Origin of the sequence: Pigmentiphaga sp. YJ18 (assembly GCF_038066655.1) — a bacterium.
In the GTDB taxonomy this organism is placed as follows: domain Bacteria; phylum Pseudomonadota; class Gammaproteobacteria; order Burkholderiales; family Burkholderiaceae_B; genus Pigmentiphaga.
Genome location: NZ_JBBUKU010000002.1, coordinates 950,161 through 1,005,180, shown reverse-complemented (window position 1 = coordinate 1,005,180; position 55,020 = coordinate 950,161). Strand labels below are relative to the sequence as shown.

At 66.3% G+C, this 55,020-nt stretch carries 58 protein-coding genes (1 of these 58 only partly in view); 42 read left to right on the top strand and 16 right to left on the bottom strand.

The window, feature by feature from the left end; genetic code table 11:
- Positions 1–202 carry the 5' end (the start) of an FAD-dependent monooxygenase gene (locus WKR98_RS18515; protein WP_341434321.1) on the bottom strand. Its footprint begins 926 nt before the window's first position, so the window shows 202 of its 1,128 coding nt (coding positions 1–202); it begins with the start codon at positions 200–202; its stop codon lies off the left edge, out of view.
- 331 nt (positions 203–533) lie between these two features.
- Between WKR98_RS18515 and WKR98_RS18510 the strand changes: the two genes are divergently transcribed.
- The 14 genes from WKR98_RS18510 to WKR98_RS18445 all read left to right on the top strand — a co-directional run bounded on the left by WKR98_RS18510 (position 534) and on the right by WKR98_RS18445 (position 14,232).
- Positions 534–2,384: a DUF2207 domain-containing protein gene (locus WKR98_RS18510; RefSeq protein ID WP_341434320.1), complete on the top strand. Its 1,851-nt coding sequence runs from the start codon at positions 534–536 to the stop codon at positions 2,382–2,384.
- Positions 2,385–2,410: 26 nt separating this feature from the next.
- On the top strand, positions 2,411–3,178 hold the full coding sequence (gene map, locus WKR98_RS18505) for a type I methionyl aminopeptidase (protein WP_124689258.1): 768 nt from the start codon (positions 2,411–2,413) through the stop codon (positions 3,176–3,178).
- 64 nt (positions 3,179–3,242) lie between these two features.
- Positions 3,243–4,568, top strand: a complete 1,326-nt coding sequence (gene folC / locus WKR98_RS18500; RefSeq protein ID WP_341434319.1) for a bifunctional tetrahydrofolate synthase/dihydrofolate synthase — start codon at positions 3,243–3,245, stop codon at positions 4,566–4,568.
- A 56-nt stretch (positions 4,569–4,624) separates the two neighbouring features.
- A complete protein-coding gene (locus WKR98_RS18495; protein ID WP_341434318.1) occupies positions 4,625–5,416 on the top strand; it encodes an SPOR domain-containing protein in 792 nt (263 codons plus the stop codon).
- The gene (locus WKR98_RS18490; protein WP_124689261.1) at positions 5,413–5,901 is read left to right on the top strand and encodes a CvpA family protein; all 489 of its coding nucleotides are present in this window, start codon (positions 5,413–5,415) and stop codon (positions 5,899–5,901) included. The genes WKR98_RS18495 and WKR98_RS18490 overlap by 4 nt, the downstream gene beginning before the upstream one ends.
- Positions 5,902–5,930: 29 nt before the next feature.
- Entirely contained in the window at positions 5,931–7,451 is a 1,521-nt protein-coding gene (gene purF / locus WKR98_RS18485; RefSeq protein WP_124689262.1) for an amidophosphoribosyltransferase, read from the top strand.
- A gap of 223 nt (positions 7,452–7,674) precedes the next feature.
- Positions 7,675–9,408 (top strand): nitrite/sulfite reductase, encoded by a 1,734-nt coding sequence (locus tag WKR98_RS18480; RefSeq protein ID WP_341434317.1) that lies wholly within the window; start codon positions 7,675–7,677, stop codon positions 9,406–9,408.
- Entirely contained in the window at positions 9,401–9,913 is a 513-nt protein-coding gene (locus tag WKR98_RS18475; RefSeq protein ID WP_341434316.1) for a DUF934 domain-containing protein, read from the top strand. Before WKR98_RS18480 ends, WKR98_RS18475 begins: the two co-directional genes overlap by 8 nt.
- Positions 9,914–9,916: 3 nt before the next feature.
- The gene (gene cobA, locus WKR98_RS18470; RefSeq protein WP_341434315.1) at positions 9,917–10,678 is read left to right on the top strand and encodes a uroporphyrinogen-III C-methyltransferase; all 762 of its coding nucleotides are present in this window, start codon (positions 9,917–9,919) and stop codon (positions 10,676–10,678) included.
- Positions 10,679–10,702: 24 nt separating this feature from the next.
- On the top strand, positions 10,703–11,410 hold the full coding sequence (locus tag WKR98_RS18465; protein WP_124689266.1) for a MarC family protein: 708 nt from the start codon (positions 10,703–10,705) through the stop codon (positions 11,408–11,410).
- A gap of 21 nt (positions 11,411–11,431) precedes the next feature.
- Entirely contained in the window at positions 11,432–11,947 is a 516-nt protein-coding gene (locus tag WKR98_RS18460) for a disulfide bond formation protein B (RefSeq protein ID WP_124689267.1), read from the top strand.
- A gap of 10 nt (positions 11,948–11,957) precedes the next feature.
- A complete protein-coding gene (locus tag WKR98_RS18455) occupies positions 11,958–13,094 on the top strand; it encodes an enoyl-CoA hydratase/isomerase family protein (protein WP_341434314.1) in 1,137 nt (378 codons plus the stop codon).
- Positions 13,095–13,103: 9 nt separating this feature from the next.
- Complete coding sequence (locus WKR98_RS18450) at positions 13,104–13,793, top strand: helix-turn-helix transcriptional regulator (protein ID WP_341434313.1); 690 nt, start codon at positions 13,104–13,106, stop codon at positions 13,791–13,793.
- Between the two features lie 64 nt (positions 13,794–13,857).
- Positions 13,858–14,232, top strand: a complete 375-nt coding sequence (locus tag WKR98_RS18445) for a VOC family protein (RefSeq protein WP_341434312.1) — start codon at positions 13,858–13,860, stop codon at positions 14,230–14,232.
- 11 nt (positions 14,233–14,243) lie between these two features.
- Here the strand turns inward: WKR98_RS18445 and WKR98_RS18440 are convergent, their stop codons facing one another.
- Positions 14,244–15,962 (bottom strand): CocE/NonD family hydrolase, encoded by a 1,719-nt coding sequence (locus WKR98_RS18440; RefSeq protein WP_341434311.1) that lies wholly within the window; start codon positions 15,960–15,962, stop codon positions 14,244–14,246.
- Positions 15,963–15,985: 23 nt separating this feature from the next.
- On the bottom strand, positions 15,986–16,972 hold the full coding sequence (locus WKR98_RS18435; RefSeq protein ID WP_341434310.1) for a Bug family tripartite tricarboxylate transporter substrate binding protein: 987 nt from the start codon (positions 16,970–16,972) through the stop codon (positions 15,986–15,988).
- Between the two features lie 258 nt (positions 16,973–17,230).
- Here WKR98_RS18435 and WKR98_RS18430 point away from each other — a divergent pair, with 258 nt between their 5' ends.
- The 11 genes from WKR98_RS18430 (at position 17,231) to WKR98_RS18380 (ending at position 28,579) form a co-directional block, all read left to right on the top strand.
- The gene (locus WKR98_RS18430; protein WP_124689272.1) at positions 17,231–18,073 is read left to right on the top strand and encodes a p-hydroxycinnamoyl CoA hydratase/lyase; all 843 of its coding nucleotides are present in this window, start codon (positions 17,231–17,233) and stop codon (positions 18,071–18,073) included.
- Positions 18,074–18,094: 21 nt separating this feature from the next.
- The gene (locus tag WKR98_RS18425) at positions 18,095–20,215 is read left to right on the top strand and encodes an acetate--CoA ligase family protein (protein WP_341434309.1); all 2,121 of its coding nucleotides are present in this window, start codon (positions 18,095–18,097) and stop codon (positions 20,213–20,215) included.
- A gap of 30 nt (positions 20,216–20,245) precedes the next feature.
- Positions 20,246–21,409 (top strand): acyl-CoA dehydrogenase family protein, encoded by a 1,164-nt coding sequence (locus WKR98_RS18420; RefSeq protein WP_124689274.1) that lies wholly within the window; start codon positions 20,246–20,248, stop codon positions 21,407–21,409.
- Between the two features lie 141 nt (positions 21,410–21,550).
- Positions 21,551–22,342, top strand: a complete 792-nt coding sequence (locus WKR98_RS18415) for an FAD binding domain-containing protein (protein WP_341434308.1) — start codon at positions 21,551–21,553, stop codon at positions 22,340–22,342.
- Positions 22,343–22,385: 43 nt separating this feature from the next.
- On the top strand, positions 22,386–22,841 hold the full coding sequence (locus WKR98_RS18410) for a CoxG family protein (protein ID WP_124689276.1): 456 nt from the start codon (positions 22,386–22,388) through the stop codon (positions 22,839–22,841).
- Positions 22,838–23,335 (top strand): (2Fe-2S)-binding protein, encoded by a 498-nt coding sequence (locus tag WKR98_RS18405; RefSeq protein ID WP_124689277.1) that lies wholly within the window; start codon positions 22,838–22,840, stop codon positions 23,333–23,335. Before WKR98_RS18410 ends, WKR98_RS18405 begins: the two co-directional genes overlap by 4 nt.
- Positions 23,328–25,688 (top strand): xanthine dehydrogenase family protein molybdopterin-binding subunit, encoded by a 2,361-nt coding sequence (locus tag WKR98_RS18400; RefSeq protein WP_341434307.1) that lies wholly within the window; start codon positions 23,328–23,330, stop codon positions 25,686–25,688. Before WKR98_RS18405 ends, WKR98_RS18400 begins: the two co-directional genes overlap by 8 nt.
- A complete protein-coding gene (locus WKR98_RS18395; protein WP_124689278.1) occupies positions 25,685–26,419 on the top strand; it encodes an enoyl-CoA hydratase/isomerase family protein in 735 nt (244 codons plus the stop codon). The genes WKR98_RS18400 and WKR98_RS18395 overlap by 4 nt, the downstream gene beginning before the upstream one ends.
- A gap of 29 nt (positions 26,420–26,448) precedes the next feature.
- Positions 26,449–27,411 (top strand): Bug family tripartite tricarboxylate transporter substrate binding protein, encoded by a 963-nt coding sequence (locus tag WKR98_RS18390; protein WP_341434306.1) that lies wholly within the window; start codon positions 26,449–26,451, stop codon positions 27,409–27,411.
- A gap of 23 nt (positions 27,412–27,434) precedes the next feature.
- Positions 27,435–28,166, top strand: a complete 732-nt coding sequence (locus tag WKR98_RS18385; RefSeq protein WP_341434305.1) for an SDR family oxidoreductase — start codon at positions 27,435–27,437, stop codon at positions 28,164–28,166.
- Positions 28,167–28,177: 11 nt separating this feature from the next.
- Complete coding sequence (locus tag WKR98_RS18380) at positions 28,178–28,579, top strand: hypothetical protein (protein ID WP_341434304.1); 402 nt, start codon at positions 28,178–28,180, stop codon at positions 28,577–28,579.
- 4 nt (positions 28,580–28,583) lie between these two features.
- Here the strand turns inward: WKR98_RS18380 and WKR98_RS18375 are convergent, their stop codons facing one another.
- Positions 28,584–29,258: a TetR/AcrR family transcriptional regulator gene (locus WKR98_RS18375; RefSeq protein ID WP_341434303.1), complete on the bottom strand. Its 675-nt coding sequence runs from the start codon at positions 29,256–29,258 to the stop codon at positions 28,584–28,586.
- A 199-nt stretch (positions 29,259–29,457) separates the two neighbouring features.
- Here WKR98_RS18375 and WKR98_RS18370 point away from each other — a divergent pair, with 199 nt between their 5' ends.
- The 3 genes from WKR98_RS18370 (at position 29,458) to WKR98_RS18360 (ending at position 32,363) form a co-directional block, all read left to right on the top strand.
- Entirely contained in the window at positions 29,458–30,285 is an 828-nt protein-coding gene (locus tag WKR98_RS18370) for an alpha/beta fold hydrolase (protein ID WP_124689283.1), read from the top strand.
- Between the two features lie 69 nt (positions 30,286–30,354).
- Positions 30,355–31,326: a Bug family tripartite tricarboxylate transporter substrate binding protein gene (locus WKR98_RS18365; protein WP_341434302.1), complete on the top strand. Its 972-nt coding sequence runs from the start codon at positions 30,355–30,357 to the stop codon at positions 31,324–31,326.
- A 128-nt stretch (positions 31,327–31,454) separates the two neighbouring features.
- Positions 31,455–32,363 (top strand): LysR family transcriptional regulator, encoded by a 909-nt coding sequence (locus WKR98_RS18360; RefSeq protein WP_124689285.1) that lies wholly within the window; start codon positions 31,455–31,457, stop codon positions 32,361–32,363.
- Positions 32,364–32,375: 12 nt separating this feature from the next.
- On the opposite strand, the gene WKR98_RS18355 is transcribed toward WKR98_RS18360, so the two are convergent.
- From WKR98_RS18355 to WKR98_RS18340, 4 genes are all read right to left on the bottom strand, one after another.
- The gene (locus WKR98_RS18355; protein ID WP_124689286.1) at positions 32,376–33,560 is read right to left on the bottom strand and encodes an FAD-dependent monooxygenase; all 1,185 of its coding nucleotides are present in this window, start codon (positions 33,558–33,560) and stop codon (positions 32,376–32,378) included.
- 3 nt (positions 33,561–33,563) lie between these two features.
- Entirely contained in the window at positions 33,564–34,556 is a 993-nt protein-coding gene (locus WKR98_RS18350) for a Bug family tripartite tricarboxylate transporter substrate binding protein (RefSeq protein ID WP_341434301.1), read from the bottom strand.
- Between the two features lie 113 nt (positions 34,557–34,669).
- Positions 34,670–35,134 carry a MarR family winged helix-turn-helix transcriptional regulator gene (locus WKR98_RS18345; RefSeq protein ID WP_161567807.1) on the bottom strand — a complete coding sequence of 155 codons (465 nt, stop codon included), beginning with the start codon at positions 35,132–35,134 and terminating at the stop codon, positions 34,670–34,672.
- A gap of 95 nt (positions 35,135–35,229) precedes the next feature.
- Positions 35,230–35,511, bottom strand: coding sequence for an HU family DNA-binding protein (locus WKR98_RS18340; RefSeq protein WP_124689288.1), 282 nt, complete (start codon positions 35,509–35,511; stop codon positions 35,230–35,232).
- A gap of 370 nt (positions 35,512–35,881) precedes the next feature.
- On the opposite strand from WKR98_RS18340, the gene bioB reads away from it, so the two are divergent.
- Positions 35,882–36,883 carry a biotin synthase BioB gene (gene bioB, locus WKR98_RS18335; protein ID WP_124689289.1) on the top strand — a complete coding sequence of 334 codons (1,002 nt, stop codon included), beginning with the start codon at positions 35,882–35,884 and terminating at the stop codon, positions 36,881–36,883.
- An 8-nt stretch (positions 36,884–36,891) separates the two neighbouring features.
- Positions 36,892–37,314: an alternative ribosome rescue aminoacyl-tRNA hydrolase ArfB gene (arfB, locus tag WKR98_RS18330; RefSeq protein ID WP_341434300.1), complete on the top strand. Its 423-nt coding sequence runs from the start codon at positions 36,892–36,894 to the stop codon at positions 37,312–37,314.
- Positions 37,315–37,329: 15 nt separating this feature from the next.
- Here arfB and WKR98_RS18325 read toward each other — a convergent pair whose 3' ends face one another.
- From WKR98_RS18325 to WKR98_RS18305, 5 genes are all read right to left on the bottom strand, one after another.
- Positions 37,330–37,890: a DUF1415 domain-containing protein gene (locus tag WKR98_RS18325; RefSeq protein WP_341434299.1), complete on the bottom strand. Its 561-nt coding sequence runs from the start codon at positions 37,888–37,890 to the stop codon at positions 37,330–37,332.
- Between the two features lie 12 nt (positions 37,891–37,902).
- Positions 37,903–38,793 (bottom strand): cation diffusion facilitator family transporter, encoded by an 891-nt coding sequence (locus WKR98_RS18320; RefSeq protein WP_124689292.1) that lies wholly within the window; start codon positions 38,791–38,793, stop codon positions 37,903–37,905.
- 109 nt (positions 38,794–38,902) lie between these two features.
- Complete coding sequence (locus WKR98_RS18315; RefSeq protein ID WP_124689293.1) at positions 38,903–39,607, bottom strand: hypothetical protein; 705 nt, start codon at positions 39,605–39,607, stop codon at positions 38,903–38,905.
- A gap of 86 nt (positions 39,608–39,693) precedes the next feature.
- Positions 39,694–40,344 (bottom strand): carbonic anhydrase, encoded by a 651-nt coding sequence (locus WKR98_RS18310; protein WP_124689294.1) that lies wholly within the window; start codon positions 40,342–40,344, stop codon positions 39,694–39,696.
- Between the two features lie 95 nt (positions 40,345–40,439).
- Complete coding sequence (locus WKR98_RS18305; protein ID WP_124689295.1) at positions 40,440–40,889, bottom strand: hypothetical protein; 450 nt, start codon at positions 40,887–40,889, stop codon at positions 40,440–40,442.
- Between the two features lie 325 nt (positions 40,890–41,214).
- Here WKR98_RS18305 and WKR98_RS18300 point away from each other — a divergent pair, with 325 nt between their 5' ends.
- Positions 41,215–41,511: a hypothetical protein gene (locus WKR98_RS18300; protein ID WP_124689296.1), complete on the top strand. Its 297-nt coding sequence runs from the start codon at positions 41,215–41,217 to the stop codon at positions 41,509–41,511.
- Between the two features lie 2 nt (positions 41,512–41,513).
- On the opposite strand, the gene WKR98_RS18295 is transcribed toward WKR98_RS18300, so the two are convergent.
- On the bottom strand, positions 41,514–42,497 hold the full coding sequence (locus tag WKR98_RS18295) for a Bug family tripartite tricarboxylate transporter substrate binding protein (RefSeq protein WP_124689297.1): 984 nt from the start codon (positions 42,495–42,497) through the stop codon (positions 41,514–41,516).
- A gap of 352 nt (positions 42,498–42,849) precedes the next feature.
- Between WKR98_RS18295 and WKR98_RS18290 the strand changes: the two genes are divergently transcribed.
- Together WKR98_RS18290 and WKR98_RS18285 are read left to right on the top strand one after the other, a co-directional pair.
- On the top strand, positions 42,850–43,764 hold the full coding sequence (locus tag WKR98_RS18290; RefSeq protein ID WP_341434298.1) for a LysR family transcriptional regulator: 915 nt from the start codon (positions 42,850–42,852) through the stop codon (positions 43,762–43,764).
- A 145-nt stretch (positions 43,765–43,909) separates the two neighbouring features.
- Positions 43,910–44,722 (top strand): TauD/TfdA dioxygenase family protein, encoded by an 813-nt coding sequence (locus WKR98_RS18285; protein ID WP_124689299.1) that lies wholly within the window; start codon positions 43,910–43,912, stop codon positions 44,720–44,722.
- Between the two features lie 61 nt (positions 44,723–44,783).
- Here WKR98_RS18285 and WKR98_RS18280 read toward each other — a convergent pair whose 3' ends face one another.
- Entirely contained in the window at positions 44,784–45,596 is an 813-nt protein-coding gene (locus WKR98_RS18280; RefSeq protein WP_341434297.1) for an aminoglycoside adenylyltransferase family protein, read from the bottom strand.
- A gap of 180 nt (positions 45,597–45,776) precedes the next feature.
- Here WKR98_RS18280 and WKR98_RS18275 point away from each other — a divergent pair, with 180 nt between their 5' ends.
- The 6 genes from WKR98_RS18275 (at position 45,777) to WKR98_RS18250 (ending at position 51,823) form a co-directional block, all read left to right on the top strand.
- Positions 45,777–46,940 carry a Gfo/Idh/MocA family protein gene (locus WKR98_RS18275; RefSeq protein ID WP_341434296.1) on the top strand — a complete coding sequence of 388 codons (1,164 nt, stop codon included), beginning with the start codon at positions 45,777–45,779 and terminating at the stop codon, positions 46,938–46,940.
- Positions 46,937–48,127 carry a dihydrodipicolinate synthase family protein gene (locus WKR98_RS18270; RefSeq protein WP_341434295.1) on the top strand — a complete coding sequence of 397 codons (1,191 nt, stop codon included), beginning with the start codon at positions 46,937–46,939 and terminating at the stop codon, positions 48,125–48,127. The genes WKR98_RS18275 and WKR98_RS18270 overlap by 4 nt, the downstream gene beginning before the upstream one ends.
- Positions 48,128–48,162: 35 nt before the next feature.
- Positions 48,163–49,182, top strand: coding sequence for an amidohydrolase family protein (locus tag WKR98_RS18265; RefSeq protein ID WP_341434294.1), 1,020 nt, complete (start codon positions 48,163–48,165; stop codon positions 49,180–49,182).
- Between the two features lie 58 nt (positions 49,183–49,240).
- Positions 49,241–50,209 carry a Bug family tripartite tricarboxylate transporter substrate binding protein gene (locus WKR98_RS18260; protein ID WP_341434293.1) on the top strand — a complete coding sequence of 323 codons (969 nt, stop codon included), beginning with the start codon at positions 49,241–49,243 and terminating at the stop codon, positions 50,207–50,209.
- 21 nt (positions 50,210–50,230) lie between these two features.
- Positions 50,231–51,106: a sugar phosphate isomerase/epimerase family protein gene (locus tag WKR98_RS18255; protein ID WP_341434292.1), complete on the top strand. Its 876-nt coding sequence runs from the start codon at positions 50,231–50,233 to the stop codon at positions 51,104–51,106.
- 75 nt (positions 51,107–51,181) lie between these two features.
- Entirely contained in the window at positions 51,182–51,823 is a 642-nt protein-coding gene (locus tag WKR98_RS18250) for a class I SAM-dependent methyltransferase (protein ID WP_341434291.1), read from the top strand.
- A gap of 193 nt (positions 51,824–52,016) precedes the next feature.
- Here the strand turns inward: WKR98_RS18250 and WKR98_RS18245 are convergent, their stop codons facing one another.
- The gene (locus WKR98_RS18245; protein WP_341434290.1) at positions 52,017–52,991 is read right to left on the bottom strand and encodes a hypothetical protein; all 975 of its coding nucleotides are present in this window, start codon (positions 52,989–52,991) and stop codon (positions 52,017–52,019) included.
- Positions 52,992–53,546: 555 nt separating this feature from the next.
- Between WKR98_RS18245 and WKR98_RS18240 the strand changes: the two genes are divergently transcribed.
- From WKR98_RS18240 to WKR98_RS29280, 3 genes are all read left to right on the top strand, one after another.
- Positions 53,547–53,708 carry a hypothetical protein gene (locus WKR98_RS18240; protein ID WP_341434289.1) on the top strand — a complete coding sequence of 54 codons (162 nt, stop codon included), beginning with the start codon at positions 53,547–53,549 and terminating at the stop codon, positions 53,706–53,708.
- A gap of 422 nt (positions 53,709–54,130) precedes the next feature.
- Positions 54,131–54,550: an SHOCT domain-containing protein gene (locus WKR98_RS18235; protein WP_341434288.1), complete on the top strand. Its 420-nt coding sequence runs from the start codon at positions 54,131–54,133 to the stop codon at positions 54,548–54,550.
- Positions 54,551–54,723: 173 nt separating this feature from the next.
- On the top strand, positions 54,724–54,876 hold the full coding sequence (locus WKR98_RS29280) for an SEC-C metal-binding domain-containing protein (RefSeq protein ID WP_445936109.1): 153 nt from the start codon (positions 54,724–54,726) through the stop codon (positions 54,874–54,876).
- Positions 54,877–55,020: the final 144 nt, after the last annotated feature.

Here is a 55,020-nt window from a genome sequence, read left to right as displayed (position 1 = left end):
CGGTCTTGCGCAGCTCGTCGCCCACGCCCAGCCCGTCCAGGGCCAGCACGGCGTTGGGGGTGAGGTTGATGTCGGCGCCGACGCGCGCGAATCTGGGGGCCTGTTCGAAAACCACCGAGTCCAGGCCGAGCTTGCGCAGGGCGATCGCCGCTGCCAGCCCGCCTATGCCTGCGCCGCTGATACCGATAAGGGGCGATGCCATGGAACTTCTCCTGTGTCGTGCCGGGTTTGTACAAAAATGAACGATTAGTTCAAAAAATTTTATGAAGACGACGACGGGATGTCAATGGGAAAAAACACCGGGATGCGATCGGGGAAGGGGCGTTCCGCGGGCGGCGCTGTGACGAGGAAACAACTTGAGACGGGCGGCGGCGCCCGTGTGCGCGGTCGATGGTACAGTCCTGCCAAAACAAGGCTGGTGTCATGTCTGAGAGCGGATCGCATTCCCGGGCCAGGGCTGCCCACGTCGTCACTTCTTCCGTAATGGCCGCGGCCGGGCCGCTTCCTCGATCCACCCGGTGACGAGGCCGGACATGAGATTCTGCCTGCTGGCCCTGTGCTGGCTGTTGCTCCTGGCCGGACCGGCGCGCGCGGACGAGCGCATCCTCGAATTCTTCAGCGACATCAAGGTCGAGCGCAGCGGCGACCTCCTGGTGACCGAAAACCTGCGCGTGCGCTCCGAAGGCAAAGAGATCAAGCACGGCCTGCAGCGCGATTTCGCGCGGCTGTACCGGCGTGCCGACGGCAGCCGCTCAGCGGCCGGGCTGGACGTCGTCTCGGTGCGGCGCGACGGGCGGGCCGAGCCCTTCGCCTTGTCGCGCCTGCGCGATGGCATGCGGATTTCCACCGGCCGGCCGGACGTGGTGTTCCGTCCCGGCGAATACCAATACACATTGATCTATCGCGTCACGCGGCAGTTGCAGGCGGCTGGCGGCGAGGACCGGCTCGCCTGGGACGTGACGGGCCGGGATTGGTCGCTGCCCATCGACCGGGTGCGCGTGCGTGTCGTGCTGCCGTCGGACGAGCCGGTCCGGCAGGCCGCGGTGGCGGGCGAGGGCGCTGGCGCGCCGGGACGGGTCCAGGAAAAGGAGGCCGGGCGCGTGGTGTTCGTGTCCACCCGCGTGCTGGCGCCGGGCGAGAACATGACGGTCGAGTTGGGATGGCCGGCGGGCGAAGTGCGGCGGCCCGGGCCGCTCAAGGCGTGGTGGTACGGCATGCAGGACCATGCCGAGTTCTGGGTTGCCAGCGTGGGGGTCGCGCTCCTGCTGCTGTATTACCTGGCCGCCGCCGCGCGGGCCTGGCGGCTGGGCCGGCACGACAGGACGCCGCAGGCCGATCCGCCGGAGGGCCTGTCGGCGCCCGCCCTGCGCTATGTGTACCGCAAGGGTTATGACCGCTGGGCGTTCCTGTCCGGCATGATGGAATTGCTGGCCCGCCGTTCGGTGCAGGTGCTGGAGCGGGCCGACGGACGCTATCTCGAACGCCTGCCCAACCAGACCGGCAGCGACGCCCGCCACGATCCGCTGCTGAACGCCATGCTGGGCCGTTTTTTCGCGGGCGGCCGCACGCTGCTGCGCCTGGACGGGCTGTACCGGCGCTGCTACGACGAAGCGCAGGGCGGCCAGCGCGAATGGCTGGACGAGGCCTACGCGCGTTCGCTGTTCGTGGCCTATGGCGACCGGGCTCGCAAGGGGGCCTATCTCTGGATCGCCATGACGGTGGCCCTGGTCGGACTCGCCATCGTGCGCGAGGGCAATCCGCTGTCGTGGGCCGCGTGGGGCATGCTGCTGCCGCTGCCCGCGGTGCCGGCCTGGTTCGCGGTCTATGCGCAGTGGCGGGCGGGGGCGACCAGCCTGGCCAGCCGCACCGTGCTGAGCGTGCTGGGGCTGCTGTGCCTGATGGGCGGGCTGGTGGTGCTGGCCACGCACGTGGAGTCGGCCAGGCTGCTGCTGATCGGGCTGGCGCCGCTGGCCTCGCTGGTGCTGGTATGCGCGGGCTTTCTCGGCCTGCGCGGCTATACCGCGCAGGGGCGGGCGCTGCGGGCGCGGATAGACGGTTTCCGCAGGTTTCTCGCCCGTCCGCCCGCGGCCACGCCGGACGATGCCGACACCGCGCTGACCCGCTACGAACGCTATCTGCCATACGCGCTGGCCCTGGGCGTGGATCGCCGCTGGGCGGCCGCGCACGCCGCGCAGGCGCGCGGCGCCGCCTCGGCGGCACGGGTGGACATGCAGGCCCGCCATGGCGGCGTCCACGACCCGCTGGTCCGGCCGCGCGCGGTGATGCGCACGCTGGACCGCTGGGCGGCGAAGGCCTCGCCGGTACGCGCGCCGCGGACCCCGCGCGGCGGGGACGTGGAAGAGGCCGGCGAAGGCCGGCGCTAAAATCGGGCAAACACGGAGTTCATCGCATGGCAATCACCCTCAAGTCCCCGCAGGAAATCGAAGCGATGCGCGTGGCTGGCGGCATGGCGGCCGAGGTTCTGGAGATGATAGGCGAGTATGTCCAGCCCGGCGTCTCGACCGAGGAACTGGACCGCCGCTGCTACGAATACATCACCCAGGTCCAGAAGGCCATTCCGGCCAACGTCGGCTACCACGGCTTTCCCAAGACGCTGTGCACGTCCATCAACGGCGTGGTCTGCCACGGCATTCCCAAGCCCGAGGACGTGCTGCGCGACGGCGACATCATCAACATCGACGTCACCGTGATCCACGACGGCTGGCATGGCGACACGAGCCGGATGTTCTATGCCGGCAAGCCGTCGCAGGAGGCCGAGCGCCTGGTCGACGCCACGCTGGAAAGCATGTTGCGCGGCATCGCCGCGGTGCGGCCGGGCGCGACCCTGGGCGACGTGGGCGCGGCCATCCAGACCTACGCCGAAGACGCCGGGTTCTCGGTGGTGCGCGATTTCTGCGGCCACGGCATCGGCCGCAAGTACCACGAGGCGCCGCAGGTGCTGCACTACGGCCGGCCCAACAGCGGCCTGCGCCTGAAGAAGGGCATGGTGTTCACCATCGAGCCCATGCTCAACGCCGGGCGCCAGGAGGTGGAGGTGCTGGACGACGACTGGACGGTGGTGACGGTGGATGGTTCGTGGTCCGCGCAGTGGGAGCACATGATCGCCGTGACCGACGACGGCTACGATATCCTGACTGCCTGGCCGAACCGCCGCTGACGTCCTCGCCCCAAGTCGTCGCCTCAAGTTTTCCCGTCATTTTCCTGTCCTGCCGTTCGCATCCATGCCGTCTTCCGCTTCCGTCTCCCGCCCCGACGCCCACAGCCCCCTGGCTCAGTGGCTGGCCTATCTCGAATCCATCCACAGCCGGCCGATAGACATGGGCCTGGACCGCGTGCGCGAGGTGGCCGGGCGCCTGGAACTGGACCTGGACGCGGCCACCATCGTGGTGGGGGGCACCAACGGCAAGGGTTCGACCTGCGCCATGCTCGAGGCCATGCTGCTGAGCGCCGGGTACAAGGTCGGGCTCTACACCTCGCCGCACCTGCTGGACTTCAACGAGCGGGCGCGCGTGAACGGCGAATCCGCCAGCGATGCCGCGCTGACCGAACAGTTCGCCGCCGTGGACGCGGCCCGCGGCGATACCTCGCTGACCTATTTCGAGCTGACCACGCTGGCCATCCTGCGGCTGTTCGCGCGATCGGGGCTGGATGTGGTCATCCTGGAAGTGGGGCTGGGCGGCCGCCTGGACGCGGTCAACATCGTCGACGCCGACTGCGCCATCGTGACCAGCGTGGACCTGGACCACGTCGAATGGCTGGGCGACGACCGCGAGAAGATAGGCTGGGAGAAGGCCCACATCTACCGCCCCGGCAAGCCCGCCATCTGCGCCGACCCCATGCCGCCGCAATCGCTGGTGGACTACGCTGAAAGCATAGGCGCCGATCTCTGGCGCTTCGGGCGCGACTACAACTACGCCGGCGACAAGCAGCAGTGGAACTATGGCGGCCGCAGCCAGCGCCGCAACGCGTTGGCCTATCCGGCGCTGCGCGGCGCCAACCAGTTGCTGAACGCCTCGGCGGCGCTGGCCGCGCTCGAGGCCCTGCGCGACCGGCTGCCGGTGCCGCAGCAGGCGGTTCGCCTGGGGCTGTTGCAGGTGCAACTGCCGGGCCGCTTCCAGATCCTGCCCGGGCAGCCCGCGGTGATCCTGGACGTGGCGCACAACCCCCACGCCGCGGCGGTGCTGGCCGACAACCTCGACAACATGGGCTTCTATCCCTACACCTACGCGGTGTTCGGGATGCTGAGCGACAAGGACATCGACGGCGTCATCGCCAAGCTGGGCGACCGCATCGACCACTGGTACTGCGCCGGCCTGCCCGGGCCCCGCGGGCTGAGCGGCGAGGAACTGGCCGCGCGCCTGCGCGCGCGAGGCGTCAAGGAAGACAAGGATTCCTCGGTGCGGGCCTGCGCCGACCCCGCCGCGGCCTATGCGGCGGCGCGGGAAAGCATGGGCGAGGGTGATAGAATCCTGGTCTTCGGATCTTTCCTTACCGTGGCAGGCGTGTTGGCGTCGATGCGTGCGGCCAGGCCCGCCCGCGCGGACTGAGCCGGAGCCCCCGCAGGGGGCGCAAGACCCTGCCGCCTGTTTAGCCGGACGTATCAATGGGATTGCTCGAGCGCAAGAAGAAGGCGGCCACGACCACGGCCAAATCCAGTCGCGCCGGCTATGCAGCCGGGGCCGAATCGCAGGATCCCGCCCAGGAAGCGCGCCGCCGCGCCAGGCGCCGCCTGGTAGGCGCCATCGCCCTGGTCCTGGCAGCGGTCGTCGTGCTGCCCATGGTGCTCGATTCCGAGCCGCCCATGCTCCCGGACGACATCCCCATCCAGATTCCCGACCGCAACATGGCCATCCCCGAACCGGTGGCCAAGGCCCCGGCGGCCGAAGCGCCCGCCGCGCCGCCCGCGGAAACGCCGGCCGCGCCGCCGGCCAAGCCCGAACCGCCGGCTCCTGCGCCCGCGCCGGCCCCCAGGCCCGAACCCCCGAAACCCGAGGCGCCCAAGCCCGAGCCCGCGAAGCCGCAGGCCGAGGCTCCCAAGCCCACGCCTCCCAAGCCGGCGCCCAGCGACACGTCCCGCGCGGATGCCGCGCGCGCCGAAGCCGCCCGGGCCCGTGCCTTGCTGGAAGGCAACGCACCCGCGCCGGCCGCGCCCAAGCCCGACAGCAAGGGCAGCTTCGCGGTGCAGATCGCGGCGTTTTCCACCGAAGAGCGCGCCAACGACATGCGCGACCGGCTCAGCGCCGCGGGCGTCAAGAGTTTCACCGAGCGTGTGAAGACCGGCAAGGGCGACGTGTTCCGCGTGCGGGTTGGTCCCTTCGCCTCGCGCGAGGCGGCCGATGCCGCCCGGGCGCGCGTCAGTTCGGCCGGTTTCAGCAGTTCCATCGTGCCGCTGTGACCAGTTTCGACTACGGCGTCCTGCTGATCCTGGGCGCGTCGGTGGTGATCGGTCTGTTTCGTGGCCTGGTGAAGGAAGTCCTGTCGCTGATCGCCTATGTGGCCGCGTTCGTGGTGGCGGTCCGCTATGGACCGCTGGCCTACGAGTGGCTGGCGGCCTTTATCGAGAATTCAGGCCTGCGCGCGATCGTGGCCTACGCGGGCGTGTTCATCGCCGTGCTGCTGGCGGTAGGGCTGGTCAACGTGGCGCTGGGGCTGTTGCTCAAGGCCACCGGCCTGTCGCTGGCCGATCGCGGCCTGGGCGCCGTGTTCGGCCTGGTGCGTGGCGTGGTCATCGTGATGGTCCTGGTGGTGGCGGCGGGATTCACGCCGCTGCCCAAGGAGCCGTGGTGGACCGAAGCCGTCCTGTCTCCCTACGCGGAAGAGGGCGTGCGCGCGGTCAAGCCGTATGTGCCCGAACAGTTCGCGGACTGGATCCGCTATTAAGAAGTTTGTGCTGCTGAAAAGAGGCTCTCATGTGTGGAATCGTCGGTGTCGTCTCGCAGGCGCCGGTTAATCAGTTGCTCTACGACAGTCTGCTGCTGCTGCAGCATCGCGGTCAGGATGCGGCGGGCATCGCCACGTCGCAGGGCAACACCTTCAATATGTACAAGGCGCATGGCCTGGTCCGCGACGTCTTCCGTACGCGCAACATGCGTTCGCTGCCCGGAAACTCGGGCATCGGCCAGGTCCGCTACCCCACCGCCGGTTCCAGCTCCAGCGCGGAAGAAGCCCAGCCGTTCTACGTCAACGCGCCGTTCGGCATCACCTTCGCCCACAACGGCAACCTGACCAACACCGAGTCGCTGCGCGAGGAACTGTTCCGCGTCGACCGTCGCCACATGAACACCAATTCCGACTCGGAAGTGTTGCTCAATGTGCTGGCGCACGAACTGCAGCGCGCCTCGAACGGCGTGTCGCTGGACGAAGACGCCATCTTCAGGGCGGTGTCGGCGGTGCACAAGCGCGTGCGCGGCGCCTACGCGGTGGTGGCCGAGATCGCCGGCTACGGCATGCTGGCCTTCCGCGACCCCTACGGCATCCGGCCGCTGTGCCTGGGCAAGGTCGAGACCGAGAGCGGCGTCGAATGGATGGTGGCGTCCGAGTCGGTCACGCTCGAAGGCATGGGCTTCAAGTTCGAGCGCGACGTCGCGCCCGGCGAAGCCGTGTTCATCGACCTCGACGGCCGCTGCGCCGCGCGCCAGTGCGCCGACAATCCGCAGCTGAACCCCTGCATCTTCGAATACGTCTATTTCGCGCGTCCCGATTCGCTGATGGACGGCGTCTCGGTGTACAGCGCGCGCCTGCGCATGGGCGAGTACCTGGCGGACAAGGTCGCGCGCAACCTGCGCCTGGGCGAGGTCGACGTGGTCATGCCCATACCCGATTCGGCCCGCCCGGCGGCGATGCAGCTGGCCGCGCGGCTGAACCTCGACTATCGCGAGGGCTTCATCAAGAACCGCTACGTCGGCCGCACCTTCATCATGCCCGGCCAGGCGGTGCGCAAGAAGTCCGTGCGCCAGAAGCTCAACGCCATGAGCGAAGAGTTCAAGGGCAAGAACGTGCTGATCGTGGACGACTCCATCGTGCGCGGCACCACCAGCGGCGAAATCGTCGAGATGGCCCGCGCCGCGGGTGCCAACAAGGTCTTCTTCGCCTCGGCGGCGCCTCCCGTGCGCTTCCCGAACGTGTACGGCATCGACATGCCCACGCGCAGCGAACTGATCGCCCATGGCCGCTCCGACGAGGAAATCGCCCGGGTGATCGGCGCCGACGCGCTGATCTACCAGGACCTGGCCGCCATGCGCCAGTCGATCACCGACATGAACCCCGCGCTGACCCAGTTCGAATCCTCGTGCTTCGACGGCCACTACGTGACGGGCGACGTGACGCCGGAGTACCTGGATCATCTCGAGCGCATGCGCAAGAGCCGCAGCGAGGACAGCAGCGCCGGCGGCCTGCGCGTGAACATGGGCTCCGCCGCGAATGAGGTGTAGCGGCTGACTGGCGGTGCCGATATGAGCGGAGGTTTTTGCCTCCGCTTTTTTTTAGATATTTTTCGGTATATGCACATTACGAACCGGTCGTTTTATTCATAAGCCGGTCTTTGTAAGCTGCAAGCCTGGGTGCGCGCCCGCGCGGGATACGCATGCCCGCTCCGGCCCGAAGCGCCGGCGCGCTCCGCCCATCGCCATTCGGCCACATCTAGAGGCTTGCTGCATGTACCAGTATCAACCCGTCGACCAGTTGCTGGTCGATCAACGCGTGGCGCAGTTCCGCGACCAGACGCGGCGTTTCCTGAACGGGCAGCTCAGCGAGGACGATTTCCGCACGCTGCGCCTGCAGAACGGCCTGTATATCCAGCGCCACGCGCCCATGCTGCGTATCGCCGTGCCCTACGGCATGCTGGCCTCGCGCCAGCTTCGCACGCTGGCCTACATCGCGCGCAAGTGGGACCGCGGCTACGGGCATTTCAGCACCCGCCAGAACATGCAGTTCAACTGGCCCAAGCTGGAGGACGTTCCCGACATCCTGGCCGAACTGGCCAAGGTGCAGATGCACTCGATCCAGACCAGCGGCAACGACATCCGCAACACGACCACCGACCAGTTCGCGGGCGTCGCGCCCGACGAGATCGTCAATCCCCTGGTCTGGTGCGAACTGATCCGGCAGTGGTCCACCTTCCATCCCGAGTTCGCGTTCCTGCCCCGCAAGTTCAAGATCGCCGTCAGCGGCGCGGTCACGGACCGGGCCGCGGTGGGCGTGCACGACATCGGCCTGCAGGCCGTCGAGCAGGACGGCGAGATCGGCTTTCGCGTCTGGGCGGGCGGCGGGCTGGGCCGCACGCCGCTGGTGGGCCAGCTGATCAATGCCTACGTGCCCTGGCAGCATCTGCTGACCTACCTGCAGGCCATCCTGCGGGTCTACAACCTGCACGGCCGTCGCGACAACAAGTTCAAGGCGCGTATCAAGATCCTGGTCAAGGACCTGACGCCCCACGTGTTCGCCGAAGAGGTCGAGCGCGAATGGCAGCATCTGAAGGATGGTCCCGAAACGGTCACCGCCGAGCGCATCCAGGCCATCGCCGACCGCTTCACCACGACGCCCCATGCCGCGGATCCGGGCCCGGACACCTCGCCCCAGCATGCCGGCAACGATCCGGCCTTCTCGCGCTGGCTGCGGCGCAATACCCATCCCCACAAGGTCCAGGGCTATGCCGCCGTGACGCTGTCGCTCAAGCGCACCGGCGTGCCGCCCGGCGACATCACCGCCGACCAGATGGATGCCGTGGCCGACCTGGCCGACCGCTACAGCTTCGGCGAGATGCGCGTCTCGCACGAGCAGAACCTGGTGTTCACCGACGTGGCCCGGGGCCAACTCTACGCGCTGTGGAAGGAACTCGACAAGCTGGGCCTGGCCACGCCCAACATCGGTTTCCTGACCAACATCATCGCCTGCCCGGGCGGCGACTTCTGTGCGCTGGCCAACGCGGTGTCGATCCCGGTGGCCGAGGCCATCCAGCGCCGCTTCGACGACCTCGACTACCTGCACGAGATCGGCGAGCTGGACCTGAACATCTCCGGCTGCATCAACTCCTGCGGGCATCACCACGTGGGCCACATCGGCATCCTGGGCGTGGACAAGGCCGGCGAGGAGTGGTACCAGGTCACGCTGGGCGGCCGCCAGAGCGGGGCCGCCAAGCCCTTGCCTGACATCGAGTCCATGCGCGGGGCGGGCGCGGCCATCGGCCGCGTCATCGGCCCGTCGTTCGCGCGCGGAGAAGTGGCCGACGTGGTCGCCACCCTGGTCGAGACCTACATCGACCTGCGCGACAGCGACGCCGAGCGCTTCATCGACGTGGTCGAGCGCGTGGGCATCGATCCCTTCAAGACCCGGGTCTACGCCGAGCGCCAGCAGGCCAAGGCCGCGCTGGTGGAGGCCGCCCATGTCTGAGCACGCCGCCACGCTGATCCGCCATCGCGACCTGGAAGTCGACACCTGGAAGCGTTTCGAGCCCACCGAGGCCCGGCCGCTGCCGGCCGATGACGAGGACTGGCTCGTGCCGCTGGCCCTCTGGCAGTCGGCGCGCGCCGAGCTGCGCGGCCGCCGCCGGCCCGTGGGCGTCCTGCTGGGGCCGGCCGACGATCCCGCTGAGCTGGCCGAGGAGGGCAGGATAGACCCCGCAGGGCTGGCGCTGATCGCGGTCGATTTCCCCATCTACACCGATGGCCGGGGCTATTCCATCGCCTACCTGCTGCGCACGCGGCTGGGCTGGCAGGGCGAGCTGCGGGCGGTGGGCGACGTGATGATCGACACCATCCACTACCAGGCGCGGTCGGGCTTCGACAGCTTCGCGGTCAAGCACGGCCATGATCCCGAGCAGGCGCTGCGGGCCTTCGGCACCTTCACGGCGGCCTACCAGCAAACCTATCCGGTTCCCGCCGCGCGGCAGGGCTGATCCATGGGCAAAGTCTATCTGGTGGGCGCGGGCCCCGGCGCGGCGGACCTGCTGACCGTGCGCGCGGCCCGGCTGCTGGGCCGGGCCGACGTGGTCTTCCACGATGCGCTGGTGGACCGCGAGGTGCTGGCGCTGGCGCCCCAGGCCCGCCTCGTGGCGGTGGGCAAGCGCTGCGGGCAGTTGTCCACCGTGCAGCAGTTCATCAACCGCCAACTGGTCGATGCCGCCCGCCGGCATGCCTGCGTGGTGCGCCTGAAAGGGGGGGACCCCATGCTGTTCGGGCGCGCGCAGGAGGAAATCGCGGCCCTGGCCCGGGCCGGCATCGAGGTCGAGGTGGTGCCCGGCATCAGCGCGGCCTTCGGCGCCAGCTCGGCGCTGGGCCTGTCCTTGACGCGCCGCGGCCTGAGCCGCAGCGTCGTGTTCCTGACGCCCGCCGTGGGCAGCGGCGAGCGTCCCCATGCGTGGGCGGATGCCGCCCGGGGGGCCGATACCGTGGTGCTGTACATGGCCAGCCGGCAGGCGGAGGCGATCGCCCAGGGCCTGATGGCCACGGGCATGCCGCCGGGACGCCCGGCGGTGCTGGTCGAGAACGCCAGCCTGGCGGCCCAGCGGGTGCTGCCCACCACCCTGGGGAGCCTGCCGGAAGCCGCGCGGGAGCTGGGCGGGGGGCCGGCGCTCATCATGGTGGGCGAGATCTACGCCGACCTGCTCGAGCAGGCAGCGGGCGGCCTGGAAGCGCAAACGAGGCGGACCGCTGCGGCCTGACTTCATTTCTCTTACACTTCGGTCATGTTGATCGAAGACTACGGACTCGCGCTGGGCAAGAGTTTCCTGTTTTCCCTGGCGACGCTGCTCCCCATCCTGAATCCCACGGCGACGGCACCGATATTCCTGTCCCTGACCGAGGGCGCTTCCCCTGGCGTGCGGGAAGTGCTCGCGGCCAGGATCGCCCGCAACGTGTTCCTGCTGCTGTTCGCGGCGATGCTGATCGGGTCGATCGTGCTCGACTTCTTCGGCATCTCGCTGGCCATCGTGCGCGTGGGCGGGGGCCTGCTGGTGGTGGCCAGCGCCTGGCGCCTGCTCAATTCCAGCGACGGCGGAGCCGAGCGTTCGGCGCGCCTGGCTGAAGGCTTCACGGTTGAAATGGCCAACCGGCGCGCTTTCTATCCCCTGACTTTCCCCATTGCCTGCGGGCCGGGCTCCATCGCCGCGGCCATCACCGTGGGCGCCAGCCTGCACGATCACGCCTCGCTGATCGTCAGCGGCACCCGCATCGCCGGGGCGGTACTGGGCCTGTCCCTGGTGGCGGGGTCGGTGCTGCTGTGTTTCCGCTATGCGCAGCAACTGCTGCGTCTGCTGGGCGACACGGGAACTGTCGTGTTCCTGCGGTTGTCAGCATTCATTCTGCTCTGCCTTGGCGTCCAGATCGTCTGGGATGGCGCGTCCGAACTGCTGCTCGGCGTGCTGCGCCAGGTCCCGTTGCCCCCATCCACCTGAAAGCCCTTGCGGCCTTGACCCATGAAAACCGTACTCGTTGACCGCCTGCTCGCCTTCACCGCCATCGCCAGCCTGGGCGCCGTGGCGGTCGCGCTGGTGTCGCAGCATGTCTTCGACATGCAGCCCTGCGCCTGGTGTGTGCTGCAACGCCTGATCTATCTCGCGATTGCGGTATTCGCGGTGCTGGGACTGGTCCTGCGGCGGATCGCGGCGGCGCAGAAGACCTGCGCCGGCATCGTGGCGGTGCTGGCGCTGGCCGGCGTGGCCACGGCCGTCTATCAGCACAATGTGGCTTCCCAGTTGATGAGCTGCGACCAGACCTTCGCCGACCGCTTCATGACCGGTTCCGGCCTGGACGGGTCGCTGCCCGCGGTGTTCGGCATCTACGCGACCTGCGCCGACGCGGTGGTGGACCTGCTGGGCGTACGATACGAGATATGGAGCGTGCTGCTGTTCGCGGTGCTGGCCGTGGCAGGCATCGCCGCCCTGATGCTGCGCCGGCGTCCGCGATCGCTGTTCGCGGGCGGCGTCCAATAGGGAGTCCATCATGCAGGCCCGCGCCACGCCTCCGGTCCACTTCCGTGAAATCGCCGCCGGGGGAGGGCGGCGCCTGGGCGTGGCCACGCTCGATGCGCAGGCCACGCTGAATGCCCTGTCCCTGGAGATGGCCGAACGCCTGGCGATGCAGCTCGATGCCTGGGCCACCGATCCGGCCATCGCGGTGGTCGTGCTGGAAGGCGAAGGGCGCGCGCTGTGCGCCGGCGGCGATCTGCGAAGCGTGTACCGCGAGATGCGCGAACACCGGGGCGACGACCCGCCGCGCCGCATCGCCCGCTTCTTCGAGCGCGAATACGGCCTGAACCACGCCATTCACGCCTATCCCAAGCCGTTCCTGTGCTGGGGCAACGGCATCGTCATGGGCGGCGGCATGGGGCTGCTGATCGGCGCCAGCCATCGCGTCGTCACGGAAACCTCGCGCCTGGCCATGCCCGAGATCGTCATCGGCCTGTTTCCCGACGTGGGCATGTCCTGGGCCCTGAACCGCATGCCGGGCAAGTCGGGCCTGTTCCTGGGGCTGACCGGGGCCACGCTGCAGGCCGCCGATGCGCTGTTCGCCGGCTGGGCCGACTACCACATTCCGCATGCCCGCAAGCAACAGGTGCTCGACGCGTTGGCCCGGCAGGACTGGGCCGGCGAACGCCGTGCCGACGACCTCCTGCTGCACGAGGTGCTTGATGCCTGCCATGCCATTCCCGACGCCGAGGAAGGGCCGCTGCGGCGCAACCTGGATGCCGTGGCGGCGCTGTGCCGGGCACCGGCGCTGGACGACGTCATCGGCGCCATCCTGCAATACGACGGCGGGGACCCATGGCTGGAAGGGGCGCGCGACGCCCTGGCCAAGGGCGCGCCCAGCACCGCGCGGCTGGCCTGGGAGCTGCAGCGGCGCACGCGCCACATGTCGCTGGCCCAGGTCTTCCAGCTGGAATACCAGGTCGCCCTGTGGTGCTGCACCCGGGGCGATTTCCAGGAAGGCATCCGGGCCCTGCTGATCGACAAGGACCGCCGTCCCGTCTGGAAGGCCACCCATGGCACCGAGGTCGGAACCGCCTGGGCGGACAAGGCCTTCCGCGACATGGCTGTGGATTTCCCCGTGCCCGCTTCGCTGCGGACGCTGGCCGGCTAGCCTGCCGCCGTGTCACGGTCCGAACGCCTGTTCGCCTTGCTCCAGGCACTGCGGCGCCGCAGGCGGCCGGTCAGCGGCAAGGTGCTGGCCGGGGAACTGGGCATCAGCCTGCGCACGCTCTACCGCGACATCGGCAGCCTGCAGGCCCAGGGCGCGCAGATCGAAGGCGAGCCCGGCCTGGGCTACGTGTTGAAGCCGGGTTTCCTGCTGCCGCCCATGATGTTCTCGGAAGAGGAGATCGAGGCCCTGGTGCTGGGGTCGCGGTGGGTGGCCCGCCGCACCGACGAACCGCTGGCCTGGGCGGCCCGCAACGCGCTGGCCAAGATCGCCGCCGTGCTGCCCGACGACCTGCGCCATGGCCTGGACACCTCCGCGCTGCTGGTGGGCCCGGCGGCCGAGCAGGAGCGGGGGGACCTGTCCCAGATCCGCCGCGCGATCCGCGCCGAACACAAGCTCGACATCGTCTATCGCGACGGCGGAGGCGCTGCCTCGCAGCGGCTTATCTGGCCGTTCGGCCTGGGATTCTTCGAGCAGTCGCGCGTGGTCCTGGGTTGGTGCGAACTGCGGCAGGATTTCCGCCATTTCCGCACCGACCGCATCCAGGCCATGAGTGCCACCGGCCTGCGCTACCCGCGCCGGCGCCAGGCCCTGCTGAAGGCGTGGCGCGAGAAAGAGGGCATACCCCCGCAAGAAGTTTGATGCTGACAGAAATTGGCAGCATCGGTCGCTATCCTGGACACGCCTACCAACCAGGAGCGACTTCATGAACCATCCGAACTTCGTCATTCTCTACGTCGACCAGCCCGAGGCCAGCGGCCGCTTCTACGCGGATCTGCTGGGCGCCAGCCCGATCGAATCCTCGCCCACCTTCGTGCTGTTCGCGCTGGACACCGGCCTGATGCTGGGCCTGTGGTCCCGGCACACCGTGGAACCGCCGCCCGGCGCGCCTGCGGGCGGCGGCGAGATCGTCTTGCGCATGGAAAGCTACGACGCCGTCGACGCCCGCTGCGCGGACTGGACGGCGCGCGGCATTCCGCTGCTCATGCCGCCCGCGACCCTGGAGTTCGGCCGCTCCTTCGTCGCGCGCGATCCGGACGGGCATCGCCTGCGTGTGTTCGCCCCCGACGCGGCACGATAGCTTTCCAGGCCCTAGTCACGGGCCGGGATGATGGGCAGCGTCAGATAGGACGCCTGTTCCGGTCCGCTGTACAGGGTGGTGCGGCCCTGGAAATCCTCGCCGCCGCGATCCGTGGGGTCGGTATGGGTAAGCCGACCCTTGATGCCTTCGAATTCGAAATCCTTGCCTTGTATCGTCAGGCGCAGGCGGTAGCCGCGCGGGATGACGATGGAGGTGGGCCAGATTTCGAGGTCGAGAGGATAAGCGGTACCGGGTTCGATCTTCTGGATTTCGTCGTGTGTATGGAAGATCCGGTTGGGCATGGACATCTTTTCGTCGACTTTGCGGTGCGAGGCGCGCAGCCACCCCCGGGTCAGCGGCGTGGGTTCGTGGGCGCCGTCGAACACGATTTCCTTGCCATCGGGATCGAAGAGCCGGAGGACGGCGAAGAGGTCGACATCCCGGGTGGAGGACGAGACCCAGATGCGCAACGGAATGAAGCCGGTGATTTCGGTCGCGGTTTCGAAGGGCGGCGTCGTGAAGTCCAGGCGTTCCTCCTGGGCCTGAAAGCCGGCGCTGGCGGCTTGGGCGGGCGCGACGGTATCCAGGGCGGCGTTGCCGGGGTGCAGGTAGAACCGGGTCCACTGGGTGCGCGCGAGCGGGAACTCGTGTTCGGCGCGGCGGGTTTCGCCGTCCACCGTGCGGATGGACAGCAGGACGGGCGGGGTCTGGTCCCAACCGTTGGGCAGGCCTTTCAGGAAGTGATCGAAGAATTGCTTTTGCAGCGCGATGTAGCGAGGCAGGTAGAAGCTTTCGTAGTGGGTGCCAATGTGCATGGACAGCCATTTCTGCGCGGAGCCGGCGCGCAGGTAGCCTTCGATGTTGCCGCGCAGGTGGTTGCCGGGGCCGCCCCAGTTGCCGGCCGACAGCACGGGAACGGTGATGCGGGAAAGATCGGGCGTGCGTTCCTTGTGCCAGGCGTCGCACAAGGCGTGGCGTGCCATTTCCGCGGGATAGTCGCTGCGGTTGGCGGCCAGCAAGGTTGCGCTCAGCGCGGGGCCGGTCGTGGGTTGGCCGTCATCGCGGTCGCGGTAGGGGGTGTCGCCGTTGCCATGCTGGTTGGACAGCACCTGCTTGGGCCACCATGAACTGAGGAAGCCGTTGCTGCGGATGCCGCCATGGTAGCCGTAGTCGCGGTAGTGATCGGACCGGCCCTCCCAGGGCACGATGGCGGCCAGGTGCTTGGGACGCAGCGCCGCGACACGCCATTGGGTGGCGGCATAGTACGAGATGCCGATCAGGCCGACCTTGCCGTTGCTCCACGATTGCGTGCCGGCCCACTCGATGGCATCGCGGTAGTCCTGGATCTCGCGCGGCGACATGGGGTCGAGGTAACCCGGCGACTTGCCGCTGCCGCGGGCGTCGACGTGGATGACCACGTAGCCGTCGGGCACCCATCGTTCGGGGTCCACGGTTTCCCAACGCAGGTAGCGGCCGCTGGAGCCGTCCTGGCACAGGCCGGGATGCAGGCGCTGCAATTTTTCCCATTGCGGTTTGAAACCATCGGCGAAGTGGACGTCCTTGCCGTAGACCCCCTGGGCCATGACGACGGGATAGCGCCCCGGTTCGGCCGGGCGGAAAACGTTCGCTTTCAGGACGGCGCCGTCGTCCATCGGGATCTCGACGTCCTTCTCGAAAACGAGGGCATGGGGGGCGGCTTGATGCCGGGCTGGGGGGTTCGATTCGGTCACGATCTGGGCTCCGCGTTGTCTGGCTATTGTTTTTCGATCTTGGCGGCCTGCATGATGTCGGTGTAGGTCGCGGTTTCCTTGGCGAGGTAGTTCGCCATGTCCTGGGGCGAGCCGCCCGCCAGGTCCAGCCCCATGGAGGCCAGGCGCTCCTTGAGCGCGGGCGAGGCCAGGGCGTCGTTGAAGGCACGGTTCAGCCGGGCCACGATCTCGGGCGGCGTGCCCGCCGGGGCCAGCGCCCCCTGCCAGCCGCCCTGGACTTCGTAGCCGGCGACGCCGGCTTCTTCCACCGTCGGCACGTCGGGCAATTGCGGGAAGCGCGTCGAGCCGGTCACCGCGATTGCGCGCAGCGTTCCGCTCTTGACCTGTTCGATCGCCGAAACCGGGTTGAGGAAGGCCAGCTTCACTTCGCCGGACATGACCGCATTCATGGCGGGGGCGGCGCCCTTGTAGGGAACGTGCACCAGGTGGGTGCCCGCCTTGTAGTTGAAGTACTCGGCCACCAGGTGCATGGTGTTGCCGATGCCGGCCGAGCCATAAGGGATGTTGGAGGTGGCCGGCTTGGCGAGCTTGACCAGGTCCTGCACGTTCTTGACCGGCAGCGAAGGCGTGACCACGAGCACCTGGCCGCGAGTGGAGCCCACCAGCACGACCGGGACGAAGTCCTTGGCGCTGTCGTAGGGCAGGGACTTGTACAGCAGCGGATTGATGACGTGCGAGCCGGTGGTGTAGAGCAGGGTGTAGCCGTCGGCGGGCGCCTTGGCCACCAGGTCCGAGGCAATGATGGAGTTGGCGCCCGCACGGTTCTCCACGATCACGGGCTGCTTGAGCCGCTTGCCCATTTCCTGCGCCAGCATGCGCGACACGGTGTCGGGATTGCCGCCAGGCGAAAAGGGCAGAATCAGCTTGATGGGACGGTCGGGAAACGTGTCGCCGTAGGCGGCGGGTGCGGCAAGGGTCAGGGCTGCGAAGCAGGCTGTGGAAAGTCCAACCAGAAAAACCGGGCTCTTCATGATGTGTTCCTCCTCCATGGCGGTGTTCCCGACGAGGTCGGGGCGGGCTTCTTGTCGTGGTTGTGCGGGCTACCTGGCAAAAAAATCGATAAAAATATCTTTGGAAAATTTTGTCGATAAAATTATATGGATAAAAATAATATCGACGATAAAGGAAAACCCCGAGCCGCCATCGGATAAAAGAACGTTTCCTTATATAAAGTAATCTTATATAATGGTTCGTACGCCATTCATCCGGCATCCATGAGGAGACAAGCCATGAGCGCCAACCAGACAGCCGCCCCGTCCAACGACCAATCGCCCGTACTCGTCGATCTCGAAGACGGCATCGCATGGGTCACCTTGAACCGGCCCACGAAACGCAATGCCATCAACCCGGGCATCGTCTACAACATGGTCCGGGTGCTGGAGGAACTGGAGGCGGACGACCGCTGCAAGGTGCTGGTGCTGACCGGCGCGGGCGACGCGTTTTCTGCCGGCATGGACCTGCGCGAGTACTTCCGCGGCACCGACAACGATCCCAAGGAGCGCATCCGGCTGTATCGCGCCAACGCCCAGTGGCAATGGCGCCAGTTGCGCTTCTACGCCAAGCCCACCATCGCCATGGTCAACGGCTGGTGCTTCGGCGGCGCCTTCACGCCGCTGGTGTCCTGCGACCTGGCGATCGCCGCCGAGGAAGCGCAATTCGGCCTGTCCGAGATCAACTGGGGCATCATCCCCGCGGGCGTCGTCAGCCGCGCGGTGGCCTCGCTGGTACGCGAACGCGAAGCCATGTACTACGTGATGACGGGCGAAACCTTCGACGGCCGCCGCGCCGCGGATATCGGCCTGGTCAACGAGGCCGTGCCGCGCGAGCGCCTGCGCGAACGGACCCGCCAACTGGCCAAGGTCCTGATGGAAAAGAATCCCACCGTGCTGCGCACGGCCAAGATCGCCCATCGCATGGCGGCCGAAATGAGCTGGGAGCAGGCGACCGACTACCTGATGGCCAAGGTCGACCAGTCCACCTTCCACGATCCGGAGCGCGGCCGCGACAATGCCATGAAGCAATTCCTGGACGAAAAGTCGTTCAAGCCCGGCCTGGGCGCGTATCAGCGCTAAGACGGCACGAAGGGGTATCGCATGTCTTCATTCGCTCTGGACCGCCTGCTGCGGCCCAAGTCGATCGCCGTGGTCGGCGCTTCGTCCGAGCCGGGGTCGGTCAGCGGCCTGCTGCTGGCCAACCTGCAGCGCTTCGGCTATGCCGGGCAGCTGCATCTGGTCAGCCGCAGCCGAGACGAGGTCAACGGCATCCGCTGTTTCAAGTCCATCGATGAATTGCCGGAAGGCGTGGACGTGGCCGTGCTGGTGGTGCCGCAGGTGGCGGTGGCCGATTCGGTCGCGGCCTGCGGGCGCCGGGGCGTGGGCGCGGCGGTGGTATTCGCCTCGGGTTTTGCCGAAATGGGCGACGAAGGCCGGGCCGCGCAAGAAGCCATGGCTGCCATCGCGCACCGCCATGGCGTGGCCGTCCTGGGGCCCAACTGCCTGGGGTTCATCAATTTCGCGGACGCCGTTCCGCTGACCTTCGAGCCGGTGCAGCCGGCGCCGGTCCGCACCGGCCCGCGCATCGGTATCGTGGCCCAGAGCGGCGCGATGAACGGCAACCTGCGCCAGGCGTTCCTGGGGCGCGGGCTGGGGGTCTCGTTCTCGATCTCGACCGGCAACGAAGCGGTGCTGGGCGCGGAGGATTTCCTGTCCGCGCTGGTCGACGCGCCCGACGTGGATGCCTTCGCGGTGTTCGTCGAAATGCTGCGCAAGCCGGCCGAATTCCTGCGCGTGGCGCGCCGCGCGCGCGAGCTGGGCAAGCCCGTCGTGCTGATGCACCCGGGCCGCAGCCAGCGCGCTCGCGAGGCGGCCAAGTCGCACACGGGCGCGTTGGCGGGCGATCACCAGGTCATGCGCACGCTGGTCGAGCGCGAAGGCGTGGTGGTGGTCGACAGCATGGACGAAATGTTCGATGTGACGGCCATCCTCGCGCGCTACCCGCGGCCCGTGACCGAGGGCAGGGCGGCCGTGGCCTCGAACTCGGGCGCGCTGCGCGGACTGGCGCTGGATTTCTGCGAAGACATCGGCCTGCAACTGGCCGATTTCCAGCCCGCCACGATGCAGGCCTTGTCGCAGATCCTGCCGGACTTCATGGCGCCCGACAATCCGCTGGACCTGACGGCGATCGGCATGCAGAAGCCGGAGATCTTCGGGCTGTCGGCGCAGGCCATCCTGGACGATCCCGGCGTGGGCAGCCTGATCATGCCGCTGATGGGCGGTTCGCCCGCGCAGCAAATGGCCAAGGCGGAATCGCTGTTGCCGGTGATGCAGGCATCGCGCAAGCCGGTGTGCTTCGTCATCATGGGCGACAGCGGCCCGCTGGGCAACGAATTCCTGGAGCGGGTCCATGCGAGCGGCATGCCGTTCCTGCGGTCGCCCGACCGCGCCATGCGAGCCATGGCCCACGTGCACCGCTACGGACGCCTGCATGCCGAGGCGGCCGAACGCAGCGGGGAAGAATCCGGCCTGCGCCGCGACGATCTTCAGCCGGGGCCGCTGGCCGAATTCAAAGGCAAGCAATGGCTGCGCGAACTGGGCATCGCCACGCCCCGGGGCGGGCTGGCCCGCACGCCGGCCGAGGCCGAGGCGCTGGCGCGCGAGATCGGCTATCCGGTGGTGCTCAAGGCCCAGGCCGACACGCTCATGCACAAGAGCGACGTGGGCGGCGTGGCGGTCAACCTGCGCGATGCCCAGGCGCTGGGCGATGCGTGGCAGCGCATCCAATCCTCGGTGGCCCGGCATTGCCCGGATATCGCGCTGGACGGCATGCTGGTCGAGGCCATGTCCAGCCCCGGCCTGGAACTGGTGGTGGGGGGGCGCCGCGATCCCAATTGGGGCGTGGTGACGCTGGTGGGGCTGGGCGGGATATGGATCGAGGCCTTGCACGACGTGCGCCTTTTGCCGCCCGACCTGACCGAGGCGCAGATCATGCGTGAACTGCAGCGCCTGAAGGGCGCCAGGCTGTTGTCCGGCCTGCGCGGCGCGCCGCCGGTGGACGTGGCGGCGGTCGCGGCGGTGGTGCGGCGCCTGTCCGCCCTGATGCTGGCCAATCCCGGGATCGCGGAGATCGACATCAATCCGCTGATCGCCTTGCCCGCGGGCAAGGGCGTCGTGGCCCTGGACGCGCTGTTCGTCATGGATGCGGCGCCAGCGCCCTGAGGGCGCCGTGCCGCCACGGAGAGCAATCTTATGTCGTCATTCGATAGCGAGACCTTTCCTCAGTTGATGGACACGGTCGAGCGCTTCATCCGCCAACGCCTGATGCCGCTGGAGCGGCAGGTGGAGGAAAAGGAGGAGGTGCCGCCCGAGGTCATCGAGGAAATGAAGCAAATGGGCCTGTTCGGCCTGGGGATTCCCGAGGCCTACGGCGGTTGCGAACTGGACCTGATGCAGGAATTGCAGGTGCAGATGGCCTTCAGCTATACCTCGCCGGCCTTCCGGCTGGTGTTCTGGCCCAACGTGGGCATAGGCAGCAAGGGCCTGGTGCTGGCCGGCACCGAGGAGCAGAAGCGGAAGTATCTGCCGGGCCTGGCCAGCGGTGAACTGCGCGCGGCATTCTGCCTGACCGAACCCGACGCCGGTTCGGACGCGGCCAGCCTGAAGACGCGTGCCGAGCGGGACGGCGACATGCTGGTCATCAACGGCACCAAGCGTTTCATTACCAACGCCACGCGTGCCCATGTCTTTACCGTCATGGCGCGCACCGACCCGTCCCGTCCGGGCGCGGCCGGCATCAGCGCCATTCTGGTCGATCGCGATACCCCGGGGCTGCACATAGGCAAGTCCGAGAAGAAGCTGGGCCAGCGCGGCTCGCCCATCAGCGACGTGATCTTCGAGAACGTGCGGGTGCCGGTATCCAACGTGATAGGCGGCGAGGCCGCGCTGGGCCAGGGCTTCAGGATCGCCATGCAGGTGTTGGACCATGGCCGCATCAGCGTGGCGGCCTCGGGGCTGGGCATGGCCCGCCGGCTGATCGACGAGGCGGCGCGCTACGCGGTGCAGCGCAAGCAGTTCGGCCAGCCGATCTCCGAATTCCAGCTGATACAGGCCATGCTGGCGGATTCCGAAACCGAATACCTGGCGGGACATGCCCTGGTGATGCAGGCGGGCCAGGCCCTGGCGCGCGGCGAAGACGTGCGCAACCAGGCGGCGGCCGCCAAGTACTTCTGTTCGGAAGCGCTGTCGCGCATCGCCGACCGCGCCCTGCAGATCCACGGCGGTTCGGGCTACGTGGCCGACCACCACGTCGAACGCCTGTACCGCGATGCCCGGGCGCTGCGCATCTACGAGGGCACCAGCCAGGTCCTGCAACTGGTGATCGCCCGCACGATGCTCAAGCGCTACCAGGATTGAGCCCGCTTTTCGAGACTTATCGAAAATGCTTGTGAGACCATCGCAAACCCGTGTTTCAGCCTTTGCGGTGTTTCTTCTACAGTTAGCGGGGATCAGGCGGCGCGGCATGTCGCGGCCGCCCACGATAATGACGGAGACGATGTGTACCCTCTGAGCTATGTGCGTCCGGCCACCTTGCAGGAAGCGCTGGACTGCCTGGCCCGTGAGCCCGAAGCCCGCCCCCTGTCGGGCGGCATGACCCTGGTGCCCACGCTCAAGCAGCGGCTGGCGGCGCCTTCGCATCTGGTGGATCTGACGCGCCTGCCGGAACTGCAAGGCATCTCGCGCGACGGCGACGTGCTGAAAATCGGTGCCGCCACGCGGCACGCGCAGGTGGCCGAGTCGACCGTGGTGGGCGAGGCCATTCCTGGCCTGGCCGCGCTGGCCAGCGTGATCGCCGATCCGCAGGTGCGCAACCGCGGCACCCTGGGCGGTTCCGTGGCCAACAACGATCCCGCCGCCGACTATCCGGCCGCCGTGCTGGGCTTGGACGGCACCGTGGTAAGCAGCCAGCGGCGCATCGCCGCCGACGATTTCTTTACCGGCATGTTCGAGACCGCGCTTGCCGCGGGCGAGATCATCGTGGGCTTCGAATTTCCCGTTCCCCGCCGCAGCGCTTATGCCAAGTATCGCCACAAGGCCACGGGCTACGCGGTAACGGGCGTGTTCGTCGCCGATACCGCGCAGGGCGTGCGGGTGGCGGTAACCGGGGCCGGGCCCTGTGTATTCCGCTGGCACGAGGCGGAGGCGGCGCTGGCCGGCGGCGACGCCGGGGCGCTGGCTACGGTCCCCCTGGATGCCGATGGGCTGAACGACGACCGCGCGGGCAGCGCGGCCTATCGCGCCAACCTGGTGCGGGTGATGGCGCGGCGCGCCTGGGCGCAATTATCTTGAATCGCGGACGGCCCGGAACGAGGCCGAGCAAGGTGGAGAAGTCATGGAACTGAAAGGATCGCATACGCTGCGGGCGCCCCGCGAACGGGTGTGGGAATACCTGAATACCCCGGAAATCCTGCAGGCATGCGTGCCCGGCTGCGAATCATTCAACGCCGGACAGGCGCAGGACGAGTACGCCGCCGTGGTGGTGGCCGCCATCGGTCCGGTGAAGGCGCGCTTCAAGGGGACCCTGAGCATCGCCGACAAGCGCGCGCCGCTGGGCTATCGCATCATCGGCCAGGGCGACGGCGGTATCGCCGGCTTCGGCAAGATGGTGGCCGACGTCGAGCTGGCCGAAGACGGGGAGACCACGGTACTGACCTACGTGGCCCAGGCGCAGGTCGGCGGCAAGCTGGCGCAGATAGGCGCGCGGCTGGTGGGCTCGATCGTCAACAAGATGGCGGCCGAATTCTTCGAGCGCTTCAGCGTCAAGGTGGAAGAGAAGGTCGCGCCATGATCCGGGTGGAATTGCGGGTGAACGGCGAGGCGGTCAGCCGCGAGGTCGACGACCGTACCTTGCTGGTGGAGTTGCTGCGGTATGAACTGGGCCTGACCGGCACCCACGTTGGCTGCGACACCAGCCAGTGCGGCGCCTGCACGGTCAAGCTCGACGGCGCCGCGGTCAAGTCGTGTGCGGTGCTGGCCGCGCAGGCCAGCGGCGGCGAGGTACTGACCGTGGAAGGGTTGTCGACGCCGCAGCAACTGGGCGAAGTGCCCGCGGCCTTCGTCGCCTGCCACGGCCTGCAATGCGGCTTCTGTACGCCGGGCATGATGATGGCCATCGATTACTACCTGGACACGGATGGTTCGCTGGACGACGAACGCATCCATCAGGCCCTGGAAGGCAACATCTGCCGCTGTACCGGCTACGTCAATATCATCGAGGCGGTCAAGCACGCGGCCCACGCCCGTATCGAGGCGGGCAAGCCGGTCGGGAGGCAGCATGGATAGCCGACTGGTCGGCCAGCCGCGTCCGCGCGCCGAAGACCAGCGCCTGGTGCGCGGCCAGGGACGCTATACCGACGACATGAATCTGCCCGGCCAGGCCTATGGCGCGTTCGTGCGGGCCACCCACGCCCATGCGGTCATCCGCGGCATCGACATCGAGGCGGCTTCGCAGGCGCCCGGCGTGATCGCCGTGCTGCGCGGCCAGGATTACCTGGATGACGGCTTGCGCGGCATGGACCACATTCCCAATCCGGCCGACGCCGTCGCCTTCAAGGAACGGGCCTTTCCGGATTCGCTTACCGGCAGCGTTTTCAACCAGCGGCACCTGCCGCTGGTGGTGGATCGCGTGCGCCATGTGGGCGAGCCGGTCGTGCTGGTGGTGGCGCGCAGCGCGCGCGAGGCGCGTGACGCCTGCGAAATGGTGCTGATCGACTATGACCCCCTGCCGGCCGTGGTGGACGCGGTGCAGGCGATGGACGAAGGGGCGCCGCAATTGTGGGACGGCGCTGCGCGCAACCTGTGCTTCCAGGCCCGGGTAGGCGATGAGGCGGCGGTGCGCGAGGCCTTCGCCCGCGCCCATCGCGTCGTGCGCCGGGAGTTCCGCAACAGCCGCATCGTCAATTGCCAGATGGAGCCGCGCTCGGCGCTGGGCAGCTTCGACGCAGGTTCCGGCGAATACCTGCTGATCTCGGGCAGCCAGGGCGTGACGCGCCAGCAGATGTGCATCGCAGATGCCTTGGGGATACCCCCGGCGAAATTGCGGGTGGTGTCGCCCGACGTGGGCGGCGGCTTCGGTCCGCGCAGTTGCGTGAATCCCGATCAGCTCGCGGTGCTGTGGGCCGCGCGCAGGGTAGGGCAGCCGGTGAAATGGACCAGCGACCGCAACGAGGCCTTTCTGTCGGACTACCAGGGGCGCGACCAGGTCATACGGGCGGCCATCGCGTTCGACGCGCAAGGGCGCATCCTTGGCATCGACAACGAGATCATCGGCAACGTCGGCGCACATACCGTCTCGTACGTGCCGCTGGCCAACGGCTCGCGCATCATGACCACGGTCTACCACGTGCCCGCGGCCACAGCCTTGCTATCCGCGGTGCTTACGAACACGCCGCCTACCGGCCCTTACCGGGGCGCGGGCCGTCCCGAGGCCACGCACGTGATGGAGCGCATGCTGGACGTCGCCGCCGACGAGATGGGCATGGACCGCATCGAACTGCGCCGGCGCAATCTGATCCAGCCGTCGCAGATGCCTTATCGCAGTCCCATGGGGCTGACCTACGACAGCGGCGGTTTTGCCGCCAACATGGAGCGCGCCCTGCTCGTGTCGCAATGGAGCGAGGTGCCGGCGCGCAAGCGCGAGGCGCAGTCGCGCGGCAAGCTGCTGGGCACGGGCCTGGCCAATTACGTGGAATCGCCGGTCGGCGCGCCGCGCGAGCGCATCGAAATCACCATAGGCGCCGATGGCCGCGTCGACTTCGTGGTCGGCACGCAAAGCACGGGGCAGGGCCACGAGACCAGCTTCGTGCAGGTGCTGGCCGACGAACTGGGCGTGCCGTTCGAAGCCGTCACCATGCGCACCGGCGATTCGCTCTTCGTCAAGGTGGGGGGCGGTTCGCATTCGGATCGTTCCATGCGGCTGGTGGGGCATCTGCTGTTGCAGGCCGGCGAACAATTGCGGACGGCGGCGCTGACGGCCGCGGCATCGATGTGGGGCATCGACGCGCAGGGGCTGCGCTATGCGGGTGGCCGGGTGCGCGACGAAGCCGGGCAACGCGAGGCCGGCCTGGGCGAGATCGCGGCCCATATCGAGCGCGCCGGCATGCCCGGTCATCCGGAGGAACACCGCTTCTTCGCCGCCGCCGAGTTCAATGGCCGCATCGCCGCCCATCCCACGGGCACGGCCGTCTGCGAGCTGGAGATCGATCCGGAAACCGGCGACGTGGAGATCGTGCGCTACACCTCCATCGACGACGTGGGACGCCCGATCAATCCGCTCATCGTCGAAGGCCAGGTGCATGGCGGCCTGGCGCAGGGCATAGGACAGGCCTTTCTCGAGGACTACCACGTCGATCCGGAAAGCGGACAGATCTTCAGCGGTTCGTACATGGACTACGGCGTGGCGCGAGCGGGGGCGATCCCGCGGCGCTTCGACGTGGAACTGACCGAAGACCGCACCCACGGCAACGCGCTGGGGGTGAAAGGCGGCGGCGAGAGCGGCATCACGCCTGCCACGGCCGCCATCTTCAACGCGCTGGCCGATGCGCTGCGCGACATCACGCACGAGGAATTGCCCATGCCGGCCACGCCCGCCGCGATCTGGTCGGCCCTACAACGCGCACAGGAAGCACGGTCATGAGCGAACCGGTACGGATGCACAGCCACGAGGGCTTGCTGGACATCGTGTTGAATACCCCCGCAAACGGCAACCTGATGAGCGCCGAGATGGGGAGCCTGATCATCGATGCCGTCTCCAACCTGGACGAGCAGATCCGCTTGATCCGCCTGTCGGGCGAGGGCGAGGATTTCTGCGCCGGGCGAGTCTCGCCCATGCCCAAGCCGGGCTCGACACCGACCGGCGAGGCCCTGCGGCGCAATGTGGCGATGCCGGCGCTCGCGCTGTACGACGCGCTCAAGACGGCGCCGGTGCCGGTGCTGTCCGTCGTGCATGGCAAGGCCTACGGTGTCGGCTGCGCCCTGGCGGGTGTGTGCGACATCACGCTGGCTGCCGACGACGCAAGCTTCCAGATTCCCGAGATGGAGCGCGACATTCCTCCTGCCCTGGTGATGTCGGCATTGATCGGCCGGGTACCGATGAAAACGATTGCGCGCATGGTGCTGACGCGAGACCTGGTGGGGGCCCGCGAGGCCTGGCAGGCCGGCTTGGCCAGCGAGGTCGTCCCGCGCGCCGAGCTGCGGTCGCGGGCCGACCAGATCGCGGCCACGATCCTGACGTGCAGCCCGGTCACGGTGCGCGCGGTCAAGCAATTCATGGAGCTGGCGCCGGGACTGCCGGTAGGCACCTCCAGCAGCCTCGCCGGACACCTGTCCGGCACCGCGCTGTCGGCGAAGTTCGAGCGCCCGGCGTAACGACCCGCTTTCGAGAGGAGACGATATCAATGAAGAAGTGCCTTGCCGCGCTTGCCGCGATCACCCTGATGGCCGGCGCGCCTGCCTGGGCCGCCGACTATCCCGTGCGTCCGGTGCGCATGTTGCTGGGATATCCCGCCGGTAGCGGCATCGACAACGTGGCGCGCCAGGTGGCCGCGGGATTGGAAAAGGAACTCGGCCAGCCGGTGGTGGTGGAAAACAAGGCAGGCGCGCTCGGCAACCTGGCGGCCGACTTCGTGGCCAAGGCGCCCGCCGACGGCTACACCATTCTGTTCACGCCTAACTCCACCCATGCGGCCAACGTCCATTTGTTCAAGAAGCTGCCCTTCGATCCCATCAAGGATTTCGCGCCGGTGGGTACGGTGGCCAGCCTGGGGTTCGTCCTGCTGGTGGCGCCCGAACACACCAAGGTCGACAACGTCGAGCAGTTGACCAGGCTGCTCAAGGATCAGCCCGGCAAGTATTCGTGGGGCAGCGGCAATGCCACGGGACAGGTGGCCGGAGAACTCTACAAGACGCTGGCTGGCGTCGATGCCGTCAACGTGCCCTACAAGGGCGTGCCGCCGGCCCTGACCGATCTGATCGGGGGGAGGGTGAGTTTCCTGTTCGCCGACGCGACACTGGCCATTCCCCAGCTCAAGGGGGGCCGCGTGAAGGCGCTGGCGGTTACGGGCAGCAAGCGGCCCACGTCGTTGCCCGATGTGCCCACCATGGCCGAAGCCGGCGTGAAAGGCTACGACCTGGCGGGCTGGTTCGGCATCTTTCTGCCTGCCAATCCGCCCGAGGCCGTGCGCAAGACGCTGAGCGCCGCACTGCTCAAGGTTACCAGCAGCCCCGAGATGGCCCGCTTTCTGCGCGGCATCGGCGCCGAGCCCCTGAGTGGAGGTCCGGACGACCTGGCGCGGGTGGTGGCGGTCGATACCGAGAAGTGGGGGCGCATTATCCGCGCCGCGGGCATGACCGTCGAATGACGGAGCAAGGGACGGGGGCAGGCATGCGGAGTCTCGAGGATCGCGTCGCGATCGTGACCGGCGCCAGCTCCGGCATAGGCCGGGCCGTGGCGGTGGCGTTCGGCCAGGCCGGCGCGCGTGTGGTGCTGGCGGCCCGCGGCCGGGCCGCCTTGGACGAGACGGCACGGATGGTGCGCGAGGCGGGCGGCGAGGCGCTTGCCTGCGTCGCCGACGTCAGCCGTGAAGAAGACGTGGCGCAATTGTTCGCCGCGGCGCTGGCCGCCCATGGCCGCGTGGACGTGCTGGTCAACAATGCCGGCGTCACCACCAGCCAGCCCATCGAGGACATGAGCCTGGACACCTGGCGCAGCGTCGTCGATGTGAACCTGACGGGCACCTTTCTCTGCAGCCGCGAGGCGTTTCGGGTCATGAAGCCGCGCCGCCAGGGCCGCATCATCAACATCGGCAGCGTGGCGGCCAAGGTGCCACGGCCGGACTCGGTGCCGTACACGACCACCAAGCATGGGTTGTCCGGCATGACCCATGCGCTGGCGCTGGACGGACGGGCGCACGGCATCGCGGTCAGCGTGCTGCATCCCGGCGTGACCGAGTCGGCGCTGGCCGCCAAGTCCGGCCGCAAGTTCGAACCCGGCGAGTTGATGAAGGCCGAGGACGTGGCCCGCGTCGTGCTGCTGATGGCCAGCCTGCCGCCCGAAGTGAATTTTTATGAAGGCACGATGTTTCCGCTGTCCATGCCTTTGCTGGGTAGAGGCTAAAATCCCGAGGCATGAACGCCTCGTTTCCCATCCGCAAGGAATGCCCGCCCGGCGCCTGTATCTGCGAACGCGACCATTTGCTGGCCGACCCGCAGGGCGATAGGCGCATCCTGCTGTTGACCAAGGAAGAAGAGAAGCGCCTGGTGGCCCGTCTCGAAACCCTGGCCACCCTGGAAGACCTGATGGCGATGCAGGCGCGCATGCACGCGCAACTGGGCATCGTCTTGCATATCGAACCCAGCGCCAACGAAGTCCGCACGGTGCGAGGTATCACCATCGAACTGGCGGAGCAGCGGGGCCTGTGCCGCAAGACGCGCGAAGCCGTTCCTGCCGCGATCCGCCGCTGCTTCGAACGCACTCCCGAGATCGTCTACGCCTTGCTCGACTCGCGCGACCTGTTGGGAGGGACTTAGCCCGTCAATCGGTGGAGGCCAGCGCCTGCCGCTCGGCATCCATGGGCGCCAGCCCCTCGATGGCCAGGCGCAGCAGCGCGCGCAGCGAGGCCAGGCCGGCGCCGGGGCGCGGCGTGGGCTGGCTGAGCCAGCGTCGCACTTCGGCCAGGTAGATGGTGACGAACAACGAGGCGATGAGATCGGGGGCCGCGTTGCTGCCGATCTGCTCTTGTTCCTGTTTGCGCCGCACCACGTCGGCCAGCATGGCGTAGATGTTGGCGCGGCGGGCGTAGAAACGACGCGTTTCCTCGCCGCGGTCGCTGCTGCGGGCCAGGAAGTCCGAGGTGGCCTGCACCGCCGGCCGCGAGATCTGCGGATGCCTGGCCCAGTAGCGGTACCGCAGTTCGAAGAAAGCCATGAGCAGATCGATCAACGGACCGTCCCGCCGCAGCACCCTGGCGCCTTTGTCGTTCACGGCATCCAGGTCGTTGTTGACGATCATCATCAACAGATCGAGCTTGTCCTCGGCATAGACGAAGATGGTTCCGATGGCCACTTCGGCGCGCTGCGCGATCTCGCGCGTGGTCGCCACGTCGTAGCCCTTTTCCAGGAAGACGTCGCGCGCCGCCTGCTTGATGCGCCGCAGCTTGTCGAGCTTGGCGCGCTCGCGCAAGCCCAGTTCCTGGTTCGGGGAAGACAAAGCGGATGGATTCTTCATGAAAGAGCAGGGGGCGAAGGAATGAGAGGGGGGGGCCGAGGCTGCCTATTCTAGAAGAACTCGATAGGCCTTCCCCCATGATGATGCAAGATTCTCTTGATAAGTAAAGAAACTTTATATAAGGTGTGATTATCATAAGCGCCGGACGTGACCGGACGCGCAAGAGACAAGGGTTTACGAAATGGCCGACACGCTGGAGCAATCTGCCCGGATCCACACGACGGTTGGCGATGGCCGCGCCGTGGTCTGGCGGCAATGGGGCGCGGGTCCGCTGGTCGTCCTGCTGCACGGCAACAGCGGTTCGTGGACGCATTGGGTGCGCAACATCGCGGCCCTGGCCGAACGCTTTACGGTGCTCGTGCCCGATCTGCCCGGCCATGGCGATTCCGACCTGCCGGCCGGCGACGTGTCGTGCGCCGCTTTCGCCCGTCTGCTGTGGCTGGGCATCGATCAGGTCGCGGGCCCTGACGCGAACGTGGCGCTCGCCGGATTTTCCCTGGGTTCGGTCCTGGCGGAAAGCATGGCGCGGCAACAGCCGCAGCGCGTCCGCCAGATCCTGTTGTTGCGCGGCGCGTTCTCGCACACGGTGCCGCGGCCGCCCGAATTGCTGCGGTGGCGAGGCATAACCGATCCGGCCGAGGCGGCCCGTATCCACCGGCACAACCTTGAAGTTTCCATGTTCGGCGACGCCGCCCTGGTCGATGACGAGGCCGTCCGGCTGCATGCCGACAACCTTGAGCGTTGCCGGCTGGACACCCGGCCGCTGCTGGCCAGCCGCGAACTGGAGGCTTTCCTGGGCCTGCGTTGCCCGGTGCATGGCATTGCCGGCGAACGCGATGTCTACGGCGGCGGCGATGCGCCCGCGCAAGGCCGCGCCTTGCGCGAGACGCTGCCGCAGGCGGTCTTCGACATGATTCCCGGCGCGGGCCACTGGGCGGCCTACGAGGCCGCGGATACGGTGAATGCCCTGATGGTGCGGTCACTGGAAATGAAACATGATCAAATTTGATCAAGCTCAAAAATAAGAAGGCCGCCATCGAGCGGCATGATCCATATGGCTATCAGATAGGAGACTGCAATGAAGAAGATGATCGTGACGGCCTTGGCGATCGCGACCGTGCTGGCGCTGCCGGCGGCACAGGCGCAAGGGGATTTTCCCAATCGTCCCGTGAGGCTGGTGGTATCGTTCCCGCCGGGCGGCAGCACGGACCTCATCGCTCGCGTCATGGCACCCGTCATGTCCAAGCAGCTGGGCCAGCAGGTGGTGGTCGAGAACAAGGGTGGGGCAGGGGGCAACATCGGCGTCGAATCGGTGGTGCGATCGGCGCCTGACGGCTACACGATGGTGTTCAGCGGGGCCGGCGCGCTGGGCATCAACAGTGTGCTGTATCGGACGATGCCTTTCGATCCCGTCAAGGATCTCATTCCGGTCAGCATGGTCGCCAGCTCGCCGTTTGTCCTGGTGGGGCCGGCGAATTCTCCGTACAAGGACGTCAAGGCCTTGATTGCCGCGGCCAAGGCAGAGCCGGGCAAGCTGTCGATCGGCCATGGCGGCCTGGGCACGGTCATGCACCTGGCCAGCGAGCTCTTCAATCAAATCGGGGAAGTGAAGACCGTCCTGGTGCCCTACAAGGGCACGGGTCCGGCCACCACCGATGCGCTGGCCGGGCAGATTCCGGTGGCTATGAGCGACGTGCCCAGCGCCGTGGCGTACATCAAGGAGGGCCGCATGAAGGCCTTCGCCGTGACGACGCGCGAACGGTCGAGTTCGCTGCCCGACGTGCCCACGCTGGACGAGTCGGGCATGAAAGGCTACGAGGCCATGGGCTGGTTCGGGATCGCGGTGCCCGCCGGCACGCCCGAACCCGTCGTCAAGCGCCTGAATGCGGCGATCCGGGCGGCGCTGACCGACCCTGGCGTGATCGAACGTGTGCGCGCGGCCGGCGCCGACCCGGCGCCGACCTCGCCCGAGGAGTTTCGCAAGATCATCGCCACCGATATCTCCAAGTGGGGCGACATCGTGCGCCGGACGGGGCTGAAGCTGGACTAATCCCCCCCTACGCGCTGACGCGCGCCCCCCAGGGGGCGATGCGGGTGGACCGGCAAAGCCGGATCCACCGCATCCTGGGTCTGGGGCGGTGATGCGCAAAGAGGGGGGAAAACTGAAATAATTGGCGCATGAATATTTCTTTGCGCCAATTACGGGCATTTCTGGGGGTGGCGGCATCGGGCAATTTCACCCGCACCGCCCAGCGTCTGCATCTGAGCCAGGCGGGGCTGAGCGCGACCATTCGCGAACTCGAATCCCAGCTCAATACCCGGTTGTTCGAGCGCACCACCCGCGCGGTGGTGCTGACCGAGGCCGGCCGTGTCTTTCTGCCCGCGGCGGAATTGGTCGAGCGTGAACTCAGCGCCGCGGCGGCCCGTCTGCGCGACATGGGGCGCCAGGAGGGCTCTGCCCTGCGCCTAGCGTTCACGCCCTTGATGGCGGCCAATGTCGTGCCGGAGACCATGCGGCGCTTCCTGGCGGATCATCCGCAGGTCGAGATCGAGATCATTGCCGGCAGTCCGCTCGAAATCCAGCAGCTGGTCGAGACGGGCGAGGCCGATGCGGCTTTCGGCGCGTTCTTTTCCAAGGTGTCGGGGCTGGTGCGCAAGGCGCTGGTGTCATCGGGGCTGCTGGCGGTTTATGCGCCGGGGCGCTATGCGCCGACGCCGTCGGCCAAGGGGCGCAAGGACACGACCTGGGAGATCCTGCGCGACCAGCCTTATGTGGCGCTGACGGAGGACAGCCCCCTTCATCAATTGGCGGAAGATGCCTTGTTCAAGCACCAGGTCAACATCGGCCGCCGCATCGCCGTCCAGCACCTGGATACGGCGCTGGGGCTGGCGGAGCAGGGCTTCGGCATCGCGGTCATTCCGGAGTTTTCGCAAATTGCGTGCGCACGCTATGCGGTGGAGCACCGGGTGATCAGCCCGGCGGTGACCTTCGATTTCTGCTACGTGATGCGGGCGGGGGCGCCCCTGCCCGATACGTTGACCGAATTCGCCCAGGTGTTCAAGGACGTGATGGAGACCCGCCCGTAGTCTGCCGGGCGATCAGATAGGTACGGTTTCGACGTCGTAGGTGAAGAGCCACTCGTAGCGTTCCTTCACCCGGTCTTCCTGCCATTCGCGGTTCACGTAGGCAGCGGCGCCCTCGGCGTGGGCCAGTTCGCGATTGTGGAATCGCTTGGCGTTGGCGTTGGCGCCGAGGATGACATTGGCGGTGCGGTCCTTGCGCGCCTGCTCGTAGCGCAGCAGCGCCTGCGTCGGATCGGAGTACTGGCGCAAGGCGCGCGCCAGGATGTAGCCGTCTTCCAGGGCCATGCCCGCGCCTTGGGCGAGGAAAGGCAGCATGGGATGGCAGGCGTCGCCCAGCAGCGTGACCCGGCCTTCGCTCCAGCGCGGCATGGGATCGCGAACCATCAGCGCCCATTTGTAGGGCACGTCGATGGCGCGCACCAGCGTATGTACGTCCTCGTTCCAGCCGCGCAAATCGTTCAGGCACTCTTCGGTGGTGCCGCGCTCGGTCCAGGACTCGACCTGCCAATCGCTGCGCTCCACGGCCGCGACGAAGTTCACCAGCTTGTAGCCGTGCAGTGGATAGTGGATGACGTGGGCGCCGGGGCCCACCCAATTCACGCCCACCGGGCGGCTCAGGCGCTCGGGCAGCTTGTCGGCCTCGATCACGCCGCGCCAGGCGACCAGGCCCGAGAAATCGGGCCGGTCGGCGCCGAATAGCTGGCCGCGTACCAGCGAGTGCACGCCGTCTGCGCCGATCAGCACGTCGCCGTGGAAGATCCGGCCATCGGCCGTGTGGACGGCCACGCCGTCGCCGTTCTGCTCGAAACGCTCGAACTTGGCGCCCAGCACCAGGGCGTCGGGATCGGCGCGCTGCACGCCGGCGGCGATGGCCTGGTGCAAGTCGGCGCGGTGCACGGTCAGGTAAGGGTAGCCGTAGAGTTCGCGCGATACGTCGCCCAGGTTGAACAGGGTCCAGGTCTGGCCGCTGTTCCACAGCCGCACGATCTTGCCTTCCGGCTCGCAGGCCTGCCCGGCCATGTCGCCTTCCAGGCCCAGCGCATACAGCACGTGCACGGCGTTGGGCCCGAGTTGTATGCCCGCGCCGACTTCTTTCAACTGCGGGGCCTGTTCCAGGATACGGACCTGGAAACCTTGTTGGAGCAGGGCGAGACCGGCGGTCAGTCCGCCCAGGCCGCCGCCGGCGATGATGATGCGCATGAGTCAGTCCAGTGTGGTGTTGGTGCGTTTGATCAGTTCGGCCCAGCGCTTGGTGTCGTTGGCCAGGAAGCTGCGGAATTCGTCCGGCGTGGTCTTGATCACGTCCTGGCCGCCGGCCTTCATCTGGCTCATCAGTTCGGGATCGTCCTGCGCCGCGCGCAGCGCGGCGTTGAGCTTCTGCACGACGGCGGGCGGGGTGCCGGCGGGCGCCACCAGGCCCGTCCAGGAATACGATTCGAAATCGCCGCCGAAGACTTCGCGCACGGTGGGGACCTGCGGCATGTCGGCCGAGCGCGTGGCGCCGCCGGTAGCCAGTACCTTGGCCCGGCCGCTTTCCAGGTAGGGCCGCACGACGGTGATGGTCTCCAGCGTCATGTCGATCTGGCCGCCGATCATGTCCGCCAGCGCCGGCGCGCCGCCCTTGTAGGGAACGTGAAGGATGTTCGCGCCGGACACCTCCTTGAACCATTCGCCGGTCAGGTGGTTGATCGAACCGTTGCCGGCGGAACCGTAGGACACCTTGTTCTTGGCGGCATAGGCGACCAGTTCCTGCAAGGTGTTGGCGGGAAACGCGTTACGCACCACGAGCAGGATGGGGCTGCGCGCCACCAGGCCCACGTGCGCGAAGGATTCCATCGGGGAGTAGGCCAGGTTGCGGTACAACCCCGGTGCCACGCCCAGGCTGCTGGTGCTGGCCCACAGCAGGGTATGGCCGTCGGGCTTGGCGCGCGCGACCGAGGTGGAGCCGACCGTGCCGCCCGCGCCCGCGCGATTTTCTATCACCACGGGTTGGCCGAGTTGTTTCGCCAGCGTCTTGCCTACCAGCCGCGCGGTGGTATCGGTGGGGCCTCCGGGCGGGAAAGGCACGACGATGGTGACAGGCCCGGCGGGAAATTCGGCGGCCGCGGCCGATGTGGTGCCGGCCAGGGCCAGTGTTGCCAAGGTGGCGAGGCACGCACGCCGCATCGGCGTGGCACGCAAGACTCGCTTGTTCATCGATGTCCCCTCGTTGTCCGTCATGTTGGGGGGACTATAAGATGAAGCGATGAGCGAGTTGAATCACATAATAATTATAGGATCACAAGGAATTTCGATCAGCGCGATGCCCGCTATGTCGCGCCGATATGTCGGCTGCGCAAATCGTCGATGACTGTACGCAACAGTCCGCGCAGGGTCTTGAGTTCCTTGGGGCCGAGGCTGGAGAAGGCTTCCTGCTCGAAGCGGTTCAGCTCGCGCGTGCCGGCCTCGACCACCTGCCGCCCGGCCGGGGTGAGCGTGATGCGCAGGATACGGCGATTGCTGGCGTCTTCCTTGCGCTCGAGCAGGCCGCGCTCTTCCAGGGTCGAGAGCAATTGGCCCATCGACTGGGGGGTGACATAGAAGCGCCTGGACAGGTCCGCGGAGGACAGTTTTTCGCGGTGCGCGACCACGGACAGCACGGTGAACTGGATACCCGTCACGCCGTAGGGCTTGAGCAGCGCGTCGCTGAAGTTGCGGAGGGGATGGTGTACCTGGGAGACCAGGTAGGTGGTGCTGGGACCGCTGAAAGGCTCTGCGGGTTGGTCGGTGGACAAGAATGACTCCGGGAGCGAAGGATTCCTGCAGTGTAAGGCAGACTGATTCGGCGCGCACCGCCGCGCCAGGCGGAAGGTGCGCGTGGCGACGACGCTTACTTGACGTCGACGGCGTCTTTCAGGACCTTGGCGGCGCTGAAAGCGGGTGCCTTGCGGGCAGCGATCTGGATCGCTTCGCCGGTACGGGGGTTGCGGCCCGTCTTGGCGGCTTTTTCTTTCACCGAGAACTTCCCGACGCCCGGCAGCACGACCTCGTCGCCCTTGGCCAGCGTGTCGCGCAGGGCATCGCCCAGTGCGTCGATGAAGGCTTCGGAGACATTCTTCGGTTGTTGGGTGCGCTCGGCGAGAGCGTCGATCAGTTCCTTCTTGGTGCGCATGCGTACTCCTTGAAAAATATCGGCAGACCGGCCGGATGGCCGCCTGCCTATGCACAGAGCCGGCATTCAAGCAATCTTGGAGCAGAAATGCAAGTCCGGCCGCAGATGATGACAGTCGGCGCAGGGCAGGGCGAGAGCGGCCACTGCGCGGCGAGGTCCGGGCACCTTACCCGAAAAATCCTGCGAAGTTGCAACAGGCGTAGGCGTCATGTTGGCCGCGACTTCATCCAAAATCAGGGTGTACACGGCAAGTTCGCCGATTTTTGATGCAAAAAACGGATTTTGAATATTTGATGCGGCCGCCCGGCTTGCTTACCATGTGCGCTGGCCACGGCCCGCGAGCCGCGCCATCCCCCGTGTAGGAGTTCCCATGCAAGCTGATCCCGTCGTCGCGAACGCGGCCGCCGCTGTTACATCTCGCCGCAATTGCGCATCCTGGAACGTGGATGCGGTGCTGGCGCTGTTCGAGCTGCCCTTCGCCGATCTGCTCTACCAGGCGCAGCAGGCGCATCGGCGCTTCTTCGATCCCAACGCCATCCAGCTGTCGACCCTGCTGTCGATCAAGACCGGCGGCTGCCCCGAGGATTGCTCGTACTGCCCGCAGTCCTCACGCTACGACACCGGCGTCGAGACCGAGAAGCTGATGCCGCTGGACGAGGTGCTGGAAGCGGCGCAGGCCGCCAAGGACAACGGCGCGACCCGGTTCTGCATGGGCGCGGCCTGGCGCAGCCCCAAGCCCCACCAGGTCGACGCGGTGGCCGACATGGTCAAGGCGGTCAAGGACCTGGGCCTGGAGACCTGCGTGACGCTCGGCATGCTGCGCGACGGCCAGGCCGAACAACTGCGCGAGGCCGGGCTCGACTACTACAACCACAACCTGGATACCTCGCCCGAGTTCTACGGCCGCGTCATCACCACGCGTACCTACCAGGACCGGCTGGATACGCTGGGCCGGGTGCGCGAGGCCGGCATCAAGGTCTGCTGCGGCGGCATCGTGGGCCTGGGCGAATCGCGCCGCGAGCGGGCCGGGCTCATCGTCCAGCTGGCCAACATGGATCCGTATCCGGAGTCCGTGCCCATCAACAATCTCGTGCGCGTGCAGGGCACGCCGCTGGCCGACAACGCCTCGGTGGATCCGTTCGAGTTCGTGCGCACCATCGCGGTGGCGCGCATCACCATGCCCGAGGCCGTGGTGCGGCTGTCGGCCGGGCGCGAACAGATGGACGAGGCCTTGCAGGCCCTGTGCTTCCTGGCCGGCGCCAATTCCATGTTCTACGGCGACAAGCTGCTGGTGACCGAGAACCCGCAGGCCGAGGCCGACCGCGACCTGCTGCGGCGGCTGGGCATGCGCGTGGACGCGGCCGCGCACTGAGGCCGCCCATGCCCGTCCTGCCCCTGGCCCCCGGCGTCGCCATCGATGAAGACGAGATCGTCTTCACGATGATCCGCGCGCAGGGGGCGGGCGGCCAGAACGTCAACAAGGTGTCGAGCGCGGTCCACCTGCGCTTCGATCTGGGCGCCTCGTCGTTGCCCGAGGCGTGGAAAGAAGCGCTGATGCAGAAGGCGGACCGGCGCATCTCCAGCGCCGGCGTGGTGGTGATCAAGGCGCAGGCTTATCGCAGCCAGGAAAAGAACCGGGCCGACGCGCTGGAACGCCTGACGGCCCTGCTGGCCTCGGTGGCGGAACCGCCCAAGCCGCGCAAGGCCACGCGGCCCACAAAGGGATCGCAGCAGCGCCGCCTGCAGCGCAAGGTGCGGCACGGCGAGGTCAAGCGGATGCGCGGCCGCGTGAGCGAGGACTGAGGTCCGCGCGGCGCCCTACAGTCCCAGTTTCTTCCAGCCTTCGTGGCCCAGTTCGCGCAGCGTCTCGATGTTGCGTTCGTAGATGCTCTCGGCTTCCGGGAACGCCTCCACGGCCTTGTCCACGCTGGCCTCGCGCAGCAGGTGCAGGGTGGGGTAGGGCGAGCGGTTGCTGTAGTTCTCGATGTCGTCGGCGCCGGTGCCCGCGAACTGGTAGTCGGGGTGGAAGCTGGCGACCTGTATCTCGCCTTCCAGGCCCAGCGCTTCCACGGCGGCGTCGGCCTCGTCCAGGAACTCGTTGTAGTCGTAGAAATCGGCCAGCGCCCAGGGGTGGATCAGCAGCACGGTGTCGACCTGTTCCGGGTCGCTCTGCGCCAGCGTGCGCAGGCATGCGCCCAGTTCCTCGAGCAGCGCGTCGGGGTCGCGCGCGTCGCTGACCACGTACTGGATCTGGCCCTTCGTGTGGACGGCCTTGGCGAAGGGACAGAGGTTCAGGCCGATGACGGCCTTCTCCAGCCACGCGCGGGTGGCGTCGACGATGGCCGGATGGGAGAGGGAATCGGGAGGGGAAGTGAACATGATGCGTGGGGCTCAGCTGATGCGGACCTCGGGCGAGGCGACCGCCTGTTGTTCGGGTTCGATGTGGATGACGATGGAGCTGCCTTCGATGTAGCCATGGATGGCGGCTTCCAGCCGGTCGCAGATCGCGTGGGCGGCGCCTACCGGCATCGCGCCGGGCACGACCAGATTGAATTCGATGAAGACGCGGGGGCCCGAGCGGCGCGAGCGCAGGGTGTGGGCTTGCAGCGCCCCGGTGCCGTGTTCGTGGATGATCCGCCGCACGCCGTCGACGATTTCGCGGGGCAGGGCCTCGTCCATCAGGCCGCCCACCGAGTCGCGCATCAACTGCCACCCGGACCACAGGATGTGCAGCGCCACCAGGCCGGCGATGATGGAGTCCAGGCGGGTCCAGCCGGTCAGCGCCACCAGCGCCACGCCGATCACCACGCCTATCGACGAGACCACGTCGGTCCACAGGTGGCGGCCGTCGGCGACCAGCGCCGGCGAGTGCCAGCGGCGCCCGTAGCGCATCAGCAAGGCTCCCCAGACGCCGTTGATCAGCGTGGCGCCCAGGTTGATCGCCATGCCCAGCACCGGCGCGTCCAGCGGTCGGGGGTTCAGGAAGCCCTGGTAGGCCTCGCGCAGGATGGCCAGCGCGGCGAACACGATCAGCGTGCTTTCCAGGACCGCGGACAGGTACTCGGCCTTGTTGTGGCCGTAGGGGTGGTTGGAGTCGGCGGGAATGGCGCTGACCGACAGGGCCACCACGGTGATGACGGCCGTGGCCACGTTGATGATGCTTTCCAGCGCGTCGGAATACAGCGCGATGCTGCCGGTCAGCCGGTAGGCGAGGTATTTCAGGCCAAGGACGGCGATCCCGACGACGATGGTGGCCACGCCGAATCTCGTGGCGCGTGTCATGGGGACTCCGTGTTCCCGTGGCGCAGGAAGGGCAGGACGGGAAGGGGCATGGGCTCGGGCAGGCGTGCGGATCCCGGCATTCTAGCCGGGTCCGCGCGGTTTGCGTGCCCTAGCGGCCGCCCAGACCGGGCAAGAGGCCCCGCAGGTCGGGTATCTGGAATGAGCCGCCGGGCAATTCGAAGCGCGAGGCCTGGGGCGCGCGGTCGTCCAGGGTCTCCACCCTGAAGCGGTCGCCGAAGCGCAGGAGGCCGAGCCGGTCCGCCTGCAGGCGCCGCGCCAGATCGTCGGCGCCGGGGGGAAGCAGGGTGCCCGACAGCGAGGCCAGGCTGCGGCCCAGTTTCAGCGCCGCGGTGGTCAGTTCGCTGGCCGCGGGGGCCGAGGTCAGGACCAGTTCCTCGGTGCGCCGCTGCCGGCGGCCGTCTTCATAGGTCAGCACGTAGACGGTGCCGCCCAATCCGGCCACGGTCTCGCTGCGCGTGGTCGGCTGCAGGGACACGATGGCGCTGACCTGCTCGAGGGCGGCCGTGGGGCTGGGCATCAGGCCGCCCGCCATGCGCATCAGGTCGGCCGCTTCCATGACCACCTGCTGTCCGTTGACGCGGCTGACGGCGTAGATCTTGTCGCCGCGGGCCAGCAGGTAGTTGTTGGGGCTCTGCGGCGAGGCGGCCCTGAGGTTGTTGCCGGCGTATTCGACCGAGGCGGAAAAAGGCTGCCCCCGGTCGTCCAGTCCGGCCAGCCGGGCGGTGCCGGCGGCGTGGGCGAGCAGGGGAAGGGACAGGGACAACAGCGCCGTGGCGGCAATACGTAACATCATGGTCCAGGCTCCATGCGCAGCGGCCGTGCGCGGTGCAAACCGCTTGGACCGCCGATGCCCGATGACGTTGCGTAAAAATTGTTGCCCTAGTCCAGCGGGATGGGGCCTTCGGTGACGGGATGGAACTCGCCGGTGGCGGGGTCGCGAACCATCAGCACGCCGGTGGCGACGCCGAAGTAGGCCCCATGCAATTGCAACTGGCCACGTTCGGCCAGGATGCGCACGCACGGGAAGGTCATCAGGTTGTTCAGGCTGTGTTCGACCGTGGCCAGTTCCAGCTGTCGGATGTACATGCCGGGGTTTTCGCCGGGCGGGACGGTGCGTTCGACCACCGGGGCGATCTGCTGCATCCACTTGCCGATGAAGTCCCCGGGCGAAAGCGGGTCGGCGCTGTTGGCGAAGGCCGAGACGCCCCCGCACAACGCGTGGCCGAGCACGACGATGTGCTTGACGCGCAGCGACTGCACCGCGAACTCCAGCGCCGCGCTGGTGCCGTGATAGTGCTGGGTGATGCCTTCGTAGGGGGGGACGAGGTTGGCGACGTTGCGGACCACGAAGATCTCGCCGGCGCCGGCGTCGAAGATGACTTCCGGGGCCACGCGGGAATCGCAACAGCCTATGACCATGATTTCGGGCTTCTGGCCCTTTTCGGCAAGCGTCTTGTAGCGGGTGCGCTCGTCGTTGAAACGGCCGCCCAGGAAAGAGCGGTAGCCGTCTGTGAGTCGTGCTGGGAACATGCTTCACCTGTTGCTGGCCCGCCCTGAACGGGCGGGAAGCATCATGATACCAGCCGAAGCCTTGGGGAGATGCTGGGGGATGCCCGGGGGGCCGGTCAGCGCGCCGCGTCCTGCGCGGCGCGCAGGCTGACCAGGGCCTGGGACAGGAGGTGCAGGGGGTCCTCGGAGGCCACGACCGGAACGTCGTTCAGCGTCAGCACGAGGACGCCGGCGGGCAGCTCGATCAGCTTCAGGGCTCCGGGCGGGATGGCCAGCCCCGCCTTGGGCGCGATGATCTTGAGGGTGGTCAGCAGCGCCGCGATTTCTTCGTGCTCGTAGATGGGGTGCCATTGCGACAGCCGGTCCATCACTTCCCGTTGCAGGGATTCCCCGGGGTTTTGCAGGGACTGCTCGACGCCGAAGATCTGGGCGCTCCAGAGTCCGCGCTCGTCGGTCTCGATGGTGATGGCCCGGGCCGGGATGTCCGGACGCAGCGGATGCACGGCGGCCCTGAGATGGGTTTCCGCAGTGTGGCGGGTCTCGCGCGTCGTGGGGGGAATGCGCATGGCGGAGTCCGTTCCGATTTCTGTCGAGCTTAGCCGCATGCCCGGCCACCAGGGGTTACAGCGCCGTTGCGGTTTTTTCCGGGTTTAACAGGGCGGGTTGCGCCGGCGCGGCCATGTCGCGCGCAACGCAAAGAGTTTCGCGGCGTTGTGGAGTTCGGGGCCGTGCTTCTATATGCTTGCCGCTGGCCACACAACGATAAAATTTACAAGGACTGCGGAATCCATGAGAACGGTGCTCGCGGGGCTCGCGACCGCTGTGACGATGGGGTGCACCATGAACGGTTACGACCGGGCGGGTGCAACGACTTCGGGGCAGGAGGAGTGCGTGACCAGTCGTGACGTGAAGGAGATCGTCGTCCGGCTGCGGGACATGGGATGGACCGCCCAGCGTACGATCGATGCCGTGCTTTCCAACTCGCACATCGACGATGTCGAGACCCGGACCTGGTTCATCGGACTGGTCTCGGAAATCTATGGCGGCAATACCTCGCTGGCCGACGTCGACGCCGACTACGCCGCCTGCATGAAATCCCTGTCCCCCCAGGCCGTGCCCGTGCAGGCCGCCTCGGCCCGGGCGGAGCCGCGCGCGGCCTCCGGGCCGCGCGGCGACGTTCCGGGCTAGGCTTATTCCGGCTGCACGCCCGCGGCCTGCGCCACCTTGCGCCAGCGCGTGACCTCGCTGCCGACGAAGGCGGCGAACTGTTCCCCGGTCATGGGCTTGGCGACTTCGCTGCCGGTCTGCTCGATGCGCGCGATGTAGTCGCGGTCGGCGGCGACCTTGGCGATCTCGGCATTCAGGCGCGAGGCGATGTCGGCGGGCAGGTTCGCGGGGCCGAACAGGCCGGTCCAGGTCGTGACGTCCAGGCCCTTCAGGCCGCTTTCCTTGAAGGTGGGCACGTCGGGCAGGGCGGCCGAGCGCTTGTCGCTGCTGATGGCCAGTGCGCGCAGCTTGCCGGCGCGGACCGAGGACAGCGTGTTGGGGATGGTTTCCAGCATGAGCTGGACCTGTCCGCCCAACAGGTCCGGCATGGCGGCGCCGCCGCCCTTGTACGGAACGTGGACGATCTCCACCTTGGCTTCCGACTTGAACAGTTCGCCGCCCAGGTGGGAGATGGCGCCGATGCCCGCCGAGGCGTACGAGAGCTTGTCCGGGTTGGCGCGGGCGTAGTCGATCAGGCCTTGCAGGTTCTTGACCTGCAGCGAGGGGTTGACCACCAGGACCAGCGGACCGTCCTGCAGGCGGCCGATGGCGGTGAAGCTCTTGGCGACGTCGAAGGGCAGGGTCTTCTTCAGCACCGCATTGATGGCGTGGGTGCCGATGGTGCCGAACAGCAGCGTGTAGCCGTCCGGCTGCGCGCGCGCGACGTAGTCGGAGGCGATGATGCCGCCCGCGCCGGGCTTGTTCTCGATGATGACCGGCTGCCCCAGGCGGGCGGCCAGCGAGGCGCCGAAGGCGCGGGCGAGGATGTCGGAGGAACCTCCGGCTGCGAAGGGCACCACCATGGTGACGGGGCGGGTCGGATAGCCTTGGGCGTGGGCCGCCGACAGTCCGATGGATGCGAAGGTGGCGGCGACACAGGCGCGCAGCACGTATTTTCTCAATACCATGGTGAATGCTCTCTGGACGAAAAAACGAAGGAAGAAGATATCCCGCCGATTCGGGGCGGATAAATGCGGGTTATTCCGGCCATATGGGCGGAAATATATTGATGTCTCTTCCGTTGATAATCCGCGCAAACCGGGGATGGTTGGCGCGGTCCACGGGACCGGCACGAAAAAAACGATCACGATATGTGGTGTTTAAACCGAATGTCGTGTTTCGTGTATGGTCCAATGGTTAATAGGTGACACACTATAGGCGCGCGTCGAAGGGTGTCAAGCGCTTCTTGCCAAATCGCCGCCTTCGCTGGAAGATAGCAACAAGCTATGCGAATACTGCATTTCTGTTAGATCGAAAACCATGGATTTCAAGCAGCTCGAATACTTCGTCCGCGTGGCCGAGCATGGCAGCTTCAGCCGGGCCGCCGCGGCCCTGGGCCTGGGGCAGCCTTTCCTGAGCAGGCAGATCCGCCAGCTCGAGGTGGACCTGCGCAAGACCCTGTTCCATCGCCATGGGCGCGGCATCGTCCTGACCGATGCGGGCGAGCAGTTCCTGTTGTTCTCCCGCAGCGTGCTGCAGCAGCTCGACGCCGCCACCCAGGTGCTGTCGCGGTCCGAAACCGAGATCACCGGCCGCGTGGTGATCGGCATGCCGCCGTCCCTGGGGCGGGTGCTGACGGTGCCGCTGGTGCGCGCCTTCAGCGAACGCTTCCCGCTGGCCAGGCTTACCATCGTCGAGGCGCTCAGCATGACGCTGTACGAGCGCCTGATTTCCGACAAGCTGGACGCCGCGCTGATGTACGACCCGGCCGTTTCCACCCTGACCGAGATCGAGCCCCTGGTGCGCGAGCCGCTGTGCCTGATCCTGCGCAAGACCGAGGCGGGGCAGGAGAGCCGTCCGCTGGCGTTTTCCCACCTGGCCGAACACCGGCTGATCTTCCCGTCCGAGCCGCATCCGCTACGCATGCTGGTCGAGGCCGAAGCCGCGCGGCAGGGCATCGTGCTGGACATCGCCTTCGAGATCGACGGCGTCGAGGCCATCGTGGCGCTGGTCGACAAGGGCTTCGGCGCGGCGGTGGTGCCGTACAACCTGGTGCGGGCGGGCATGCCGGGCACCGACCTGCGCATCTGTCCGCTGGTCGAACCCGTGGTGGGCGGGGTGATCGGGCTGGTCACGCACAGCCGCCGGCCGCCCACGCTGTTGACCGCCAAGACCGTGGACCTGCTGCGGCAAACCGCGGCGGAAACGCTGGTCGGCAGCGAACCCGCTGCCTGAGTAATGCGAAAATTGCATAACAACTAGTCGCCCTGGGGGCTAGCAGGATCGCGGCCCACGGGAGATGATTCTATCCATGCCGACCGGGCTGCCGGTGGCCGCCGGGGTTGCCGGTAGTTTGTTTTTGCGGAATCAGGAAAACATCATGAAATATGAAGCCATAACGGTCAAACCCATATCCCCGCATATTGGCGCGGAAATCGGGAATATCGATCTGACCCGCCCGCTGTCCGACCAGGAGGTCAAGGAACTGCACGCGGCATTCATCGAATACCAGGTCATTTTCTTTCGCGACCAGAAAATCAGTTTCGAGGACCAGATCCGCACGGCCGAATATTTCGGCTCGCTGGGCAAGCACGTCGGCGTCAACACCATCAGCAAGACCACCGATAATCCGCTGGTGCGCAAGTTCCACTACGACGAGACCTCCAAGCAGATCTCGGGCGAGAACTTCCACAGCGACCAGTCGTGTGCGGCCATCCCGCCGCTGGGCAGCATGCTGTACAACCACACGGTGCCCCCGCACGGCGGCGGCGACACCATGTTCGCCAGCATGTACGCGGCCTACGAGGCGCTGTCGCCCCGGATGAAGGCCTACCTGGAAGGCCTGACCGCCACCCATGACGGCACGCGCGTCTTCGGTCCCGGCACGCCGATTTCCTCGCACCCGGTCATCGTGCGCCACCCCGAAAGCGGCAAGAAGCTGATCTACGTGAACACCGACTTCACGTCGCACATCAACGAGCTGCCCAGGCTGGAAGGCGAACGCGTGCTGAAATTCCTGGTCGACCACTGCAACAAGCCCGAGTGGACCTGCCGCTTCCGCTGGGAGCCGCATTCGATCGCGTTCTGGGATAACCGCTGCACGCACCACAAGGCGATCTGGGACTACTGGCCCAACGTGCGCTCGGGTTTCCGCGTCCAGGTCGAAGGCAAGGAAGCCCCCGTGGCCGGCTGATTCTTCTTTTCGTTGTCGTTGTTGCCTGTATTGGGCGGCCCGTATCGCGGGCCGCCTTTTTTTATGCGAGATCGCGCAAGGCGGATCCCGCCAGGATGCTTTCTATTTCCGGCCGGGCGTAGCGGATGAAGGCGGCGACCCGTTCGCCGTCGGCAGGGCCATCCTGTTCCCCGTCCAGGTAGGCGGCCCGCGCGGCCGCCAGGGTGGGGCGGTGATCGTCGGGCAGGCGTTCCAGCGCCCACGCTGCCGCGACGTCCTTGGGCGCGATCCGGCCGGTGGCGGCGCTGTACCAGATGCGCGCCAGGGCCAGGAGGATGTTGCGTTCGTCGCCTTCCCAATCCTCTTCGGTATTCCACTGCGCCAGGGTATCGGCCAGTGCGGTGCGGAAGTCGCGCGGCGGCACCGCCTCGAGCAGGGACGCGGCCGGCGGGCCAACCAGGGCGATGCCGTGCTGCCGGGCCTTGGTCAACAGGATCGCGAGATCGTGGTCCGGGACCGGAGGCTCGACGACGCCGGCCAGCAGGTCCTGCCGCAACCACTCGCCGAACTGTAGTTCGCGCCGGGCCGGATGGCGCCAGGGCACCACGTCCTCCAGGACGACGACGGTCACTTCCAGCGCCCGCCATGGCCCGCCGCTGTCCACGGGCGCCGAGACCGTCAACAGATCCTGCATCAGATCGCGCCGCACCGCCTCGGGCAGGCGCGCGCGCACGGCCGCCAACAGGTCGATGTCGCTGTATCGCTTCAAGCCGCCGTCCAGCGCCGAGCCGTACAGGTGGATCGCCGCCAGCGTGCCGGCCAGATGCCGTTCGATCACGGCACGGGCCAGGGCCACCTGGCCGCGGATTTCCATCGGTATCGGGGGGCTTTGCATGTTTCTCCTTGATCGAGCCTGTCCGGCCAGGGCCGGAATCATGCCAGTCTGACACGGATTAGGGTTTTTCCCGCTGCCCGTATTTCGTTCCCGCCGTTGACATCCGCCGGCCATGCCGTCACTATTCACCAAATGGTGAATTAAGTGCAGACCCGCACACAGTCGACGACGGAGACACGCATGGCAACACAACGACTCGGCCTGATCATGCACGGGGTGACCGGCCGCATGGGCATGAACCAGCACCTGATCCGGTCCATCGTGGCCATACGCAAGCAGGGCGGCGTCACGCTGTCCAACGGCGACAAGGTCATGCCCGACCCCATCCTGGTCGGCCGCAATGCCGAGAAGATGGAAGCCCTGGCCAAGGCCCACGACATCCCGCGCTGGGGCACGGATCTGGACGAGGCTCTGGCCAACCCGGACGACTCGGTGTTCTTCGACGCCGGCACGACGCAGATGCGCCCCACGCTGCTGGCCAAGGCCATCCGCGCCGGCAAGCACGTGTATTGCGAGAAGCCCATCGCCACCAACCTGAACGAGGCGGTGGAGATCTGCCGGCTGGCCGAAGGCTCGGGCCTCAAGCACGGCGCGGTGCAGGACAAGCTGTTCCTGCCGGGCCTGCGCAAGCTCGACATGCTGAACAAGGCGGGCTTCTTCGGCAAGATCCTGTCGGTGCGCATCGAGTTCGGCTACTGGGTGTTCGAGGGCGACCTGCAACCCATCCAGCGGCCGTCCTGGAACTACCGCACCGAGGACGGCGGCGGCATCATTCTCGACATGGTCTGCCACTGGCGCTACGTGCTGGACAACCTGTTCGGCGAAGTGCAGGCCGTGTCCTGCCTGGGCAAGACGCACATCCCCACGCGCTGGGACGAAGCCGGCAAGCCCTACCAGGCCACCGCCGACGACGCCTGCTACGCCACCTTCGAACTGGCCGACGGCGTGGTCGCGCAGGTGAACAGCTCGTGGACCACCCGCGTGCGCCGCGACGACCTGGTCACCTTCCACGTGGACGGCACGCACGGCTCGGCCGTGGCGGGGCTGACCGACTGCCGCACGCAGTCGCGCGTCAACACGCCCAAGCCGATCTGGAACCCGGACGTGAAACAGACCATGCCGTTCTTCGAACAATGGCAGGAAGTGCCCGACACCCAGGCCTACGACAACGGCTTCAAGATCCAGTGGGAGCACTTCATCCGCCACGTGGTGGAGGACGCCCCGTACCGCTGGACGTTGCCCGAGGGTGCCAAGGGCGTGCAACTGGTCGAGGCCGCGCTGCAAAGCTGGAAGGAACGGCGCTGGGTGGACGTGCCCCGGCTGGACGTCGGAGCCCGGCGATGAGCCTGTCCATCAACCTGCCGGCGGCCGGCGGCCTGCGGCGATACGCGCTGCGCGACCGCGCGCCGTTCCAGGCGCCGCCCGCCGGCGCGCAGTTCGATCGCATCGCCTATTCGGCGGCGCACGTGGTGGCCGATCCGCTGGCGGCCATCGACCCGTGGCTGCAATGCGCCGTGGACTGGGATGCCACCATCGCCTACCGCCAGCGCCTGTGGGCGCTGGGCCTGGGCGTGGCCGAGGCCATGGACACCGCGCAGCGCGGCATGGGGCTGGACTGGCCGACGTCGCTGGAGCTGATCCGCCGCTCGCTGGACGCGGCCCGCGACGTGCCCGGCGCGCGCGTGGCCTCGGGTTGCGGCACCGACCACCTGGCACCCGAGGACGCCCGAAGCATCGACGATGTGATCCGCGCCTACGAAGAACAGATGGCCGCCATCGAAGGCCTGGGCGGCCGCCTGATCGTCATGGCCAGCCGCGCGCTGGCTCGCGTGGCCCGTGGCCCCGCCGACTACGAACGCGTCTACGACCGCATCCTGAGCCAGGCCCGCGAACCCGTCATCCTGCACTGGCTGGGCGACATGTTCGACCCCGCGCTGAAGGGCTACTGGGGCAGCGGCGACGTGGATGCCGCCATGCGGACGGCGCTGGACGTGATCGCCGCGCATCCCGACAAGGTCGACGGCATCAAGATCTCGCTGCTGGACAAGGACAAGGAAATCGCCATGCGCCGCCGCCTGCCGGCCGGCGTGCGCATGTACACCGGCGACGACTTCAACTACGCCGAACTGATCGCCGGCGACGGCCAGGGCGAACTGCCCAACCACCGCCACAGCGACGCGCTGCTGGGCATCTTCGACGCCATCGCGCCGGCCGCCAGCGCGGCGCTGGCGGAATTGGCGGCCGGCAACGTGGACGCCTTCAACCGCATCCTGGCGCCCACCGTGCCGCTATCGCGCCACATCTTCAGCGCGCCCACGCGCTTCTACAAGACCGGCGTCGTGTTCATGGCCTGGCTCAACGGCCACCAGGACCACTTCGCGATGGTGGGCGGGCAGCAGAGCACGCGTTCGCTGCAACACTTCGCCGAGCTGTTCCGGCTGGCGGACGCGGCGGGCCTGCTGGAGCAGCCCGAGCTGGCGGTGGGCCGCATGAATACCTTGCTGGCCCTGCATGGCGTGGATGGACGATAGGACCCCGCTGGATCGGTCTCGACAAAGGAAGCCGCGTGAGAAAAATCGATAGCTATTCGCACCTGTTCCCGCCCGCGTACTTCGAGCGCATGAAAGCGCTCGCCAAGGACCAGGGCGCGATCAAGCGCTGGTTGACGGTGCCGGTCCTGTACGACCTGGACGCCCGCCTGAAGATGATGGACGAGTTCCCGGGATACCAGCAGATCCTGACTCTGTCGTCGCCGCCCATCGAGTTCGTGGCCGGGCCGGAAGACTCGCCGGAACTGGCCCGCCTGGCCAACGACGGCATGGCCGAGATCGTCGCCCAGCATCCCGACAAATTCCCGGCCTTCGTCGCTTCGCTGCCCATGAACAACGTCGAGGCCGCGCTGCGGGAAATGGACCGGGCCATCGGCAAACTGGGCGCGCGGGGCATCCAGATCTTCACCAACGTCAACGGCCGGCCGCTGGACGATCCCGAGTTCTGGCCCATCTTCGAGAAAGCGGTCAACGAATACCAGGTCCCGATCTGGATGCACCCGGCCCGCGGCGCGAACTTCCCCGACTACCTGACCGAAAAGAAGTCCAAGTTCGAGATCTGGTGGACCTTCGGCTGGCCCTACGAAACCAGCGCGGCCATGACCCGCATGGTGTTCTCCGGCTTCTTCGACAAGCTGCCCGAGATGAAACTGATCACCCATCACATGGGAGCCATGATCCCGTTCTTCGACGGCAGGGTGGGGCCGGGGCTGGACCAGTTCGGCAGCCGCACCTCCGACGAAGACTACGAAGGTTTGCTCGAACGCATGCCCAAGCGGCCCATCGATTACTTCCGCATGTTCTACGCCGACACCGCGCTGGCCGGATCCAAGGCCGGCGTGGCCTGCGGCCTGGAATTCTTCGGCGCCGAGAAAGTTCTGTTCGCGACCGATTGCCCGTTCGATCCGGAAGGCGGACCGGCCTTCATCCGCAGCATTCCGGATGCCATCGACGCGCTGGACCTGAGCGAGGCCGACCGCGAAGGCATTTACTTCGGCAACGCCTTGAAGCTGTTGAAAATGGGCTGCGGCTGCTAAGGCGCCGCCCGCAACGGCGATGCCGGAAACATAGCCGGCACGCACCGAGGAGACATGCATGAAATCCTGGATAGGCAAGATCGTGCTGGGCGCAGGCGTGCTGGCCGCTACCGCGGCGGCCCAGGCGCAAGGATATCCGTCGCGGCCCGTGCGCATCATCGTTCCCTACGCCCCCGGCGGCACCGTGGACCTGGTCGCCCGCGTGGTGGCCGGCAGATTGTCCGAGCAGACGGGCCAGTCCTTCGTCGTCGAGAACCGCGCAGGCGCCAGCGGCGCCATCGGCAGCGAGGCCGTGGCGCGCGCGCCGGCCGACGGCTACACCCTGCTGGTGCAGTCGCCCACCCTGATCGCCAACGCCCTGATGTCCGACACCGTGCCCTACGACACGGCCAAGGACTTCACGCCCATCTCGCTGCTGGGCTCCGTGCCCATGCTGCTGGCGGCCCACCCCAGCGTGCCGGCTGCCAATCTCAAGGAATTCATCGACCAGGCGCGCGCCAACCCCGCCAAGTTCACCTTCGGCACCTCCGCCGTCGGATCGCCCATGCACGTGGCGGAAGAAGCCATCAAACACGACGCCAAGCTCGACATCCTGGTCGTGCCGTACAAGGGCACCGCGCCGGCACTGAACGACCTGCTGGGCGGACAAGTCAGCGCCATCATCGACGCCATACCCTCCACCTATCCGCACGTGGCCAGCGGCAAACTCAAGGCCCTGGCCGTCACCACCAGCGCGCGCCTGCCTTCCATGCCCAACGTGCCCACCGTCGCGGAATCCGGGATACCCGGCTTCGACATGGTCACGTGGTACGGACTGTGGGGACCGGCCAAGCTGCCGGACGCCGTGCTCAAAGTCCTGTCCAAAGAACTGGCCACGGCCATGAAAGCCCCCCTGGTCACCGAGCGGCTGGGCAACCAAGGTTTCATCGCCGACGGCGGCAGCCCCGCCTCGTTCGCCGCCTTCATCGACAAAGAGCGGGCCATGTACACGCGGGTCATCAAGGCCGCGAACATCCAGATCAAGTGATTTTTTTACGGTAGCCGACCCATGCGCGATTTCTCCCAAGACCATCAATGGATGTCCATCAACACCGCCACCGTGCGCAAATCGCGCGGACAGGAAGTGCCGCTGCTGGACATCCTCGACGCCTGCGCGCGGCTGGGCGTGCGGGCTATTTCTCCGTGGCGTGACCAGGTCGCGGCGGCTGGGCTGGAGCAGGTATCGCGCGTCGTGCGCAGCCATGGGCTGGCCTTGTCCGGCTATTGCCGCGGCGGCATGTTTACCGCGTCGGATGATGCTGGTTTGATGCGGGCGCGGGATGACAACCGCCGGGCCGTGGACGAGGCCTGCGAACTGAACGCGGCGTGCCTGGTGCTGGTGGTGGGTGGGCTACCGGGTGCTTTGCAGGGCAAGGCCGAGTACCACGATATCGCTCGCGCTCGGGCGCAGGTGACCGAAGGCATCGCGCAATTGCTGGAGTATGCGCGTGAACGCAAGATGCCTATCGCCATCGAGCCGCTACATCCGATGTATGCGGCGGATCGGGCGTGCATCAATACGCTGGAACAGGCGCTGGATGTGTGCGATCTGGTGGATCCTGCGGGTAGCGGGGAGATTGGCGTGGCGGTGGATCTTTATCACGTCTGGTGGGATCCGAAGTTGCAGGCGCAGATCGAGCGGGCAGGGCAGAAGCGGTTATTGGCTTTTCACGTTTGCGATTGGCTTACGCCCACCACCGATCTGCTGAACGATCGGGGCATGATGGGGGATGGCGTGATCGAGATTCCCAAGGCGCGGGGGTGGGTCGAGGCGCAGGGGTTCGCGGGATTTAGCGAAGTGGAGATATTTTCGTATCGGTGGTGGGAGCTTGATACCGATACGATTTTGCGGACCTGCATCGAGCGGCATCGGTCGGTGGTGTAGGGGCGAGGGGAGGGCAGTGTCGGTGGCTCTGATATGCTTGAAAGCGTCACGTGCTCAAGTTTTCGGAGTGCCGTGTTGTCCAAATCTCCTGCTGACAACGTCATTTCCCTGTATCGGGAGCATGCCGCTGCGTTCGAGAAAAATAGAAATCATGAATTCATCGAACGTACTTGGCTGAACCGGTTTTTGGAGCTGCTTCCCGGTTCTCGGTCGGATGTGCTGGATATCGGCTGTGGCAACGGTGCGCCGATGGCGCGCTACCTTATTCAGAACGGATGCAGGGTAACCGGGGTGGATACGTCGCTGCCATTGCTCGCGCGTGCGCGTGCGTCGTTGCCGCAGCAACGCTGGATTGCGGCGGATATGCGGCAGATGCCGGTGACAGGGCCGTTTCACGGCTTGCTGGCTTGGCATAGTTTTTTTCATCTATCCCCTGAAGATCAACGGCCTATGTTCGCCACTTTTCGGCGACTGGCGGCGCAGGGTGCTGTTTTGATGTTTACCAGTGGTACCCGTCTGGGCGAGGCTATCGGCCAGTTCGAGGGTAAGCCTCTTTATCACGGCAGCTTGGACACGAGGGAATATCAAGAACTGCTGAGTGCCAGCGGTTTTACTGTGGTCCGGCATGTCGATAACGACGCGACATGTGGGGGAGCGACAGTATGGTTGGCGAAGTGGGACGGAGGAGGTCGCTTTGGGGCGAGATCGGATACTTGAAAGGGACTGTTCTCGACCAGAAGCAGACAGTAGCAACAGACAGCTTCCTCACATTTCGTTTTGCTGCTCTTGAGTCGGAGCACTTGGCGTCTGAGACAGAAGGTCCAACCGTAAGTGCTTGCCCGCAAAATGGTTAGCCGCTCTACTGCTCATCTGTTCTGGACAGATAAAAGTCAAAGGAATTTCTTGAAAGCTATCGAAGCTCGTCGACCTCGGCTATCAGGGTGTTGCTCCGTGCTTCGGTCGTTTTGAAGGCACTGTCCAAGCGCTTGAAGAGCGCCTCCATTTTTTGGAATAGCTTGCCTACTGCTTCAGTGGCAGGGAGGACTAACTGGCATTTGGCATGATATTCAGTCTCATACAGCCCCTTGGAGGTGCGTTGAGTGCAGATGGTCTTCGCGGTAGAAAGGCTACTTTCCACCCTATCATGAGCTGCTCTGGCGTTCGATTCCGAGTTCTCTACCTTCACATTTGTTCCAATAAGCCCCTCAACCATCAGTTGAGTCATTGCGACGGAAACCTGCGACCGCGCTACACCATCGTGGAGCGTCCGAGCGTGTGCGGCCATCTTCTCGAGCCGGTCCGAAACGGCTTCGTAGAGTGCCGGAATCTTCGCTAGGGCACTCACCGTTTCGGTCCCTCTAATTTGGAACTCCCGTGCCTGCTTCAGCGCTGTGTCTATGTCGACCAACCCAGACTTGGCGAGCCTGTTTGCATTCAGCTGGGCCTTCGCCGCACGTGTGGCATTTGCCGCTTGCTTTGCGCGGGACGCCAATTCGGAGATGATCATCTGCTCATCTCGCTCGCTCGAAGAAGCTAGGTTGCCCTGTAATCCATCACCGCCGGAGAGCCGGATGCTTGAATTCGTCCGGGTCCCGGAAAACGCGATGACACCCCCTTGGGCCCAGGGGCGCTCAATGCGACCTACTATTTGACTCCCTTGTACTGCTCCGGACACTGGAGCATCGAAATCTGCCTTTGCTCCGTTCTCAGTGACAACCACTTGTCGATACCGGCCAACGACGCTACCTTCCTTCGTCTCGAGAAGTTGCAAGGCGATGTAGCCGTTGTCTCTGTAGTACCCCATGTACAGGCCGGACCAACTGGCAGCCGTTGCCGGAGCAACGGCACCAAGCAACGCGAGGAGGGTGAAGTGGGCGAGTGACATGGATCAAGCTAACCGATTATGGGGATTGACTGTGTCCAATCGTATCCCATTCGAAGGGAACTGGGCCATATAACGCTGGTCACTGCAGCATGACAGGCGAGGGACACCGCTGAAGTGCGTGCCTTATTACAAGGTCGGCTTGAAACAGCACTTCGTGGCGCGCTCACTACTGATGAAGTGGGAAACCTTCCATCTGGGGAGCGACGGTCTGATGGGGGCGTTGGATCTCACGCTGGAATGAAATGGCGGGCGGCAAATTGTTTATCAGGGAAATTGGGCCACGTGGATTTTTTTGACCTCACGGTATTCAACGGAGCGCACCACGGGCATATAACGTCATATGCAAGACTTTTCTCACACGATCTTGCATACGCGAGGGTGGAGAATGGGCAGGACGAACCGATCGGTGAACTCGTCTTTCGGCGCAAGCACAGTGAGGCCGGGCGTGCGATCGAAATCGAAGAGGCAACTCGCTGTTCCTATCGGGGAGGTATGCAGGCTCATTTCGGCGGGCGCTACCCCCATGAGCCCGAGCCTTGGTTCGAAAGAGGGCTCATGAACGAACTGGAATTGTCGCGTCTTTATCAGCTTGTCGGTGAGCACATGGGCGCTATGCGGGCATGCACTTCAGACATTGGTTTGGGCGAAAGCGCCGATATGGAGGGTCAAACCGTTGTTTGGGGTGTAGCAGGCCTCTACGCCGAAATGGTCGAGTAGTTGGGGCAGATGTGGGCCGCGTACATAGACTCAGAGGCGGATTGCGTGCACTACTTCACCAAAGTGCTAAAGGCACGAAACACATTGCCTGCGACGATCGAAAAGTGGAGAGAGAAGTTTGCAGACAAGCCCGTGAGGTATTGTGAACCTATCCGGCCAGTGCCCATCTGACCCTCAGCGGGCCAATGACACAGCGTATTGAAGTCTTTACTGAGCAGGCCTCAACACTCTCCAAGATGTTAGTTTTCGGCCAAGAATAGAGACCATTTATCTAAAAATTTAGGATGACCTATATGCCTAGGGATTAGGCAGTTTCCTGTGCGCCACGAAGTCCATTGCTTTACGAGGCCTCGCTGCATAAGATGAGCATCGTCTTTCTTATCTAGTCCGACAAAAATCCGAGATATCAAGGGGAGGAAGTTATGGGAACCGTAGTTGTCATTGTTCTAATTGCCGTTGTTGGATTTGCGATCTATTCTGGCGTGGCACAAGCCAAAGCGAAGGAAGCTGCCAAGCAAGCATACCTTGAGGCGCTCTCAGCTTTGAAGTTAGATCCGCACGACGCAGACCATAAGCAGAAAACGCTAGCTCTCGGACGAATCTACTCAAATTTGACGCGGGACAAAAAAGGCAACACTCTATTTGACGAGGTCGCACTTATGAACGACATCAACGCTGCTTGCGCCGCAGCTGGTTCCAGCCTAACGCAACAGTCACTGACGTCTACGCCAGAAAAAACTATTGAGGAACGTCTCAGCACTCTCAGTCAACTGATGGATAGGGGGCTTATTGAACCCTCGGAGTATGAAAAGCGCCGCGCAGAAATTCTTGAAAGCATATAGGGCGCGAGCTACAGTCTGAGATTTTCTTCTATACGAGGAACAACGCCTGTGAATTCCCTATCGATTGGAGCTACCAGCAGCGCGCGACACAATGGTTTGATGTCTCCGTCAGCCCGGGAAGGCAAGTCCAGTTCGGTGTTACGTTGAGTTTTCCGTGGGAGCCCCCGGCGGAGATGGATTCGCTAATCGCGAAAATGAAGCCAGCGGTTCGGGTGCGAGAGGTGCTCCTTCAGTACATACGAGAAGTGGGGCGCAAGAAATTCGGGCGAAACGAGCCTTGTAACTGTGGTAGCGGCCGAAAATATGAGAAATGCTGCTTGAACTAGCTAAGGGCACAAGGGCGTTGCGCTGTGCAATGCGCTTACGAGTTTGACCGGCCTCGCTGGTGCCTGCTCACAATAATCGAGCAAAAACACTATGGTTACCGGGAATAGCCTATTATCGTCCGTTTCCGGCCACGTGCCGATCTT

What these genes read in the sequence shown, in the direction of transcription:
- WKR98_RS18435 (WP_341434310.1), bottom strand. Translation starts at nt 16,972, where the DNA reads ATGAAGAGCCCGGTTTTTCTGGTTGGACTTTCCACAGCCTGCTTCGCA.
- WKR98_RS18325 (WP_341434299.1), bottom strand. Translation starts at nt 37,890, where the DNA reads ATGTTCACTTCCCCTCCCGATTCCCTCTCCCATCCGGCCATCGTCGAC.
- WKR98_RS18380 (WP_341434304.1), top strand. Translation starts at nt 28,178, where the DNA reads ATGAACGCCTCGTTTCCCATCCGCAAGGAATGCCCGCCCGGCGCCTGT.
- purF (WP_124689262.1), top strand. Translation starts at nt 5,931, where the DNA reads ATGTGTGGAATCGTCGGTGTCGTCTCGCAGGCGCCGGTTAATCAGTTG.
- WKR98_RS18370 (WP_124689283.1), top strand. Translation starts at nt 29,458, where the DNA reads ATGGCCGACACGCTGGAGCAATCTGCCCGGATCCACACGACGGTTGGC.
- WKR98_RS18270 (WP_341434295.1), top strand. Translation starts at nt 46,937, where the DNA reads ATGAGCCTGTCCATCAACCTGCCGGCGGCCGGCGGCCTGCGGCGATAC.
- WKR98_RS18455 (WP_341434314.1), top strand. Translation starts at nt 11,958, where the DNA reads ATGCAGGCCCGCGCCACGCCTCCGGTCCACTTCCGTGAAATCGCCGCC.
- WKR98_RS18430 (WP_124689272.1), top strand. Translation starts at nt 17,231, where the DNA reads ATGAGCGCCAACCAGACAGCCGCCCCGTCCAACGACCAATCGCCCGTA.
- WKR98_RS18260 (WP_341434293.1), top strand. Translation starts at nt 49,241, where the DNA reads ATGAAATCCTGGATAGGCAAGATCGTGCTGGGCGCAGGCGTGCTGGCC.
- WKR98_RS18405 (WP_124689277.1), top strand. Translation starts at nt 22,838, where the DNA reads ATGATCCGGGTGGAATTGCGGGTGAACGGCGAGGCGGTCAGCCGCGAG.
- WKR98_RS18510 (WP_341434320.1), top strand. Translation starts at nt 534, where the DNA reads ATGAGATTCTGCCTGCTGGCCCTGTGCTGGCTGTTGCTCCTGGCCGGA.
- WKR98_RS18285 (WP_124689299.1), top strand. Translation starts at nt 43,910, where the DNA reads ATGAAATATGAAGCCATAACGGTCAAACCCATATCCCCGCATATTGGC.
- folC (WP_341434319.1), top strand. Translation starts at nt 3,243, where the DNA reads ATGCCGTCTTCCGCTTCCGTCTCCCGCCCCGACGCCCACAGCCCCCTG.
- WKR98_RS18480 (WP_341434317.1), top strand. Translation starts at nt 7,675, where the DNA reads ATGTACCAGTATCAACCCGTCGACCAGTTGCTGGTCGATCAACGCGTG.
- WKR98_RS18255 (WP_341434292.1), top strand. Translation starts at nt 50,231, where the DNA reads ATGCGCGATTTCTCCCAAGACCATCAATGGATGTCCATCAACACCGCC.
- WKR98_RS18390 (WP_341434306.1), top strand. Translation starts at nt 26,449, where the DNA reads ATGAAGAAGTGCCTTGCCGCGCTTGCCGCGATCACCCTGATGGCCGGC.
- WKR98_RS18445 (WP_341434312.1), top strand. Translation starts at nt 13,858, where the DNA reads ATGAACCATCCGAACTTCGTCATTCTCTACGTCGACCAGCCCGAGGCC.
- WKR98_RS18240 (WP_341434289.1), top strand. Translation starts at nt 53,547, where the DNA reads ATGAACGAACTGGAATTGTCGCGTCTTTATCAGCTTGTCGGTGAGCAC.
- arfB (WP_341434300.1), top strand. Translation starts at nt 36,892, where the DNA reads ATGCCCGTCCTGCCCCTGGCCCCCGGCGTCGCCATCGATGAAGACGAG.
- WKR98_RS18395 (WP_124689278.1), top strand. Translation starts at nt 25,685, where the DNA reads ATGAGCGAACCGGTACGGATGCACAGCCACGAGGGCTTGCTGGACATC.
- WKR98_RS18385 (WP_341434305.1), top strand. Translation starts at nt 27,435, where the DNA reads ATGCGGAGTCTCGAGGATCGCGTCGCGATCGTGACCGGCGCCAGCTCC.
- map (WP_124689258.1), top strand. Translation starts at nt 2,411, where the DNA reads ATGGCAATCACCCTCAAGTCCCCGCAGGAAATCGAAGCGATGCGCGTG.
- cobA (WP_341434315.1), top strand. Translation starts at nt 9,917, where the DNA reads ATGGGCAAAGTCTATCTGGTGGGCGCGGGCCCCGGCGCGGCGGACCTG.
- WKR98_RS18310 (WP_124689294.1), bottom strand. Translation starts at nt 40,344, where the DNA reads ATGTTCCCAGCACGACTCACAGACGGCTACCGCTCTTTCCTGGGCGGC.
- WKR98_RS18290 (WP_341434298.1), top strand. Translation starts at nt 42,850, where the DNA reads ATGGATTTCAAGCAGCTCGAATACTTCGTCCGCGTGGCCGAGCATGGC.
- WKR98_RS18420 (WP_124689274.1), top strand. Translation starts at nt 20,246, where the DNA reads ATGTCGTCATTCGATAGCGAGACCTTTCCTCAGTTGATGGACACGGTC.
- WKR98_RS18355 (WP_124689286.1), bottom strand. Translation starts at nt 33,560, where the DNA reads ATGCGCATCATCATCGCCGGCGGCGGCCTGGGCGGACTGACCGCCGGT.
- WKR98_RS18280 (WP_341434297.1), bottom strand. Translation starts at nt 45,596, where the DNA reads ATGCAAAGCCCCCCGATACCGATGGAAATCCGCGGCCAGGTGGCCCTG.
- WKR98_RS18235 (WP_341434288.1), top strand. Translation starts at nt 54,131, where the DNA reads ATGGGAACCGTAGTTGTCATTGTTCTAATTGCCGTTGTTGGATTTGCG.
- WKR98_RS18350 (WP_341434301.1), bottom strand. Translation starts at nt 34,556, where the DNA reads ATGAACAAGCGAGTCTTGCGTGCCACGCCGATGCGGCGTGCGTGCCTC.
- WKR98_RS18320 (WP_124689292.1), bottom strand. Translation starts at nt 38,793, where the DNA reads ATGACACGCGCCACGAGATTCGGCGTGGCCACCATCGTCGTCGGGATC.
- WKR98_RS18460 (WP_124689267.1), top strand. Translation starts at nt 11,432, where the DNA reads ATGAAAACCGTACTCGTTGACCGCCTGCTCGCCTTCACCGCCATCGCC.
- bioB (WP_124689289.1), top strand. Translation starts at nt 35,882, where the DNA reads ATGCAAGCTGATCCCGTCGTCGCGAACGCGGCCGCCGCTGTTACATCT.
- WKR98_RS18315 (WP_124689293.1), bottom strand. Translation starts at nt 39,607, where the DNA reads ATGATGTTACGTATTGCCGCCACGGCGCTGTTGTCCCTGTCCCTTCCC.
- WKR98_RS18410 (WP_124689276.1), top strand. Translation starts at nt 22,386, where the DNA reads ATGGAACTGAAAGGATCGCATACGCTGCGGGCGCCCCGCGAACGGGTG.
- WKR98_RS18475 (WP_341434316.1), top strand. Translation starts at nt 9,401, where the DNA reads ATGTCTGAGCACGCCGCCACGCTGATCCGCCATCGCGACCTGGAAGTC.
- WKR98_RS18465 (WP_124689266.1), top strand. Translation starts at nt 10,703, where the DNA reads ATGTTGATCGAAGACTACGGACTCGCGCTGGGCAAGAGTTTCCTGTTT.
- WKR98_RS29280 (WP_445936109.1), top strand. Translation starts at nt 54,724, where the DNA reads ATGGATTCGCTAATCGCGAAAATGAAGCCAGCGGTTCGGGTGCGAGAG.
- WKR98_RS18360 (WP_124689285.1), top strand. Translation starts at nt 31,455, where the DNA reads ATGAATATTTCTTTGCGCCAATTACGGGCATTTCTGGGGGTGGCGGCA.
- WKR98_RS18305 (WP_124689295.1), bottom strand. Translation starts at nt 40,889, where the DNA reads ATGCGCATTCCCCCCACGACGCGCGAGACCCGCCACACTGCGGAAACC.
- WKR98_RS18275 (WP_341434296.1), top strand. Translation starts at nt 45,777, where the DNA reads ATGGCAACACAACGACTCGGCCTGATCATGCACGGGGTGACCGGCCGC.
- WKR98_RS18295 (WP_124689297.1), bottom strand. Translation starts at nt 42,497, where the DNA reads ATGGTATTGAGAAAATACGTGCTGCGCGCCTGTGTCGCCGCCACCTTC.
- WKR98_RS18495 (WP_341434318.1), top strand. Translation starts at nt 4,625, where the DNA reads ATGGGATTGCTCGAGCGCAAGAAGAAGGCGGCCACGACCACGGCCAAA.
- WKR98_RS18365 (WP_341434302.1), top strand. Translation starts at nt 30,355, where the DNA reads ATGAAGAAGATGATCGTGACGGCCTTGGCGATCGCGACCGTGCTGGCG.
- WKR98_RS18245 (WP_341434290.1), bottom strand. Translation starts at nt 52,991, where the DNA reads ATGTCACTCGCCCACTTCACCCTCCTCGCGTTGCTTGGTGCCGTTGCT.
- WKR98_RS18340 (WP_124689288.1), bottom strand. Translation starts at nt 35,511, where the DNA reads ATGCGCACCAAGAAGGAACTGATCGACGCTCTCGCCGAGCGCACCCAA.
- WKR98_RS18425 (WP_341434309.1), top strand. Translation starts at nt 18,095, where the DNA reads ATGTCTTCATTCGCTCTGGACCGCCTGCTGCGGCCCAAGTCGATCGCC.
- WKR98_RS18400 (WP_341434307.1), top strand. Translation starts at nt 23,328, where the DNA reads ATGGATAGCCGACTGGTCGGCCAGCCGCGTCCGCGCGCCGAAGACCAG.